Source organism: Acinetobacter sp. YH16032 (genome assembly GCF_013417345.1).
Lineage (GTDB): Bacteria > Pseudomonadota > Gammaproteobacteria > Pseudomonadales > Moraxellaceae > Acinetobacter.
Genome location: NZ_VPEE01000017.1, coordinates 1 through 57,671 on the forward strand (window position 1 = coordinate 1; position 57,671 = coordinate 57,671).

General features: G+C 41.4%; 54 protein-coding genes, 6 pseudogenes and 1 other annotated feature. Of the genes and pseudogenes, 21 read left to right on the forward strand and 39 right to left on the reverse strand.

Annotated features, from left to right (window positions below):
* Nucleotides 1–245 precede the first annotated feature (245 nt).
* From arsC to FTV32_RS09965, 7 genes are read left to right on the forward strand one after another with little or no spacing between them, the layout of a single operon-like run.
* Nucleotides 246–674: an arsenate reductase (glutaredoxin) gene (gene arsC / locus FTV32_RS09935; RefSeq protein ID WP_004644743.1), complete on the forward strand. Its 429-nt coding sequence runs from the start codon at nucleotides 246–248 to the stop codon at nucleotides 672–674.
* Between the two features lie 44 nt (nucleotides 675–718).
* A complete protein-coding gene (locus FTV32_RS09940) occupies nucleotides 719–1,042 on the forward strand; it encodes a metalloregulator ArsR/SmtB family transcription factor (RefSeq protein ID WP_004644742.1) in 324 nt (107 codons plus the stop codon).
* Nucleotides 1,043–1,046: 4 nt separating this feature from the next.
* The gene (locus FTV32_RS09945) at nucleotides 1,047–1,520 is read left to right on the forward strand and encodes an arsenate reductase ArsC (protein WP_005220137.1); all 474 of its coding nucleotides are present in this window, start codon (nucleotides 1,047–1,049) and stop codon (nucleotides 1,518–1,520) included.
* Between the two features lie 5 nt (nucleotides 1,521–1,525).
* The gene (gene arsB / locus FTV32_RS09950) at nucleotides 1,526–2,566 is read left to right on the forward strand and encodes an ACR3 family arsenite efflux transporter (RefSeq protein ID WP_004644740.1); all 1,041 of its coding nucleotides are present in this window, start codon (nucleotides 1,526–1,528) and stop codon (nucleotides 2,564–2,566) included.
* A 4-nt stretch (nucleotides 2,567–2,570) separates the two neighbouring features.
* On the forward strand, nucleotides 2,571–3,275 hold the full coding sequence (gene arsH, locus FTV32_RS09955) for an arsenical resistance protein ArsH (protein WP_004644739.1): 705 nt from the start codon (nucleotides 2,571–2,573) through the stop codon (nucleotides 3,273–3,275).
* Between the two features lie 18 nt (nucleotides 3,276–3,293).
* Nucleotides 3,294–4,244, forward strand: coding sequence for a thioredoxin-disulfide reductase (trxB, locus tag FTV32_RS09960; protein WP_004726777.1), 951 nt, complete (start codon nucleotides 3,294–3,296; stop codon nucleotides 4,242–4,244).
* Between the two features lie 24 nt (nucleotides 4,245–4,268).
* Entirely contained in the window at nucleotides 4,269–5,432 is a 1,164-nt protein-coding gene (locus tag FTV32_RS09965; protein ID WP_004726779.1) for an ArsO family NAD(P)H-dependent flavin-containing monooxygenase, read from the forward strand.
* 162 nt (nucleotides 5,433–5,594) lie between these two features.
* Here the strand turns inward: FTV32_RS09965 and FTV32_RS09970 are convergent, their stop codons facing one another.
* The 8 genes and pseudogenes from FTV32_RS09970 to FTV32_RS10005 form a co-directional block, all read right to left on the reverse strand.
* Complete coding sequence (locus FTV32_RS09970) at nucleotides 5,595–6,446, reverse strand: universal stress protein (RefSeq protein WP_004726781.1); 852 nt, start codon at nucleotides 6,444–6,446, stop codon at nucleotides 5,595–5,597.
* Nucleotides 6,447–6,458: 12 nt separating this feature from the next.
* Nucleotides 6,459–7,946 carry a SulP family inorganic anion transporter gene (locus FTV32_RS09975; protein WP_004726783.1) on the reverse strand — a complete coding sequence of 496 codons (1,488 nt, stop codon included), beginning with the start codon at nucleotides 7,944–7,946 and terminating at the stop codon, nucleotides 6,459–6,461.
* 494 nt (nucleotides 7,947–8,440) lie between these two features.
* Nucleotides 8,441–9,340, reverse strand: a complete 900-nt coding sequence (locus tag FTV32_RS09980) for a cation diffusion facilitator family transporter (protein ID WP_005028603.1) — start codon at nucleotides 9,338–9,340, stop codon at nucleotides 8,441–8,443.
* 86 nt (nucleotides 9,341–9,426) lie between these two features.
* A complete protein-coding gene (locus FTV32_RS09985) occupies nucleotides 9,427–12,567 on the reverse strand; it encodes an efflux RND transporter permease subunit (RefSeq protein ID WP_005028604.1) in 3,141 nt (1,046 codons plus the stop codon).
* Nucleotides 12,557–13,786, reverse strand: coding sequence for an efflux RND transporter periplasmic adaptor subunit (locus FTV32_RS09990; protein WP_016658777.1), 1,230 nt, complete (start codon nucleotides 13,784–13,786; stop codon nucleotides 12,557–12,559). Before FTV32_RS09990 ends, FTV32_RS09985 begins: the two co-directional genes overlap by 11 nt.
* 1 nt (nucleotide 13,787) lies before the next feature.
* Complete coding sequence (locus FTV32_RS09995; protein ID WP_035269736.1) at nucleotides 13,788–15,113, reverse strand: TolC family protein; 1,326 nt, start codon at nucleotides 15,111–15,113, stop codon at nucleotides 13,788–13,790.
* Nucleotides 15,114–15,161: 48 nt separating this feature from the next.
* Nucleotides 15,162–15,575: a cation efflux protein, CzcI-like gene (locus tag FTV32_RS10000; RefSeq protein WP_005401819.1), complete on the reverse strand. Its 414-nt coding sequence runs from the start codon at nucleotides 15,573–15,575 to the stop codon at nucleotides 15,162–15,164.
* Nucleotides 15,576–15,781: 206 nt separating this feature from the next.
* Nucleotides 15,782–16,514, reverse strand: a pseudogene (locus FTV32_RS10005) (integrase core domain-containing protein).
* Nucleotides 16,123–16,239, reverse strand: a sequence feature (AL1L pseudoknot). It overlaps the preceding pseudogene by 117 nt.
* Nucleotides 16,515–16,661: 147 nt before the next feature.
* Between FTV32_RS10005 and ribA the strand changes: the two are divergent.
* The gene (gene ribA / locus FTV32_RS10010) at nucleotides 16,662–17,264 is read left to right on the forward strand and encodes a GTP cyclohydrolase II (RefSeq protein WP_035269041.1); all 603 of its coding nucleotides are present in this window, start codon (nucleotides 16,662–16,664) and stop codon (nucleotides 17,262–17,264) included.
* A gap of 125 nt (nucleotides 17,265–17,389) precedes the next feature.
* On the opposite strand, the gene trpA is transcribed toward ribA, so the two are convergent.
* Nucleotides 17,390–18,178 (reverse strand): tryptophan synthase subunit alpha, encoded by a 789-nt coding sequence (trpA, locus tag FTV32_RS10015; protein WP_035269040.1) that lies wholly within the window; start codon nucleotides 18,176–18,178, stop codon nucleotides 17,390–17,392.
* Nucleotides 18,175–19,386, reverse strand: coding sequence for a tryptophan synthase subunit beta (trpB, locus tag FTV32_RS10020; protein WP_035269038.1), 1,212 nt, complete (start codon nucleotides 19,384–19,386; stop codon nucleotides 18,175–18,177). The genes trpA and trpB overlap by 4 nt, the downstream gene beginning before the upstream one ends.
* Before the next feature lie 102 nt (nucleotides 19,387–19,488).
* On the opposite strand from trpB, the gene FTV32_RS10025 reads away from it, so the two are divergent.
* From FTV32_RS10025 to FTV32_RS10040, 4 genes are all read left to right on the forward strand, one after another.
* Nucleotides 19,489–20,370, forward strand: a complete 882-nt coding sequence (locus FTV32_RS10025) for a LysR family transcriptional regulator (RefSeq protein WP_180028553.1) — start codon at nucleotides 19,489–19,491, stop codon at nucleotides 20,368–20,370.
* Between the two features lie 118 nt (nucleotides 20,371–20,488).
* Nucleotides 20,489–21,061 carry a nuclear transport factor 2 family protein gene (locus tag FTV32_RS10030; RefSeq protein ID WP_035269030.1) on the forward strand — a complete coding sequence of 191 codons (573 nt, stop codon included), beginning with the start codon at nucleotides 20,489–20,491 and terminating at the stop codon, nucleotides 21,059–21,061.
* Nucleotides 21,037–21,537: a chalcone isomerase family protein gene (locus FTV32_RS10035; protein WP_035269027.1), complete on the forward strand. Its 501-nt coding sequence runs from the start codon at nucleotides 21,037–21,039 to the stop codon at nucleotides 21,535–21,537. Before FTV32_RS10030 ends, FTV32_RS10035 begins: the two co-directional genes overlap by 25 nt.
* A gap of 11 nt (nucleotides 21,538–21,548) precedes the next feature.
* Nucleotides 21,549–22,241 (forward strand): response regulator transcription factor, encoded by a 693-nt coding sequence (locus FTV32_RS10040; RefSeq protein WP_035269024.1) that lies wholly within the window; start codon nucleotides 21,549–21,551, stop codon nucleotides 22,239–22,241.
* Here FTV32_RS10040 and FTV32_RS10045 read toward each other — a convergent pair.
* The 9 genes and pseudogenes from FTV32_RS10045 to nudC form a co-directional block, all read right to left on the reverse strand.
* On the reverse strand, nucleotides 22,238–23,560 hold the full coding sequence (locus tag FTV32_RS10045; protein ID WP_035269052.1) for a HAMP domain-containing sensor histidine kinase: 1,323 nt from the start codon (nucleotides 23,558–23,560) through the stop codon (nucleotides 22,238–22,240). The genes FTV32_RS10040 and FTV32_RS10045 overlap by 4 nt on opposite strands.
* Before the next feature lie 39 nt (nucleotides 23,561–23,599).
* Nucleotides 23,600–24,649 (reverse strand): cyclopropane-fatty-acyl-phospholipid synthase family protein, encoded by a 1,050-nt coding sequence (locus FTV32_RS10050; protein WP_180028554.1) that lies wholly within the window; start codon nucleotides 24,647–24,649, stop codon nucleotides 23,600–23,602.
* An 8-nt stretch (nucleotides 24,650–24,657) separates the two neighbouring features.
* The gene (locus FTV32_RS10055; protein ID WP_035269019.1) at nucleotides 24,658–25,437 is read right to left on the reverse strand and encodes a DUF1295 domain-containing protein; all 780 of its coding nucleotides are present in this window, start codon (nucleotides 25,435–25,437) and stop codon (nucleotides 24,658–24,660) included.
* Nucleotides 25,438–25,447: 10 nt separating this feature from the next.
* Nucleotides 25,448–26,659, reverse strand: a pseudogene (locus FTV32_RS10060) (class I SAM-dependent methyltransferase).
* Nucleotides 26,656–27,450, reverse strand: a complete 795-nt coding sequence (locus tag FTV32_RS10065) for a DUF1365 domain-containing protein (RefSeq protein WP_035269016.1) — start codon at nucleotides 27,448–27,450, stop codon at nucleotides 26,656–26,658. The pseudogene FTV32_RS10060 and the gene FTV32_RS10065 overlap by 4 nt, the downstream one beginning before the upstream one ends.
* Before the next feature lie 18 nt (nucleotides 27,451–27,468).
* Nucleotides 27,469–28,743, reverse strand: a complete 1,275-nt coding sequence (locus FTV32_RS10070; protein ID WP_035269014.1) for an NAD(P)/FAD-dependent oxidoreductase — start codon at nucleotides 28,741–28,743, stop codon at nucleotides 27,469–27,471.
* Nucleotides 28,740–29,726, reverse strand: coding sequence for an acyl-CoA desaturase (locus FTV32_RS10075; RefSeq protein ID WP_035269012.1), 987 nt, complete (start codon nucleotides 29,724–29,726; stop codon nucleotides 28,740–28,742). The genes FTV32_RS10070 and FTV32_RS10075 overlap by 4 nt, the downstream gene beginning before the upstream one ends.
* A 132-nt stretch (nucleotides 29,727–29,858) precedes the next feature.
* The gene (locus FTV32_RS10080; RefSeq protein ID WP_035269004.1) at nucleotides 29,859–30,407 is read right to left on the reverse strand and encodes a lipocalin family protein; all 549 of its coding nucleotides are present in this window, start codon (nucleotides 30,405–30,407) and stop codon (nucleotides 29,859–29,861) included.
* A gap of 120 nt (nucleotides 30,408–30,527) precedes the next feature.
* Nucleotides 30,528–31,301, reverse strand: coding sequence for an NAD(+) diphosphatase (gene nudC / locus FTV32_RS10085; protein WP_035269049.1), 774 nt, complete (start codon nucleotides 31,299–31,301; stop codon nucleotides 30,528–30,530).
* A gap of 384 nt (nucleotides 31,302–31,685) precedes the next feature.
* On the opposite strand from nudC, the gene FTV32_RS10090 reads away from it, so the two are divergent.
* Together FTV32_RS10090 and FTV32_RS10095 are read left to right on the forward strand one after the other, a co-directional pair.
* A complete protein-coding gene (locus FTV32_RS10090; RefSeq protein WP_035269001.1) occupies nucleotides 31,686–33,209 on the forward strand; it encodes a cryptochrome/photolyase family protein in 1,524 nt (507 codons plus the stop codon).
* Between the two features lie 36 nt (nucleotides 33,210–33,245).
* Nucleotides 33,246–33,365: a DUF2256 domain-containing protein gene (locus tag FTV32_RS10095; RefSeq protein ID WP_373683342.1), complete on the forward strand. Its 120-nt coding sequence runs from the start codon at nucleotides 33,246–33,248 to the stop codon at nucleotides 33,363–33,365.
* On the opposite strand, the gene FTV32_RS10100 is transcribed toward FTV32_RS10095, so the two are convergent.
* The 4 genes and pseudogenes from FTV32_RS10100 to FTV32_RS10115 form a co-directional block, all read right to left on the reverse strand.
* Nucleotides 33,362–33,616, reverse strand: a complete 255-nt coding sequence (locus FTV32_RS10100; protein WP_004976999.1) for a TIGR03643 family protein — start codon at nucleotides 33,614–33,616, stop codon at nucleotides 33,362–33,364. The genes FTV32_RS10095 and FTV32_RS10100 overlap by 4 nt on opposite strands.
* Before the next feature lie 151 nt (nucleotides 33,617–33,767).
* Nucleotides 33,768–33,936, reverse strand: a pseudogene (locus FTV32_RS10105) (hydroxyisourate hydrolase); the annotation flags it as partial.
* Between the two features lie 18 nt (nucleotides 33,937–33,954).
* Nucleotides 33,955–35,044, reverse strand: a pseudogene (locus tag FTV32_RS10110) (IS4 family transposase).
* 70 nt (nucleotides 35,045–35,114) lie between these two features.
* Nucleotides 35,115–35,300: pseudogene (locus FTV32_RS10115) on the reverse strand (transposase); the annotation flags it as partial.
* Nucleotides 35,301–35,516: 216 nt separating this feature from the next.
* Here FTV32_RS10115 and FTV32_RS10120 point away from each other — a divergent pair.
* Nucleotides 35,517–36,641: a Fic family protein gene (locus FTV32_RS10120; protein ID WP_035268891.1), complete on the forward strand. Its 1,125-nt coding sequence runs from the start codon at nucleotides 35,517–35,519 to the stop codon at nucleotides 36,639–36,641.
* 619 nt (nucleotides 36,642–37,260) lie between these two features.
* Here the strand turns inward: FTV32_RS10120 and FTV32_RS10125 are convergent.
* The 7 genes from FTV32_RS10125 to FTV32_RS10150 all read right to left on the reverse strand — a co-directional run bounded on the left by FTV32_RS10125 (nucleotide 37,261) and on the right by FTV32_RS10150 (nucleotide 42,390).
* Nucleotides 37,261–37,377 (reverse strand): DUF2474 family protein, encoded by a 117-nt coding sequence (locus FTV32_RS10125; RefSeq protein WP_081403287.1) that lies wholly within the window; start codon nucleotides 37,375–37,377, stop codon nucleotides 37,261–37,263.
* Between the two features lie 11 nt (nucleotides 37,378–37,388).
* Nucleotides 37,389–38,393: a cytochrome d ubiquinol oxidase subunit II gene (gene cydB / locus FTV32_RS10130; protein WP_180028555.1), complete on the reverse strand. Its 1,005-nt coding sequence runs from the start codon at nucleotides 38,391–38,393 to the stop codon at nucleotides 37,389–37,391.
* Nucleotides 38,386–39,816 carry a cytochrome ubiquinol oxidase subunit I gene (locus tag FTV32_RS10135; RefSeq protein WP_035268871.1) on the reverse strand — a complete coding sequence of 477 codons (1,431 nt, stop codon included), beginning with the start codon at nucleotides 39,814–39,816 and terminating at the stop codon, nucleotides 38,386–38,388. The genes cydB and FTV32_RS10135 overlap by 8 nt, the downstream gene beginning before the upstream one ends.
* Nucleotides 39,817–40,059: 243 nt before the next feature.
* Nucleotides 40,060–40,479 carry a DUF2946 domain-containing protein gene (locus FTV32_RS17495; RefSeq protein WP_373683340.1) on the reverse strand — a complete coding sequence of 140 codons (420 nt, stop codon included), beginning with the start codon at nucleotides 40,477–40,479 and terminating at the stop codon, nucleotides 40,060–40,062.
* A gap of 201 nt (nucleotides 40,480–40,680) precedes the next feature.
* A complete protein-coding gene (locus tag FTV32_RS10140) occupies nucleotides 40,681–41,553 on the reverse strand; it encodes an MBL fold metallo-hydrolase (RefSeq protein ID WP_180028556.1) in 873 nt (290 codons plus the stop codon).
* Nucleotides 41,554–41,555: 2 nt separating this feature from the next.
* The gene (locus FTV32_RS10145) at nucleotides 41,556–41,972 is read right to left on the reverse strand and encodes a DUF6691 family protein (RefSeq protein ID WP_035268856.1); all 417 of its coding nucleotides are present in this window, start codon (nucleotides 41,970–41,972) and stop codon (nucleotides 41,556–41,558) included.
* A gap of 1 nt (nucleotide 41,973) precedes the next feature.
* Nucleotides 41,974–42,390, reverse strand: a complete 417-nt coding sequence (locus tag FTV32_RS10150; protein WP_035268854.1) for a YeeE/YedE family protein — start codon at nucleotides 42,388–42,390, stop codon at nucleotides 41,974–41,976.
* 125 nt (nucleotides 42,391–42,515) lie between these two features.
* Between FTV32_RS10150 and FTV32_RS10155 the strand changes: the two genes are divergently transcribed.
* On the forward strand, nucleotides 42,516–42,827 hold the full coding sequence (locus FTV32_RS10155) for a metalloregulator ArsR/SmtB family transcription factor (RefSeq protein ID WP_035268852.1): 312 nt from the start codon (nucleotides 42,516–42,518) through the stop codon (nucleotides 42,825–42,827).
* Nucleotides 42,828–42,869: 42 nt separating this feature from the next.
* On the opposite strand, the gene FTV32_RS10160 is transcribed toward FTV32_RS10155, so the two are convergent.
* The 4 genes from FTV32_RS10160 to dsbD all read right to left on the reverse strand — a co-directional run bounded on the left by FTV32_RS10160 (nucleotide 42,870) and on the right by dsbD (nucleotide 46,859).
* Entirely contained in the window at nucleotides 42,870–43,232 is a 363-nt protein-coding gene (locus tag FTV32_RS10160; RefSeq protein ID WP_035268851.1) for a YidH family protein, read from the reverse strand.
* Between the two features lie 88 nt (nucleotides 43,233–43,320).
* Nucleotides 43,321–44,073, reverse strand: a complete 753-nt coding sequence (dsbG, locus tag FTV32_RS10165) for a thiol:disulfide interchange protein DsbG (protein WP_100355929.1) — start codon at nucleotides 44,071–44,073, stop codon at nucleotides 43,321–43,323.
* A 21-nt stretch (nucleotides 44,074–44,094) separates the two neighbouring features.
* Complete coding sequence (locus tag FTV32_RS10170) at nucleotides 44,095–44,937, reverse strand: TlpA disulfide reductase family protein (RefSeq protein ID WP_035268845.1); 843 nt, start codon at nucleotides 44,935–44,937, stop codon at nucleotides 44,095–44,097.
* Nucleotides 44,934–46,859 (reverse strand): protein-disulfide reductase DsbD, encoded by a 1,926-nt coding sequence (gene dsbD, locus FTV32_RS10175; RefSeq protein WP_155756990.1) that lies wholly within the window; start codon nucleotides 46,857–46,859, stop codon nucleotides 44,934–44,936. The genes FTV32_RS10170 and dsbD overlap by 4 nt, the downstream gene beginning before the upstream one ends.
* Before the next feature lie 166 nt (nucleotides 46,860–47,025).
* Between dsbD and FTV32_RS10180 the strand changes: the two genes are divergently transcribed.
* Both FTV32_RS10180 and FTV32_RS10185 read left to right on the forward strand, forming a co-directional pair.
* Nucleotides 47,026–47,715, forward strand: coding sequence for a response regulator transcription factor (locus tag FTV32_RS10180; protein WP_035268841.1), 690 nt, complete (start codon nucleotides 47,026–47,028; stop codon nucleotides 47,713–47,715).
* Nucleotides 47,694–49,052 carry an ATP-binding protein gene (locus FTV32_RS10185; protein ID WP_035268838.1) on the forward strand — a complete coding sequence of 453 codons (1,359 nt, stop codon included), beginning with the start codon at nucleotides 47,694–47,696 and terminating at the stop codon, nucleotides 49,050–49,052. Before FTV32_RS10180 ends, FTV32_RS10185 begins: the two co-directional genes overlap by 22 nt.
* A 281-nt stretch (nucleotides 49,053–49,333) precedes the next feature.
* Here FTV32_RS10185 and FTV32_RS17765 read toward each other — a convergent pair.
* The 5 genes and pseudogenes from FTV32_RS17765 to FTV32_RS10205 form a co-directional block, all read right to left on the reverse strand.
* Nucleotides 49,334–49,408 (reverse strand): annotated as a pseudogene (locus tag FTV32_RS17765) (Fic family protein); the annotation flags it as partial.
* Nucleotides 49,409–49,472: 64 nt separating this feature from the next.
* Entirely contained in the window at nucleotides 49,473–50,996 is a 1,524-nt protein-coding gene (locus FTV32_RS10190; protein WP_180028557.1) for a TerC family protein, read from the reverse strand.
* A 10-nt stretch (nucleotides 50,997–51,006) separates the two neighbouring features.
* Nucleotides 51,007–51,267 (reverse strand): hypothetical protein, encoded by a 261-nt coding sequence (locus FTV32_RS10195; protein WP_051586608.1) that lies wholly within the window; start codon nucleotides 51,265–51,267, stop codon nucleotides 51,007–51,009.
* A 22-nt stretch (nucleotides 51,268–51,289) separates the two neighbouring features.
* Nucleotides 51,290–51,991, reverse strand: coding sequence for a response regulator transcription factor (locus tag FTV32_RS10200; protein WP_035268833.1), 702 nt, complete (start codon nucleotides 51,989–51,991; stop codon nucleotides 51,290–51,292).
* Nucleotides 51,984–53,489, reverse strand: a complete 1,506-nt coding sequence (locus FTV32_RS10205) for an ATP-binding protein (protein ID WP_180028558.1) — start codon at nucleotides 53,487–53,489, stop codon at nucleotides 51,984–51,986. The genes FTV32_RS10200 and FTV32_RS10205 overlap by 8 nt, the downstream gene beginning before the upstream one ends.
* A 220-nt stretch (nucleotides 53,490–53,709) precedes the next feature.
* Between FTV32_RS10205 and FTV32_RS10210 the strand changes: the two genes are divergently transcribed.
* The 3 genes from FTV32_RS10210 to FTV32_RS10220 all read left to right on the forward strand — a co-directional run bounded on the left by FTV32_RS10210 (nucleotide 53,710) and on the right by FTV32_RS10220 (nucleotide 57,585).
* The gene (locus tag FTV32_RS10210; RefSeq protein ID WP_035268393.1) at nucleotides 53,710–54,831 is read left to right on the forward strand and encodes an ABC transporter ATP-binding protein; all 1,122 of its coding nucleotides are present in this window, start codon (nucleotides 53,710–53,712) and stop codon (nucleotides 54,829–54,831) included.
* Between the two features lie 25 nt (nucleotides 54,832–54,856).
* Nucleotides 54,857–55,873 (forward strand): extracellular solute-binding protein, encoded by a 1,017-nt coding sequence (locus FTV32_RS10215; RefSeq protein WP_180028559.1) that lies wholly within the window; start codon nucleotides 54,857–54,859, stop codon nucleotides 55,871–55,873.
* An 83-nt stretch (nucleotides 55,874–55,956) separates the two neighbouring features.
* Complete coding sequence (locus tag FTV32_RS10220) at nucleotides 55,957–57,585, forward strand: iron ABC transporter permease (protein WP_035268400.1); 1,629 nt, start codon at nucleotides 55,957–55,959, stop codon at nucleotides 57,583–57,585.
* Nucleotides 57,586–57,671 lie beyond the last annotated feature (86 nt).

Consider the following 57,671-nt stretch of genomic DNA (forward strand, 5'->3'; position numbering starts at 1 on the left):
GTCATGAGAAAGCCCATATAAATGGGTAATGTACAAGTTGCTGTAGAAGCATGTTTAATTCGTCTGATCACAGATACTTTATAAAGTATTTTAATACTTTTTTGAATCCGTCAATGCGTAAGTCCTAGAATATATATACATTTATTGACATTAAGTAATTTAAATAAAATCAATATACGTATTTGCATATATGTGGAAATACGTATATAAATATATCTGAGTTTCTAATAGCAGAGTCAGTCAAAATGTTCTCGACCATAAAGATTTATCACAATCCTGAGTGTGGTACATCAAGGAATACCTTAGCTTTAATTCAAAATGCAGGAATTGAACCAATCGTTATTGAATATCTAATTACCCCACCTTCGAAAGCAGAATTAATTGAACTTATTCGTAGTGCTGGTTTAAGTGTTAGAGAAGCAATTCGTAAAAATGTACCTCCATATTCTGATTTAGAAATTGTTCGGGAAGATTGGTCTGATGAACAGCTTTTAAATTTTATGCTTCAACATCCTATTTTGATTAACCGCCCATTCGTTGTTACGGATTTAGGTACACGTTTGTGTCGTCCTTCTGAAGTTGTTTTGGATATTCTCCCGTTTCCTCAGAAAGGCGCATTTAGCAAAGAAGATGGTGAAAAAATTATTGATGAAAATGGCCTAAGAATTAAATAGCACTTTCTCATCTCTTGAATGGAAAGAATGTGAAGGAGACTTATATGGATCAAGTTAATTTTTTTAAATGCTTATCAGATGAAACACGTCTCAATATAGTGACATTAATTGTTGAAAATAAAGAACTATGTGTATGTGATTTGACTGAAAAACTACAACTCAGTCAACCTAAAATTTCAAGACATTTAGCCCTTTTACGTGCTTCAGGGCTACTTCAAGATCGCAGACAAGGCCAATGGGTTTACTACAGTATCAATCCAAAATTGGCCAACTGGTGTTATGAAATTTTAGATATTTTGAAGACGGTTCAATCTCAATCAAAGCTGGATGATCAACACCCCCTTTCTGTAAATAGTTATTGTGAGTAATTCAATGAAATTTTTATTTTTATGTACTGGAAATAGCTGCCGTAGCATTTTGTCTGAAGTTTTGTTTAATAGCCGAGCACCAGAAGGTTGGAAAGCCTATAGCGCTGGGAGTAAGCCTTCAGGTCAAGTTCACCCGCTAACTTTAGAAACCCTTGAAAACTTAAGATTATCTACCGAAGGTTTATGGAGTAAAACGATTAATGATTGTGAACAATATCAACCTGATGTTGTGATCACAGTATGTGATTCTGCTGCTCAAGAAGCATGTCCACTTTATTTGGGTGGAGCAATCAAGGCACATTGGGGCTTGGCTGATCCTTCACACTTAGACGTGAATAAAGAAGAAAAAATGAAAGCCTTTATGAGCACTGTTGAACATATCAATCGTCGCTTAGATGCTTTATTTAAACTTAATGTAGATAAACTATCTCGCTCAGAATTGATTGCAGCAATTAATCAAATTTCGAACGTTGAGTAAGTGAAATGTCTGAAAAACGCTTATCTTTTTTAGATCGCAACCTGACGCTATGGATTTTTATTGCCATGGCCTTAGGCATTGCCATCGGAAACTTCTTTCCTCAGGCTTCTGTCGCACTCGATAAATTAAGCATTGATTCAGTGAATATTCCAATCGCGATTGGTCTTATTCTAATGATGTATCCACCACTGGCAAAAGTGAACTATGCGACTTTGCCACAAGTGTTTAAGGATAAGAAAACCCTTACTTTATCCTTAGTACAAAACTGGCTGATCGCGCCAGTACTCATGTTTGCCCTGGCAATCATATTTTTACATAGTTATCCAGAATATATGACCGGTGTCATCCTGATCGGTCTTGCTCGATGTATTGCCATGGTTCTGGTGTGGAATGGCTTGGCGTGTGGTGATAATCAATATGTTGCAGCATTAGTTGCCTTTAACAGCATCTTCCAGATTCTATTTTTCAGTACCTATGCCTGGTTATTCCTGACCTTCCTTCCACCCTATTTTGGTGTCGCTTCGCAGGTCATTAATGTCGATTTCTGGACCATCACCCATGCTGTTCTGGTTTATCTTGGTATTCCGTTCTTATTAGGTTTCTTAACGCGATGGATTTTGGTGAAACAGAAAGGCGTGGAATGGTATGAAACCAAGTTCATTCCGAAAATCAGTCCGCTGAGTTTAATGGCTTTGCTGTTCACCATTCTGGCCATGTTTAGCCTAAAAGGCGGTGATGTCGTGAGTCTTCCGCTTGAAGTTTTACGCATCGCGATTCCTTTAACCATTTACTTCGTTTTAATGTTCTTCATCAGTTTCTTTATGAGTAAATGGATGGGCAATGACTATCCTAAGACCACAGCAATTGCATTTACCGCAGCGGGGAATAATTTTGAATTATCACTTGCAGTAGCGATTGCAACTTTTGGTATCGCGTCCCCTGTTGCTTTTACCACGATTATTGGCCCACTGGTCGAAGTTCCTGTGTTGATTGCCTTGGTGAGTGTTTCACTCTGGCTGAGAAAGAAAGTTTTTAAAGAGGCCTAACTCTATGAATCTCCCAAATGTAGATCTAAATCTTCTTGAGCAACCCACCTTTGAAAAAGTTCAAGCCAAAGAACTTGCTCATCCTCCGCGAATTTTGCTGCTGTATGGCTCTAATCGAGAACGTTCTTACAGTCGCCTTGCAGTTCTTGAAGCCGGTCGAATCCTTGAGCATTTTGGGGCGGAAATAAAAATCTTTCATCCTAAAGGGCTTCCTTTACCAGAAGATGCGGATACTGAGCATCCAAAAGTAAAAGAGTTGCATGAGCTTTTAGCATGGTCAGAAGGCATGGTCTGGTGTTCACCTGAACGCCATGGTTCTATGAGTTCCATCTTTAAATCTCAAATCGACTGGATTCCACTGGCAGGAGGGGCAATCCGTGCAACCCAAGGTAAAACTCTTGCCTTGATGCAAGTCAGTGGCGGATCACAGTCCTTTAACAGCCTGAACCAGATGCGTATTTTGGGGCGGTGGATGCGGATGATCACCATTCCAAATCAGTCTTCAGTTCCAAAAGCTTTTTTGGAGTTTGAAGAAGATGGACGAATGAAACCTTCGGCTTTCTATGACCGGATTGTGGATGTGATGGAAGAGTTATTTAAGTTCACCCTACTGACTCGTGGACAAAGCAAATACCTGACAGATCGTTATTCAGAACGTAAGGAATCAGCTGAAGAATTATCTAAACGTGTCAATCAGCGCAGTTTGTAAGCTGCCAGTTGATCTTAAATGCAAAAGAGACATTCTAAATTAATCATTCTTGGCTCAGGTCCTGCGGGTTACAGCGCTGCGGTATATGCAGCACGGGCTAATCTTAAACCCACTTTAGTTGCAGGCTTACAACTCGGTGGTCAATTAACCACGACCACTGAAGTCGATAACTGGCCGGGTGATCCAGAAGGTTTAACAGGCCCCGCACTCATGGAACGTATGCAAGCGCATGCGGAACGTTTTGGCACCGAAATCGTCTATGACCATATCAGTAAAGTGGATTTAAGCGTTCGTCCATTCGTGCTGAAAGGCGATATGGAAGAACTCACCTGTGATGCCCTGATTATTGCCACAGGTGCAACGGCACAATACTTAGGTCTTGAGTCTGAAGCCAAATTCATGGGGCAAGGTGTAAGTGCCTGTGCAACTTGTGACGGTTTCTTCTATAAGAACCAGAAGGTGATGGTTGTAGGCGGTGGTAACACTGCGGTTGAAGAGGCGCTTTACCTGTCTAATATTGCAGCTCACGTGACTTTAGTACATCGCCGAGATTCATTGCGTTCTGAAAAAATTCTACAAGACCATCTTTTTGCAAAACAGAAAGAAGGCAAAATTAGCATTCTTTGGAACAATCAAGTGGATGAAGTGTTAGGCGATAACACCGGAGTAACTGGAGTGCGTTTAAAATCCACTGTAGATGGATCAAAGCAAGATATTGAGGTACAGGGTTTATTCGTGGCAATTGGTCACAAACCAAATACTGAGATGTTTTCAGCGCAACTTGAGTTACGTGATGGCTATATTCAGATCCAAAGCGGAACAGCGGGGAATGCCACTGCTACTTCAGTGCAAGGTGTATTCGCTGCCGGTGATGTGGCTGATTCAGTTTATCGCCAAGCGATTACTTCAGCAGGCTCCGGTTGTATGGCTGCATTAGATGCTGAAAAATATCTTGATAGTTTAAGTTGATTTTGATGTTGTCATAAAAATATAGTGAATATTGTAAAAGCCCAGTCTTCAGGATTGGGTTTTTATATTAAAGAAAAAATAAAAGGGGACAAGGCTTTGAATCAGAAACAGACGGAAACTGATGTCATCATTATCGGTGGTGGACAGGCAGCTTTATCTACAGCTTATTTTTTAAAGCGAAAAAAAATACCATTTATTATTTTAGATGATCAAAATCAAGCAGGTGGAGCCTGGTTACATGCTTGGAATTCTTTGCGTCTGTTTTCACCGAATAGCTGGAGTTCCTTACCAGGTTGGGTTATGCCGAATACAGAACAAACGTATCCGACCAAGAAAGAAGTTATTGAATACTTGCAGCAATATGAGCAGCGTTACCACTTTCCGATTATTCGTCCTGTATATGTTGATCACGTCAAAAGCGAAGGAGAAGTATTGAGTGTGCATGCAGGTGAACAGACATGGAGAGCCAAGGCTGTAATCAGTGCAACGGGCACCTGGAGTCATCCTTATATCCCATCTTACCCTGGCCAAGAAAATTTCAAAGGTCTGCAATTACACTCCGCCCATTATCAAAATGCAGAACTTTTTAAAGATAAGCACGTCATGATAGTCGGTGGTGGAAATTCTGGAGCACAAATTTTGGCTGAAGTTTCCCAAGTGGCAGACACTCTTTGGATCACGCCAACACCTCCTCAATTTTTAGCAGATGATGTTGATGGCCGTGTACTGTTTTTACGTGCGACAGAGCGTTTAAAGGCACAATTAGAAGGCCGTACAATAGATCAGCCTGTTGGCGGTCTGGGTGATATTGTCATGATTGATTCAGTCAAAGATGCACGTGCACGAGGCGTTTTACATAGTGAGCGCCCATTTTCGGTTTTTACGGAAAATGGCGTGATTTGGGAAGATGGATCTTTTCAACAGGTTGATGCAGTGATTTGGTGTACTGGATTTAAAGCGACTTTAGACCATTTAAAGCCACTTGGAATAGTAGAGGAAAATAATACGATACTGGTTGAAGGAAGCAGATCAGTCAAACAATCTAACCTATGGTTAGTAGGATATGGTGAATGGACCGGACCTGGTTCAGCGACACTGGTGGGTGTTTCAAGGGCAGCGAGAGCCACAGTGGATGAAATCGTTGCTTATCTACACGAAGTTGATACTAAAAATTCTTTAGAAAAATAAGCTATCTACTCCCTTAGATGATTTTAAAGCCAATTCTTTTACTTTCATGCTTCAGCTATATCAGGTGAGTTAAAGTAATTCCATTTTCATAATTTTAGTCGCCCTACCTAATTATAAATACCAAGCCTTGAATAGATAAAAAATCTATTCAAGGCTTTAGTGTCATCTCAATAAAAGTACAGGTTTTATTGAGCTTGACAACAATTTGGTCGTCGTACTCCCAATAAAAAACTGGCGTATCTTTGAGTGACCATATGCACCAACCACCATCATATCAATAGCGTTTTTCTCTTGGTAATCTAATATTGATTTATCGACATCACCTTCAAGTACGATATCAATTACATTAAAACCATTATTTGCAAGCAGCTCTTTTGCCCAAGTAACTTGAGATGTCATATCACTATTTGGCTTACCAACATATACCACATGAGCTGTCAGGGTTTTTAATAAAGGACTATTTGCAATTTTGTCTACACAAATACGTGCAGTAGGACTTCCATCAAAAGCAATTAAAAAAGACTTAGGTGGACTAAAGGGTGCAGATGTTATTAATACGGGTTTATGAAGGGCACGAACAACATTTTCAATATGGGTTCCAACTTTACTGGAATCATGCTCGGTTTCAGTTCCATGCTTCCCCATAATAAGAACTCGAATGTCTTCTTCCATTCCCATAATTGTTTCTAAAAGACTGCCGTGACGTTGAAAACTTTGAGCATCAATAGAGAACTTCTCCAATAGATAATTCTTTGCTTCCCGAAGAAGAATTTGGCCATGCTCTAGCTCAATCTTCCCCTTACGCTCTTCAAGTTCAACCAACTCATTTAGCAATGTTTCTCGACTTCCCAAGCCGATTGCACCGCTTAAATCTTGTGGTGCTTTCGCTTTTGGCTTATCAATAACATGTAATAACTTAAGCGGTGAACTAAGTTTATCGCTAAACCAAGCTGCATAATCACAAACGGTATTTGTTGCTAATGATCCATCAATACATGCAATAATTTTTGACATAATTCATCCCTCTTAGTGGCTATTTAAGCGATCTAAAGCATCTGGCTTATCATGGATACCAAACTTATCGACTAAGGTTTTGCTGGCTTCATTCATTCCAATAAGTTCGACTTCTGTTCCTTCACGTCTAAACTTAATGACCACTTTATCTACGGCAGCGACCGCAGACACATCCCAGAAGTGAGCCTGGCTAACATCAATCACAACTTTTGAAAGTGCTTCTTTGAAATCAAATGCAGAAGTAAATTTATCTGCTGAGCTGAAGAACACTTGACCTGTTACCGTATAAATACGGGTATTTTCAGGTTCATTAAATTCGGACTGAATTGCCATGTAGCGTTCAATTTTATTGGCAAAAAATAATGCAGAAAGAAGTACACCGACTAATACGCCATAAGCCAAGTTATGTGTTGCAACGACCACGACGACTGTAACGATCATCACGATATTGCTAGAAACTGGATATTGGCGAATATTTCGTAATGAATCCCAGTTAAATGTTCCGATTGCTACCATGATCATGACCGCAACCAGTGCAGCCATTGGAATGACTTTGAGCCAGTCACTGATAAACACCACCATAATTAACAGGAAGACCCCAGCACTAAATGATGATAAACGGGTACGTCCACCAGATTTCACATTAATAATGGATTGACCAATCATGGCACAGCCTGCCATTCCGCCTAAAAAGCCAGATGCGACATTGGCAACACCTTGTCCTTTACACTCACGGTTTTTATCACTATTGGTATCGGTTAAATCATCCACAATTGTTGCGGTCATCATAGATTCAAGCAAACCGACGGCTGCTAATCCCAGTGAATAAGGCAAAATAATAGCTAAAGTTTCAAGATTTAAAGGAATATCAGGAAGTAAGAAAATTGGTAGCGTATCTGGTAATTGCCCCATATCGCCTACGGTTCTTACATCTAAACCAATGAACAAGGCAAAGAGCGTAAGGAGGACAATACAAATGAGAGGAGAGGGTAAAAGCTTCCCTATCACTGGGATATAAGGGAATAGATAAATAATAGCTAAACCTCCAACTGTCATCGCATAGACATGCCATGTCACATTGGTGAGTTCAGGCAATTGAGCCATAAAAATTAGAATAGCTAAGGCATTCACAAAGCCAATCACGACTGACTTTGATACAAACCGCATCAGAGCACCTAATTTTAGATAACCTGCTAGGATTTGAATAAATCCTGTCAAAATTGTGGCTGCTAATAAGTATTGCAGACCATGGTCTTTAACCAGTGTGACCATTAATAAAGCCATTGCACCAGTTGCAGCAGAAATCATACCAGGGCGACCACCTACGAAAGCAATCACAACTGCAATACAGAATGAAGCATATAGCCCGACTTTAGGATCGACACCTGCAATGATGGAGAAGGCAATTGCTTCAGGAATTAGAGCCAAAGCAACAACAATACCCGCAAGAACATCCCCGCGAATATTGGAGAACCATTGTTCTCGAATAGTGGATAACATGAAAATAGCCTATTTTTTTAAATTTTAGGAAAGGCTAGTGATGTGATATATGACACACAAGCTACTACACCACATCACTAGACAGTGATGAGTTATTTACTGAATTAAGAGGTAAATAAACTTATGGTGGCGTAAGTGTCATATTAAGAAAGATATCTATTTTGGAGGATTTCGGGGGCAATGATAGCAGCTAGGTCCTTTTATATCCACCCTAGCCGCAATTTGAAAGAAAATATAGGACACTTCTGCAAATAAAAATTTGAGTCAATGATGTTCCCTTGAAGAAATGGATTTGAACAACCATCAAAAATAGCAGTTAAAGACAGCTACTTTTATTTTGTACATGCTTATTTTATTGGGATTGCGCTTAAGTGATATAAATTTTACAAAGGGTAGATAAAAATTGATACTTTTTCTTAGATCAACACTTTAGTGTAACTTTAGAGCATACTTTAAAGTTACACAAAACATCTATATGAAGACTAAAGTCCAAATTAGTGTTTATGTTGGTTCAATGTATTACATTTCGTATTTTCTATTTGTAACGTAATTTCAGTAATATTATGATTATGTTTTAGAACTTCTAAGGCCTTTTGATAGAGTTGATCTGTATTGCTATTCGGAGCAACCAAATGAGCAGTTAAATGAATATTTCTTGAGGATATAGCCCAGACTTTCAACTGATGAATCCCTTCAACGCCCTCTAGCTTCAATAAATCATTTCTTAACGACTCAATATCAATCTCATCAGGAACTCCTTCAAGCAGAATATGAATACTTTGTTTTAATAAAATCCAAGTTCGAGGTAAGACCCAGAAGCCAATTAACACAGCGATTACGGTATCAACCCACATCCACTGGGTAAAATAAATAACTATTCCTCCGATAATCACGCCTATCGATCCTAGAGCATCACTAAGAACTTCTAAATATGCACCTTTTATATTTAGACTTCCTTCAGCACTAGCAGAAAGGATTTTCATTGAAATCAAATTTATGACCAAACCAATGACCGCGACAATCATCATTCCAACACTTTGAATTTCAGCAGGATTCGTAAAACGTTGATAAGCTTCATATACAATATATATTGCTACCACAAAAAGCATCACCGCATTAAACAGAGCCGCTAAAATTTCAAATCGCTGATAGCCAAAAGTTCTTTTATCATCTGCGGCTTTTTTACCAATTTTGATAGCGGCAAGAGCAATAGCTAAAGCGGCTACATCAGTAAACATATGAGCTGCATCAGATAACAAAGCCAAACTTTGGGTAATAAAAGCAGCGACAACTTCTACTATTAAAAAAGTGGTCGTTAAACCTAAGGCAACCATTAACTTCTTACTATTTTCTTCAGTAACAACCGCATGGCTATGATCATGATGTTCTGACATAAAATATTTTCCTTATTCTATTTATGATGAGCAGAGATATTGGATAACAGCCAATATCTCTGCTGTAAATCGACTAATCTATTGGATTAAGAAACTTTCTTTTCATTTATCCAACGATAAAGCACGGGTAACAGCACCAAAGTTAGTAATGTTGAAGAGATAATCCCGCCAATCACTACGGTTGCCAGTGGCCGTTGAACCTCAGCCCCTGTTCCGGTTGCCAGCGCCATTGGTACAAAACCCAGTGAAGCCACACAAGCTGTCATCAACACTGGTCTTAAGCGCAAAATAGCCCCTTGCCACACGGCTTTATGCACTGGATATTTGTCCCTTAATTCCTTAATAAAGGTCAGCATTACCAGTCCATTGAGGACTGCAACACCAGATAAGGCAATAAAGCCAATTCCAGCTGACATCGATAATGGAATATCCCTTAGCCAAAGGAACAGCACACCACCGGTCAAGGCAAAGGGTACCCCGGTAAAGACCAATAGACTTTCTTTGACATTGTGAAAGACCGCCATCAGTAAAATAAAGATAGTGATTAAAGCCAGTGGAATCACGATTTGCATCCGTGCTTTGGCTGAAGCCAAATTTTCAAACTGACCGCCATATTCTATCCAATAACCACTTGGCAAAGTGTATGCTTTGAGCTGTGTCTGTACATCAGAAACAAAAGACCCTAAATCACGCCCTTCAACATTCGTTGTAACCACAACTCGGCGTTTACCATTTTCTCGACTGACTTGGTTGATTCCTTCAATGGTCGAGACTTGCGCGACATCCGACAATAAAATACTGCCACCATTTGGAAGCTGAATAGGTAACTGGGAAACAGATGCGACACTACGGTCTTGCTCTCCAAGACGGATAACAAAATCAAAACGACGATCGCCTTCTAAAATCTCTCCCACGCTTTGTCCACCAATACTTGCAGCCACCACATCCTGAATAGATTTCACACTCAAGCCATACTGGGCAGCTAAAGCTTTATCAATCTCTACATTGAGTAAAGGCAGACCCGAAGTTTGTTCAACTTTCACCGCACTGCTACCTGCGACTTGCTGAATGATTTTCGCGATTTTTGCAGCCTCAGTATTCAAAACCTGCATGTCATCACCAAAAACCTTCACCCCCACATCACTGCGTATACCTGAAATCAGTTCATTAAAACGTAGCTCAATAGGCTGAGAAAACTCACTGTTATTGCCGGGAATTGTCGCAAGATAAGCTTCCATTCGGGTTCGAAGTGCATCTAGGCTTTCTTTTGAATCTGGCCATTCCTCACGTGGTTTCAGCATGATATAACCATCGGAAATATTCGGTGGCATCACATCTGTCGCCACTTCAGCAGTCCCGGTACGGGCAAATATAGCTTTAATTTCGGGAAAGTTTTTCAGTAAAAGCTTTTCGGTATTTTCCTGAATACGTAAAGACTCTTCCAAGCCTGTGCTTGGAGAACGTAATTGCTGTACCGCAAAATCACCTTCACTCAGCTGGGGTGCAAACTCACTGCCAATCTTCGTGCTGAGCAGACCCGTAATGACCAGGAGACAAATGGCAAAAGTTAAAACCACCGCTTTGTAATGATAGGCTCCATCCAATATCTGTTGATATCGGGTTTTGAGCCAGATCATCCAACGGCTTTCCGTTTCTTTGATCTCCCCTTTAACCCATAAAGCAACTGCAGCGGGCACAAAGGTGATCGATAAAATAATAGCTGCCACCAGTGCGAGAACAACGGTTAAAGCCATCGGATGAAATAGTTTTGCTTCTACACCACTTAAAGCAAAAATCGGCAAATACACCACCAAAATAATAAGCTGACCAAAAATAAGAGGACGACGTGCTTGGCGGGCAGCCAGAAAAACTTCCTTAAAGCGTTCACTTTGTGTGAGAGGTCGTTTTAACAGTTGCTGTGTATGGGCTAAACGCCGGATACAGTTTTCGACAATCACCACAGCACCATCGACAATGATGCCGAAATCGAGTGCACCTAAACTCATCAGATTGGCACTGATATTTTTCTGTGCCATCCCGGTTAAGGTAAACAGCATAGAGAGTGGAATGACACAGGCAGTAATCAAGGCAGCACGGATATTCCCTAAAAACAGGAACAGAATGATGATGACCAGGATTGCTCCCTCTACCAAGTTTTTCTGAACGGTTTTAATCGCCTTCTCAACCAAGGTAGTACGGTCGTACACCGGTTCAATCACTACCCCTTTAGGCAAACTATTCTGAATATCTTGAAGCTTGGCATCCACAGCTTTAGAAACAGTCCGGCTATTTCCACCCATCGCCATCATGGCAATCCCTAAAACGGTTTCTTTGCCGTTATAGGTTGCCCCACCGGTTCTTAAATCATGCCCAATAGAGACTTGCGCAATATCACCAACCCGAATTGGGCTGCCATTTGGGCTACCCAGCATGGTGTTCTCAATATCAGAAAGCCCATTGAATGTACCCGGTACACGTACCGTCAGTTGCTGACCATTGTCTTCAATATAACCTGCACCTCGGTTCTCATTATTTTGCGCTAAAGCCTGTTGCAGTTGTTCTAATGAGATATTCAGTTGCTGCATCCGGTTTAAATCGGGAGAGACCACATAGGTTTTTTCAAAACCACCAATACTGTTGACCTCTGCAACTCCCTTAACACGTTGCAGTTGAGGACGCACAATCCAGTCCTGAATCTCACGCAAATCCATCGGCGTGTATGCAGTTCCATCCGGCTTTTTCGCATTCGGATCTGCCTTCAGTACCCATTGATAAATCTCACCGAGACCCGTAGAAACGGGGGACATCGTCGGTGCGATTTGTGCAGGCAACTCAGATTGCGCCTCCTGTATCCGTTGGTTAATCTGCTGACGGGCCCAATAAATATCAGTCCCATCTTTAAAGACAATGGTGACTTGAGAGAGTCCATAACGGGATATGGAACGGGTAAGCTCCAGATCCGGAATGCCAGCCATGGCATTTTCAATGGGATAGGTAATCCGCTGTTCGACTTCAAGCGCAGTAAAACCCTTGGCTTGAGTATTAATCTGGACTTGGGTATTGGTAATATCGGGTACAGCATCAATCGGGAGTTTCTGATAGCTATACACCCCGACCGCAATCCAGGTACAGACAAAGAGCAACACCCAAATCGCATTTTGTATGGAAAACTGAATGATTCGTTCGAATAAACCTTCTGGTTTTGGCAGATCAGAATTAATGTTCATGGCCTGCCTCGTCTTTTTCTAATTCAGATTTCAACAAGAAACTGCCTTGAGCGATATACTTCTGCCCTTCAGTCAGCCCAGAAATCACTTCAAGCCATTGTCCATCACTTGAAGCCTGCCCCAATTGCACTTTCTGTGCTTTTAAGTGGACTTGACCTTTTTGTTCTGAATCTACGATGAAAATACTGTCTTCACCTTCAATACTTTGCAGCGCAGACTTTTGAATCCGAAGGGCTGATTTTGCTGTAGCTTCCGGAATCAACACTCTCACTAACACATTAGAACGCAACTCAGTAGCTTGCGCATCGAGTTTTGCGCGCACCACCAGACGCCCTGTTTGTACATCTGCCTGAGAGGTTAAGCTTTGTACAGTAGCTTTATAGATTTGATCTGAATCATTCACTTTAAAGTCAATTTTTTGCCCGGCTTGCAGTTGACCTGAGAATTGATTCGGCAAATTAAACTCAAGCCATAAATCTTTCAGCTGTTCAATGACAAAGAGCTGATTAGCCAGTTGCACATTTTCACCGACCACAATATCTTTTTGACTGATCACCCCAGAGATCGGTGCTTTAATCAGAAAACGCCCATTGTTATTGCCACTTGCACCTAATGCATTTAAACGTGCTTGTGAGGACTGGACAGTAATCTGCGCTTGACGGTAGGCATTTTCGGCACGCTGGTAATCCTGTTTGGCAGAAATCCCCTGTGACCAGAGTTGCTGTTCGCGCTGGTAATCTTTACGGGCCAAATCCAGATTCACCTGTGCCATACGCAGATTTGCCTGTTGGTCGATCAGTTCAGGCACGATTAGTACAGCCAGCGTTTGTCCTTTTTGCACGCTCTGTCCTAAAGCCACATTGACCTGCTCGACATGACCACTAAAATTAGGCGATATATGCGCTTGTTGATCGGTATTCACCACCAATTTACCTGGCAGGGTTGTCAGCTTTTCAACCAATCCTGTGGATGCAACAGCAACTTTTAAACCTTGTTCAACCATTTGTTGGCTGGTCAGTTGTATTTCGCCTTCTTCAGCATGTCCTTCTTCAGAACTATCTTCATCAGAATGTTCGGCATTTCCCTCATCATGACCATGCCCCTCAGATTCAGTTTTTTTTGAACTTAACCAAATAACCAGACTGACCAAGACCGTAATCAGAATCAAAATTGCAATCATGAGAGACTGGGATATTTTTCCGTTTTGCTTGGCGTTCATTTTATCGTGCTCCCCCATTGATTAAATTTTGCGATGCTTCGACTGCCTTTTTATTCAGTTGTGTATAGGCATCCGAACGGCTAATTTCTTCATAACTTGTGCCAATACTGAGTGCCTCAGCTGCGAGGGCAGTTTGCCAAGCTTGACGTAGAATTTGTAATTGACCCAATCGAAGATTCTGCAGTTGGGTGGTTGCTTGCTGAACGTCGGTAATGGACAGTTTCCCTGCCTGAAACCCTTGTAAAGTACGGCTCTGAACTTTGGTCGCCAAAGTAACTTGTGCTGTTGTGGCATCGAACTGGCTACGTAAACCTTTGAGCTGATGCATGCTGTTGGCAATATTGAGTATTTGTTGCTTCAGCTCACGCTGCTGCTGTTGGTTCAGCAATATTTGCTGTTGCTGGACCATCGGGATCGCATATTGCTGGCGGTTGAAAATATTCAGTGGAATAGCCACGCCGATTGCCAAAGTCGTATCGTTGCTTTCATTAGGGGTTTTGCTACGTTTCATGCCTACATTTAAAGTCGGATTGGGACGTGCCTGAATTCTTAAATTTTCAATTTGATGATCCGATTGCTGAATGTTCAAGGCATAGAATTTTTCTAGCCACCCTTCAGCAATATACCGTTGCACAGTTTGGAGACTTTGCTCTGGCCAAGGGATAGCGGTTTTATTCAATTGAAGATGTGAAGATGTTTCTCCCCCCCACAAATTAGACAGCTGACGACCGGCAGCTTGTTTATTCAGCATCGCTTGCTGATAAAGTCGTTGGATTTCTAGCGCTTCAATTTGGGTACGCTCAAAATCAACCAGGGCAATACTGCCTGCCTGATAGCGTTTCTGGGCACTGTCCAGATTGGCTTTACTTGTTTTTAACTGTACTGAATAAGCAGACTGCTCAACCTCAGCAAGTGCAAATTGCGACCATGCAAATTTAACAATCAGTTGGCTTTGTGCCTTCCATAATTGCTGTTGCAATTGGATTTGTTGATTCGAGGTATTGGCAATCACCCGGTTCAGCTTACGCTGACCAAATAGATCTAGAGGTTGACTAACGCCAACATTGAATTCCTGTTCTTGACCTGAGCCAAAGCCAGACTGTTCTAAACTTATACTTGGATTCTGCCATAACCGACTTTGCTGAATATTCAATTCAGATATTTGCTGAACTTGTTGCCACAGCTTGTCTTGAGTCTGGTAACTTTGTACTTTTGCTAAAGCGGATTCAAAGCTGGTAACGTTTTCAGCATAGCTATATTGCATAGCCGCTGCACATATACAAGCAACCAAGCTATGACGCAAGAGTATAATTGATTGTGAAGACATGATTTTTCCCACTTATTTAAATAATAAAAGTGGTGGGAATGTTTTAGGCTACCCCACCATGAGCGGGGAAAATTTGGGAGGTGGGCTTTGTTGAAACAGGTCAGGAGCCTGATAGCTGTTTTTCCAATGAAATTGTGGATTCACTTTAACTTCAGAGCTTGGATGAAACACATCTACTTTTTCATTTTGTACAATCAAATGCGTCATCGATGGTAGATGATCTTGATGATCTTCACCGATTTCTAAATCGCTACTGAATGTTTTTATGTTTTCTGACTGTCCATTATGATCGTGTTGACGACTATCGCTGGCACACAAGGTATTTTGGTGATGACCAAAATGATAACTCTGCTGTGATTGAGGCTGTTGTTCATGGACACAAAAGGCCGCCGCCACATTCCAAAAGCTTTGGAACATGAACAATCCAACCAAGACTGTAATCCATGTAGTAGAACGCATCATCATAACAATCGAAAAATTTGTACCAAGTATAAGGCTTAGAGCCACTCCAAGGTCAAGCTTAATAAATTAAATTAAACATTCAATGAACACTGAATAGCCGGCACTTTTGCAAATTTACCTTGTCTCTATAAGCTCACATCAATTTCAGGTAAGAATAACAATAGATAGTGAACCGTACCGGGTTTGTCGGAGACTTTTTATTTAAGTTAGGCCACCTGACCTAACGGGTTAATCTTATCATAGTACATTGCTTCAAACTCAAAAGGCGATACATAACCCAATGCGCTGTGTACACGCTTTTTGTTGAACCAATCTACCCAATTTAATGTCGCAAGTTGTACATCCGCTAAACCTTGCCAGTCTGCTTTTAAATATTCAATCACCTCTGTTTTGTATAACCCATTCACTGTTTCAGCCAAAGCGTTATCGTATGAATCACCGGTCGTACCGACTGATGCTCGTAAATTTGCTGCTTCTAAACGAGTAGATCTCGCTTTGCTCGATGTTCTGGGTTTTCAGCAATATCTAGTGTTCGATAATAGGTAGAAGCTGAGATCGGTAAAATCCTACAAATCGCCTCAACACCATATAACGCCTTATTGTTATGGATGAAATCCACCATTATTTGTGTGGGCGGTCGAGCTCCGCCTGGGCGAAAAAAGCGGCTGCTTTACGCAGAATTTCATTGGCACGCTTTAATTCTTTGATTTCACGTTCCATTTGCTTCATTTTTTCTTGATCAGAGATCTGTTGTACTTTGATAGGATTTTGCTCATCTAAATGCTTTTGATGCCAAGCACGAAGTGTTTCAGGAGTACAACCAATCTTAGGCGCAATAGCTGTGATCGCAGCCCAATTAGATGGATAGTCTTTTTCAGATTCAATCAATAATTGAACCGCTCTTTCTCTGATTTCAGGGGTATATTTTAATTTGGTCATCGGAACATTCTCTCAGAATACTGAGTCTCCGACAAACCCGGTACGGTTCATTGTGTTTTCACATAAATTTCACTATCTGAGAACTATTTTAGGTGGAAAGTAATAGTTGAAAGTTTCTAAATTCTTAAAATACAGGGGTATAATTAAATGGCTATAGAATTTGTTTCCAAATCAAAGTTACCTACTGCATTTGGCGATTTTGAAATTATAGCATTTCAAGACCAAAGTACTGGTGAAGAACATATTGCTCTTGCCAAAGGCATGGGTACTATTTCTAATCAACCTGTACTCGTTAGAATTCATTCAGAGTGCTTAACAGGTGACGCTTTTGGATCACTCAAATGTGATTGTGGCCCCCAATTACATTCAACCATGAAAATGATTAATGATGCAGGTCAAGGTGTGATCTTATACTTGCGCCAAGAAGGTCGCGGCATAGGACTAACCAATAAAATTCGAGCTTACGCCCTTCAAGACCAAGGACATGATACTCTTGACGCCAATTTATTATTAAATTTACCAGCAGATGCTCGTAAATATGATGTGTGTACCATTATGTTAGATTATTTAAAAATAAAGAATGTAAAACTCATTACAAATAATCCCCTTAAAATTAAATCTTTAACTGATTTAGGAATTAATGTTGTTGAACGTATTCCTTTAAAAGTTGGTTTAAATATCTTTAACAAAGCTTATCTTGAAACAAAGCAAAAACGCATGTCACATCTATATGATAATAGTGATTTTTAAAAAGCGATCACTTTTAGAAAAATATCCACGTATAAAGTTCCATCTCCCTTTCGGGAGAAAGACAAGATAAAATATTGTTTTATATTCAATTATGGTTTTAAAGAAGATTTATGAAAGCTGCCTGACTATTCTTTATTTTGTCTCAGTATCTGTGCAAAAACCGTCACTTTTTCTAAAGTAGCATTCATTCCCTTATTAAAAAAAGTATCGACAAGCGCTGAGCCAATAATAATAAGATCTACTTTATTGGCTAGTGCTTTAACATGGCTTTCATTTTTGATCCCAAAGCCAATTGCAACTGGAATATTAAAAATTGGCTTAATTTCAGTTATCTTTTTCTCAAGATTAGATAGATTGAAGTCTCCTCCTGTTAAGCCATTTTCTGCAACATGATATAAAAAACCTGTCGCGCGCGCTGAAATTTGCTCTAACCTTTCAACTGGGGTCGTCGGCGCGGTCATTGCAATTAAATGCATATTTTTTTCATTTAATTGCACCTCAAATTTTTCTCGATATCCATATGGAGCATCTAAAATCAATATTCCATCTATAAGATTTTCTGTTTCAGCGATAAGTGTCTCAAAACCATATTGCATAATCGGATTTAAATAAGTCATGAAAATTATTGGTGTCTGGTCATCATGCAGCCTGGTTACTTTTACCAACTCAATGGTCTGTTTTACCGTTTGACCTGCATCTAAAGCCCGAAGATGCGCTGCCTGAATGATCTCTCCATCTGCCACTGGATCAGAAAATGGAATACCCACTTCAATAATGTCAGCCCCTGCTTGACCCAATTGGCTTAACAGACGACAACTTTCTGTAAAATTAGGATCTCCAGCAGTAAAATAACAGACCAGACCGCTTCGATTTTCCAGTTTCAATTGCTCTAATTTTTGATCTAGACGGTTCATGCTGTAGCTCCTGCAAGATATTTTTTGACCGTGTTTAAGTCTTTGTCTCCTCTGCCACTTAAATTGACAATAATGATCTGTTCTGGCTGCATTTCTTGAGCAAGTTGAATCGCATATGCAATCGCATGAGAACTCTCAAGAGCAGGAATAATACCCTCCTGTTGACTTAAAAGCTGAAAGGCATTTACCGCTTCTTGATCGGTGATCGCCGTATATGTAACACGTCTTGTTTCAAACAGAAGACCATGCTCAGGACCAACACCAGGATAATCTAAGCCAGCTGATATAGAGTGCCCCTCTAAAATTTGCCCATCTGAATCTTGTAATAAATAAGTTAAATTGCCATGCAGCACACCGACTTGACCCTTGCAAATAGAGGCGGCATGTTCACCGCTATTTGTTCCTTTTCCACCCGCTTCAACGCCAAACATTTTGACATTCAGGTCTTCTAGAAAAGGATGCATCAACCCTAATGCATTTGACCCCCCACCAACGCAAGCAACTAGAGCATCAGGCAGCTTATTTTCTTTCTGGAGTATTTGGTTTCTGGCTTCTAAACCAATAATTTTCTGAAATTCTCTGACCATGGTGGGATATGGATGAGGGCCTGCACCCGTACCCAATAGGTAATAGGTTGTATCCACATGACGAATCCAGTCACGTAATGCTTCATTCATGGCATCTTTTAAAGTCCCACGCCCTTTTTGAACACTCCTGACTTCAGCACCGAGTAATTTCATGCGCTCAACATTCATTTGTTGGCGCTGAATATCTGTTTCTCCCATAAAAATGGTACATTTCATCTTAAACAGCGCGCAAACCGTTGCTGTTGCAACACCATGTTGCCCAGCACCCGTTTCTGCAATGATTCTGGTTTTGCCCATAAATTTGGCTAATAAGATTTGGCCTACACAATTATTGATCTTATGCGCACCCGTATGGTTCAAATCTTCTCGCTTGAAATATATTCGAGCGCCGCCTGCATAAGCTGTTAGGTTTTTTGCATAAAAAAGAGGACTAGGACGACCAACAAAGTCCGTTAAAATCTGCTGATATTCAGCCCAAAATTCAGGTTTGTGCCGAACATTATTAAAGGCTTGCTCTAATTCTTGAAGTGCTGGCATTAAGCTCTCTGGCATGTAACATCCGCCAAATTTACCAAAAAATCCTAAGTCATCAGGACCATTACCTGTATAAGGGGTTGTCATCTCATATCTCTTTTACTATCAAAACTTGTTCGATCTTAAAATATTTTCATTTTTCTGATAATTGATATATTTTGAGCTTATGGTGTTAGAAAATTTTACAACATGAAACGCAGAACATTACCTCCTCTTAATGCTTTAAAAGCTTTCGAAGCTGTCGCCAGAAATAAAAGTTTCAGCTTAGCTGCCGAAGAATTATGTGTCACCCATAGTGCGATTAGCCATCAAATAAAGCAGTTAGAAGAATGGTTGGATAAAAAATTGTTTATTCGACATTCCTCGACCATCTCTCTGACGGTGGATGCCGAAGAATTATCGCTCGTTTGTATGGAGCTTTTTAATCGTTTAGAACAATGTGTCTTTGAGTTAACAAATAAAACTTCAGAAGTAGAAGTTGTCATAGGCGCTTCTCATAGTTTTATGGCAAATTGGCTGATTCCTCGATTAGAAAAGCTCGAAGTCATTTATCCCAATATCCATATCAAATTAATGACATGTAATGACTTAAAATTGTTAGAAAAAGAGAAGGTTGACATATTGATCAATAGCGTCAGTGAGCATCATCTACTTCCCAACTTTTTGAATAAATATCTGTTATTTCCCGATAACATGGGTCCTATTTGTAATCGTGAAATAAATCTTCTTCATTCCGTAAATGATCTTTTAAACTATCCATTACTTCATACCCACTCAAATAAAAGTGCATGGCATACATGGTTTGATCAGTTTCAAATAAGCTTTTGCCCAAAATCCAATGACCGTTATTTTGATAGTCTGAATTTAATGATAGAAGCTGCCGTGTCTGGGTTAGGAATTGCCATAGCACCTCAAATTCTAGTAGAAAAAGAAATGTTAAATGGAAAGATCATTGCCCCTTTTGGTTTTATCTATTGTGACTATAATTTTTATGCAATGGTCAGAAAAAATAATGAAAATCGTGATGTTATGAATATCATTAATTGGTTAATGGCCGAAGAAAAAAGTTAAACATTTAATCTTTGATTTGAAAAATTCTATTCAATTGCTCATCTATAACGTCTATTTCACATTCTATTCACGCTGTGCTGCCTAAGGTATAAACATACACTTCTTACGGACACTGTTGATGAGACTTGTAAAAACACTAATTGCTACAGCCTTATCCTTGCCGCTTCTGTTGTTAGCCGGATGTAAAAGTATTCCCAGTTATTCAGCCGATTATGCCCAATCCAGAACCGGTATTCAGGGGATAGCGCTGGATCAGGCTAAAGCTCAGGATATCGGCCTCCGCTTTACCTCAGCCTTTAATACCTTGGGCACACCGGAATTTGTGGAAAATGCTGGAGCACTGTATGCCGACCAGCTGTTTATTAACGATACGCTATCGCAATTTTCATCCCGTCAAAATCTACTCGAGCACTTTCAAGGCATGAACAAACGGGTCAGCAAGGTCAGCGTCAAGCTGTTAAACGCTTCTTATCATCAGGACTCTGCCTATGTGCACTGGCATATGGCCTATGATTTTAAATTGTTCGGCACGACCCGCAGTATGGACTCTTACGGTATCAGTGAAATCAAGATCAACGAAAACAACAAGATTATTTTCCAGCAGGATTTCTGGGACCCTGCGAATGGCCTGTACCGTTCCCTGCCTTATGTTGGAGGAGTCTACTCATGGCTACTGCCTTTCAAAAAATAGCGATTAGTACAGCGTTAGTGATGGGATGTAGCTTCTGTCCATGGGCACAGGCACAAAGCCTGAATCAATGCGGCAATGGTCCGCTGATGGTGGGTCAAAAACAGGTCGGTATGGCCAGTTATTTTGCCCAAAACTGTAGCCAATTCTGGGAAAAACAAAATATACAGATGGACTTTTCCTATACACAGAATATTCCGGAATGGGCATTTAAGCGTGCGGCCACACATTTACTGAAACGTAATGTTAAAGACGCAAAAATACATGCTCTATTCAACCCAATCACCGATTTGTATCGTCCGGTCAGATCAGGCGACCTATACCGTTTAAAATACAACCATGCTACACAGACCCTGAGCTTATCCTTGAACCAGCAAGGTTTAGGGCAGCTTAAACATCCTCTGGCACAACAATATTTTAATATATGGCTGGGTCCCCAGCCATTTAGTGCTAAATTAAAACAGCAATTATTAAATTAGTATCTGCCGCTATGTCGAAACATTTTATCCTGATGGTTGAAGACCATTATGAACTGGCATCTACCCTATGCGAGTTTCTGGAAGAACATGGCTTTGTGGTCGATCATGCCCGCAATCTGAGTGCTGCTAGACAATTACTGAAACAGCAACGCTACCATATCTTGCTACTAGACATTAATTTGCCTGATGGTTCTGGTTATGAATTGTGCGAGTGGTTACGCAATGAAGAGGGGTTGGACTTACCTGTCTTGATGCTTACCGCTCGGGATACCTTGGATGATAAACTCAAAGGTTTCAATTCCGGCACGGATGATTATCTGGTCAAGCCCTTTGACTTTAACGAGCTGGTGGTTCGGGTCAAGGCCCTGATCAAACGCTCCCTGGGTGAAGTATCCAACAGTCGTCTGCAAATTCATGACCTAATTTTGGACCCCGCAACACAGCAACTAACTCGAGCTGGCCAGAACATTGAATTGCCTCCAATTCAGTTTAAACTTTTGAAGCTACTAATGCGACATTCTCCTAAAGTACTGACCAAACAGGAAATTATGATGCAGCTTTGGGGTGACGAAGAGCCAGAAAGTGATGCTCTGCGCACTCATATCTATAATTTACGCAAAATGGTCGATAAACCCTTTGAACAAAAGCTGATTCACACCATATCCGGGATTGGTTTAAAGATTGCTTTCGAAGATGAAGCCTAATTTAGGTACACAACGACAATCAGTCCAGTGGTCATTGCCAGGTCAACATTCTGATGGGTGACAATATAATATTGCCTGTCAAACAGCTCCACACGCCAACCTAGCTGTTTGCATAGCTTTTGCACCAATTGCAATCCAATGCCATGCCCTTTGATTTCCAGTTGTAGCTGCTGGCCAGACAGTTCCTGAACCTTAGAATTGTTAGGTAAAGGCATGCCGACCCCATTGTCAGCAATCAGCACTTTATTTTTTTCTAGAATCACATCAATTTCTGTGCCCTGTGAATAGTTCAGTGCATTGCGCAGAATATTACCAAACACCATTTTGGTCATGGATGGATAAAGTTTACGCGGCTGTTCATCGAGGTCTTTTTGCAGGTCTATCTGCATGCCTTTGTTATGACTGACACTTTCCAGATCCTGCACCAGATTGTCCAGACATTCTGAAAGCATGGTCGGTTCAGCAGTTAAAGTATTGGTGGTATTGCGGGCAATGGCCAGCAAGGTATCGACCAGCAGCTGCATGTCTTCAATGGTGTTATGCAGGCGGGTAAAGGACTTGTTGTCGCCATAGCGTGCCTGACACAGCTGCACATTCCCTTTTAAAATGGTCAGTGGCGTGCGCAGCTCATGGCTAACATCTCCGGTAAATTCACGCTCACGCTGAATAAATTCGCTTAATACCTGATGATATTTTTCCAGCGCCTGCTTGAGGTATTCAGCTTCCAGATTAGAGTCGGTGCGGATGTCCTGAAAAGGCGAAGCCTGATTTTTCTGATGTTCCCAGTCGATATGTTCTAGCGCATTGGCCAGACGGGTAATCGGGGAAAAATAGCGCCGGGCCCGACGGTTCCACCACCACAGCACACTATATAGCACAAACAGGCTGACCATCAGCGGTGCCAGACCAAACAGCCATACCAGCTTGTTGACGTTGCTTTCGCCAAAGACCAACAGGACATGCTGTCCGTCTTTTTCACCATACACGGTCATGCGCTCCTTGCCATCGACAAAATGCCGATTCACCCCTTGCTCAAGTGACATATTCTTAAATTGGGAGGGTGGCACAGTGTTCCAGCGGTAACCATACAGGTTTTTGGTATCGGGCAATTCTGCGGCAGGATTACGTTCTAATCGCTGCCAGTAGTGTGACATTTCCTGTTCTAGCGCCGTTCTGAGCAAAGAACCTTTAATCACCCAGGCACTGAAGCCAATCCCAATCACCACAGACAAGGCAATGAATCCGATTTGCAGCCAGTAATAGTGGTTAAATACCTCACCCAGAGGATGATCGTGTTTGTCCCTGAACAGCTTTAACATTGGTGCATTCCCCGCTGGCCCATCCGATTCGCCATTCAATTATACGGTTTTCTTTTTAAACAGAAAGTGACCGATCACCCACTCGCGTCCATGCTCATAACCGAACAGCTCGGCACAGGCCATAAAGAAAATCCGCCAGCGTTGCCACCAGATTGCGGCATCCGCGCCATAAGTTTTTTCAAACAAGGGCTTTAGCTCGGCCTGTTTAGCATCCATATTTTCTAGCCAAGCATTTGCGGTACGTTCATACTGCGTACCCGCCCATTGCCAGTGCTGCTCTAATTGCAAATGCTGCTGGAAATGTAGAAAGGTCGACGCTGCCGGCATCAGTCCGCCACTAAAGAAATATTGCGACATCCAGTCGAATTCATTTTTCACTTCAAACGGATAATGCAGGAAACGGTGACAGAAAATATGGCACCAGAGCAGACCATCCGCTTTCAGCCAGCTGCTGATATTTTCAAACAGTTTCTGGTAGTTGCGCACATGTTCAAACATTTCCACCGAAACCACGCGGTCAAAGGACGCGGGTTCCAGTTGCAGCACATTGACGTCGCAGGTGATCACCGTCAGGTTCTGCAGTTTTTTCAGATGCGCCTGTTCCTGAATATACAGGCGCTGGGTCGAGGAATTCGACACCACCGTAATGTGAGCCTTGGGATAATGCTCGGCCATATACAGACTCAACGATCCCCAGCCACAGCCAATTTCCAGAATATCCTGTCCATCTTTTAACTGTGCACGCTGGCAATAGCTGGCAAGTGCCGCTTCTTCCGCCTGATCCAGCGTGGTATGAGTGTGTTCAAACAGGCTAGCGCTGTATTTCAGACGCTTGCCAAGCACCGCCTGGAAAAATGCGGTGGGCAGTTCATAGTGCTGTTCATTGGCTTTGTCAGTCTCGATGGCAATCTCGCTGCTTTTTAGCATGCTCAGCACATCCATATAGCGCTGGGCAGCCAATGGAGGATCAAATCGCCCTTCCTGTACCAGGCGTTTTTTGCTTAAAGTACGAATACCAGCACGGATCACCGCATCAGGCAGTTTGCCGCTTTCGACCAATTTTAAGGATTGTTGAATCATAAAGTCCATGTAGTTACCTACTCTTTGGGTGGCCACGGAATAAACATTGAAGTTCGTTGTTGGTAGTCTTTATAGTTATCGCCGCGATTTGCCAGCGCCTGTTGTTCACTAAAGGGAATCCCGGTGATGTAGTACAGAAACAGCCACATCAACAGTGGATATAGCCATAATTCATAGATGCCTGCCGCCAGGCCTAGAACTGGATAGGCAAACCAGTGCAGCCATTCAAAAAAATAGTTCGGATGGCGTGAATATTTCCACAGCCCTCGATCCATAGTTTTACCCGTATTGTGGGGATTGAGCTTAAAACGGAAAAGTTGCTGGTCAGCAACACTTTCCCCAATCAGTGCCAGCAACATGATTATGCCCGCCACAAGTACTGTAGGAGTGGTCCAGTCATTCCACTGCTGGGCTGGAATGTTCAGTAACTCCAGCATCGGGTAGGAAAACAACACCACAAGGCCGGCCTGAAACATGAAAAAGGCCAGAAAACCAAGATGTTGGTAATCGCCCATGGCCCGGCGCATATTCGCATAACGGGTATCTTCCTGGGTTTCATTGGCATAACGACGTAACAGATGCCAAGTCAGGCGTAAAAACCAGATGCCACTCGCGATTCCCAAGAACATGCGCACCAGCAGTGGTGCAGTTTCCATGACCCAGGCCGCAATGATGACATTGAGCGCAATATTAAAACTCCAAGCCACATCGACTAGGCCTGCTCTTCGGTTATAGGTCACCAGTAGCCAGCTACAGAACATAATAAAAACATTCAGCACCAGTAAACTCAGTAGCATGTCCGTCCTCCTATTTTTCTTGGATTAGTAGGGCACTGGCTTCAAACAACAGATGCACATCACTGATCACACCTTCCCTGAAACCACCTTCGCAATAACACAGATAAAAATCCCACATGCGGATAAAGCGCTCATCAAAACCAAGTTGTAGTACCTGATCACGCTGCTCCAGAAAACGCTGACGTCAGCAGTTCAGGGTTTGTGCATAGCTCTGGCCAATATCTTCCAGATGCTTGAGACGCAGTTTCTGTTCGGAAGCGGCTTGGGTCATGACACTGATACAGGGGATAAAACTACCCGGGAAGATATAGCGCTTGATGTAGTCCACGGTATTCAGGGCTTTGGCATAGCGTGCATCTTCAATGGTGATGGCCTGGATCAGGGCCAGACCATTCGGTTTTAGTAGCTCACGGCATTTATGAAAATAGGTCGGCAAATACTGCTCACCTACCGCCTCGATCATTTCAATCGACACCAGTTTGTCGTATTTGCCTTCTAGTAGGCGGTAATCTTTTAGTTGTACATCAACGCGATGTGACAGTCCGGCTGCAGCGATTCGGGCCACGGCTTCATCATACTGGGCCTTGGAAATGGTAATGGTGGTGACCTTGCAGCCATAATGCTGAGCCGCATAAATAGCAAAACCTCCCCAGCCACTGCCAATTTCAACTAAATGATCCATCGGTTGTAACTGCAGTTTTTGGCAAATCAGTTCTTTTTTATAATCGGAGGCCTGTTCCAGACTCATGCCCGGTTCTTTAAATACCGCACTGGAATACATCATGCTGCTATCCAGGAACAGCTTAAAAAAGTCATTGCTCAGGTCATAATGCTCGGCAATATTTTTACGGCTGCCATCAATTGAGTTTTTGCAGGATTTGTACCAGGTCTTTAATAATAACTGGCTGGCCTTGGCCAGCGCATTCTGGTTCATCCGGTCCAACACATCGCGGTTACGTGCCAGAATGCGAATCACATTAACCAGATCTTCACTGCTCCAGTAGCCGCGAATAAAACCTTCAGCAGCACCGAGTACGCCACTACGGAACAGCAGATCCATCAGCCTAGCATCATGCACCTGAATCACGGCATACAAATCACTGCTCTCTCCGACAATCCCGTTTCAGGCGCCTTTAAAAATCAGCTGACCATGACGTAATTTCAGCAGGTGGCGCAGTACCACCGGCAGTGTGCTTTGCTCTCCCATGAATAGTGTCTTCATCGCAATGTGTTTCCTTTTTCTTTTTTAGGATGTCGGTAAAACGGAATTTTCTTTTTCCATAAATGAAAGGCGTGCAGATAAATTCCGCTGACCATCCTGAAGGGTTCAAGAACTTTCAGTACAGCATAGCGATGCTGCTGTGAAGGAACCGTGATGGCCTGCAAGGAAAATTTCAGGGTGGCATCGAATTGCAAGATTCCCTGCTCAAACAGCTGCATATGAATCACGTTCTGCCGATCCGAAAAGCTGAATCGCCAGCGATAATCCAGCCCCATCGGCATGAATGGCGACACATGAAAGGCCTTCTTGAAGTCAAACTGGTGACTCTGGTACGGCGTATATTCAGTTGCATTGTACCGGCAGTCGTGGATATAGACCTGACGTTCATTCCACGGTGTATTGGTAATTTCGCTCAGCACAAAGATCAGTTGGTCGGTGCCATCAAAGACCAGATAAAACACCACAGAATTAAAGCGAAAGCCGAGTGTACGCGGCAGAGCCAAGACCCGGATGGACGCGGCATGCGCTAACAGGTAGTTTTCCCGCTTGATCAGCAGACGTGCCACCTTCTGCCTAATCGAACCACATTCCATGGTCAGAAAATCCCGTTCATCCAGGGTCAGGAAATTCCAGTGTTTGGAAGACCAGAGCCAGGATTTTTTGGTAAAGCTTGAGAGTTGATCCGGATCAAACCATAGATAGGTCAGTTGGCTCTCAAAAGCATGGGCTTTGGGCAGGTAACGGCGATGCCGGATTTCGGCAGCGCCAATCGCCAATGGATACATCTGCATTATGTGCTCCTAGGCTACCTACTCAGTCTGTTGCAATAGCTGATCGACTACCCGTGATGCGCTACGCGCCCCATCTTCGTGAAAGCCCCAGCCCCAATAAGCACCGCAGTATGAGGTCCGGTTCTGACCATTAACTTCGGCCCAGCGTTGTTGTGCCTCAATCGCTGGTGCATCAAATACCGGATGGCGGTAATGCCGTTCTACCCAGACTTTTTTCGGATCCAGGGTAAAATTAGGATTCAAGGTGGCAAAGACTTGGGTTTTGCATTGCAAGCTTTGTAGCTGGTTCATCCAGTAACTGAAACCATAGTGAATGCCATTGTGCTGAAATGGCGTTTGTTCAGTTGCCTGACTCGGGGTTACATGCACATGCCAACTGGCCCATTGGCGACGAGATTTGGGCATGATGCTGGTATCAGAATGCACCACCATGCGGTTATCCTGATAGCGGAAATTGCCGAGCACGTCCAGCTCCTGCGCGGACGGATCTTTTAGTAACTTCAGGCTGTCATCAGCATGGCTGGCAAATACAACCCAGTCAAAACGTTCGCTGCCCTGTGTCGTTTCAACCAGCACATCATTGGCACTCCGGGATACATTCAGAACACCCGTTTTGCGGAAGGTGATATTCGCCTGGGACTGAATCGCACGAACATAGCGAGCTGATCCCCCCTTGACCGTGAGCCATAAGGGACGGTCTTTCAATTGCAACATGCGATGGTACTGGAAAAAGCTTACCACGAACTTATAAGGAATCTGTCCAGCTTGTTCCACCGGACAAGACCACAGCGCTCCACACATCGGATAGAGATGTTCCTGACGGAAGGCTTCGGAATAGCCATGCTGATTCAGATATTCATCAATACTGAGCTGTGCATCAACCTGCTCGACATCCAGATCTTTATTCGCCGCATAGAAACGGAACAGATCCGACAACATCGCGCGAAAATCCGCCTTAAAAAAGTTTTGCGGTCTAAACAATAGCGAGAATTTTTTTGACGGATTGTACTGCAAGCCGCTGACCTGATTATTCACCGAAAAGCCCATGTCACTGCTTTGTGATTGAATCCCAAGTTCTTTCAGCATGGCACAGAACAGTGGATAGTTATGCTCATTAAACACAATAAAGCCGCTATCCACCGCGACCTGTTCACCGTCTATGTTGAGCTGATGGGTATCGGTATGACCGCCGAAGTAGTTATTCTTTTCGAAGACGGTCACGTCATGCACTTTGCTGAGTTTCCAGGCGGCATACAGACCGGAAATACCCGAACCAATAATCGCAATTTTCATGATGATTCCTTCGATTGAATTGTTTGAGTGCCTGCTGTAGCGGATTTTTTCTGTTTTCGAACTTGAGCAATTTTACTGACTTCATATATCCGTGCCGGAATGGGCTTAATTCCCCAGACTAGTCCGAACCAGGACATGAGTTTCAGCAGGTAATAGGTCACATCAATCTGCCACCAGTAAAAGCCCTGTCGGGTGCTACCAGCATAGTAGTGATGATTGTTATGCCAGCCTTCGCCTAAGGTGATGAGTGACAGAAATAAATTGTTACGGCTGTGATCATCCGTGTCAAAATCTCGGCTGCCATAATGATGCGCCACTGAATTGATACACAAGGTGGCATGGATCAGTAACACGGTAGACACGACAAAGCCCCACACTAGCAATTGCAGACCTGATGTACCAAGTTGCGGCCAGGTGATGGCCACCCACTCCCCGAGTGCATAAATTCCTCCCGCGGTCAGCAGCACCACAATTAAACTGAAGCGGTCCAGCCAGATCAGTTCCGGATATTTCAGCCAGTCCTTGATCACCTCTTTACGCGTAGCAAAATTATATTCATTCAGAAACCAGCCGACATGGCTATACCAAAAACCATGCGTGGATGAATGCGGGTCTTGCAAGGTATCGGTATAGCGGTGGTGATAACGGTGATGAGCTGCCCACCAGAGCGGACCACGCTGCGCACTCATGGTGCCCAGTAATACAAACAGGAACTGTACCGGGCGCGAGGTCTGAAAAGTTTTATGCGACAGATAGCGATGAAAAAAAGCCGTGATGGAAAACATGCGGATCAGGTAGAACAGCAGCATAAAGCCCAGTGCAAACCATGACACACCCACCCAGAACACGGCGAGACAGGCCAGATGCAGCAAAATAAAGGGAAAAATACGGACCCACTGAATCTTGCTGTTTTCAGCCGTCAGTGTTTCAGGCTGTGAGGTTGTAGACCAGCTATCTATCCATCGTATCAGACTTTTCAACATGGACTCATCCTAATTTTAAGTGACTGTCTTTATTCTATTTGATGTGTCTAATCAGTCAGATATGAATTTTCTGTGAAGTGAAAAAAAAGCCGAACTGTAAGAGTCTAGGCAGTTCGGCCAAAGGGTAGCAGATTAATGCGGTAATTTGATTAACTTTGTGATGTCGTAACCATAGTGTTTCGCAGTCTCCAGATACGACTGGTAGGTGGCTTCATCCAGTTGCGGTTCACGCGACAAAATCCACAGGTATTTACTGCTTGGTCCACCTACTAGCGCCACTTTATATTCCGGGTCAACTCTTAACACCCAATAATGACCTTTGGTAAAAGGCATCCAGCGCAAACCTGGGGGTAAGAAGCTGACCTTGAGTTTGCTGTTCCCTTCATTTTGTGGATAGGCAATACCTTCAGAGCTGATCATCTCGCCATTGGCAATACGGCAGCTATTTAATACCCCCATAGTCTGGTCAGCATTGACGCTATATTGTGCCGAGATATCCGATACGCAGTTACGCTGAAAATACATCGGTAAATGCGCGATTTCATACCACTTTCCCGCATACTTTTGGATATCGACCTGGTCGACTGCCTGAGGCGCAACCGTTTCTGCTTGTGTAGTAAAGTTTAAGCTGATTATCGCCAGCGTTGTCGCTGCAAAAACAGACTTGAATAGCATCTTCATTTTTAAGCCTTGTTTGATTCTAGGCTTAAGATAACTCAACAGCATGTGAACAAAGCGTGAAGACGAAATGATGTGATTCAGGAGGAGTGCTGCTAAAAAAGCCCTAGACTGGCTTCCGGGTTAAAGCCATTCTTTGCTGTCATCTGCCACAGGGGTACCATGCATCACATGCTGAATCATGGCATAGGCAATACTGCCCTTGAAGGGAATCTCAGGTAACTGATCAAACTTGAAAAATTGCGCGTCGCTCAGTTCATCTTCCTGAATCTGAATCTCACCCGAGTGATACTCTGCCCTGAAGGCCATCATCAGGTTGCTGGGAAACGGCCACGGTTGGCTGGCCAGATATTGAATATTCTTGATCTGTAACCCGACTTCTTCCAGCGTTTCACGGCGTACTGCCTCCTCCAAGGTTTCGCCGACTTCAACAAATCCTGCAATCAGGCTGTACATCTGAGTTTTATTGCGGGCATTTTTTGCCAGCAGAATTTCATCTGTACCCCGGGTAATGATGGTAATCACACAGGGATTCACCCGGGGATACTGGTTATAGCCACAGGATGGACAGACCATGGCATAATGGCTGGCGTGCTGCTGGGTGGCATGGCCACATTTGCTGCAAAAGCAGTGATTACGGCGCCACTCCAGTAACTGTACGGCACGGCTGGCCTGTTCAAACTGCGGCCTGCTCCAGACCTGCACCAGTTGCCGAATCGGGATTAGTTGATAACCCTCGGGTACTGGTTCATCTTCTTTTAGATCCCGTGCAATGACCTGGCCATTTTCAGAGAGGTCCAGGTCGTGCTGCAGTCTTTCCACTTGCGGCAACTGGAAATGATCATCCACCAGCAATTGCTGCTGTCTAAAAATATATGCTTTTGAATGCATGCTCATTACAATCCCCGGATTAAAAAAAATCCCATACAGAGGGGTGTATGGGACAAAACTAAGGAAGCTTACATGGAGTAACTTCATGGAAGATACTAGGCGCACGCTGCCTGAATTACAAGCATAATAATTTGTATCTTTTTGATTAAAATCACATAATTTTCACACCAATTATGAATTCAGAAATCATGCAAAGTAAGTTTCATCAACTGGCTTTAGCATTGTAGAGATGAACAGTCTTTTATTGCAGCAATTATGATTCCTATGCGATGTCAGAGGATCATGTGGTCGAGTTGAATTGATTCAACATACGGGTTGATCTTTATTTTCACAAAAAATTGAACTCTCTGAATTTACACTGCGCTATCTTTCATTGGGTCTGGAATAGCTATGCGTTTCGGTTTAATTCTGGGTGATCAGCTTCATCATCAGCTTGCTACACTCAAGACACTGGACCGTACCCGGGATGTGATCCTGATGGCCGAAGTTGTTGAGGAAGCCACTTATGTCACCCATCATCCGCAGAAAATTGCCCTGATTTTTAGCGCCATGCGTCATTTTGCCAAAGAACTCAAAGCAGAAGGCTGGCGTGTACGTTATCATGATTTTCAATCCGGCAGTCCGATTCGTAGCCTGCTGGATTTTGTGCAGGCACAGCAACAGCAGTTCCCCGTCACAGAACTGGTCATGACCCAATGCGGAGAATACCGTTTGCAGCAGCAAATTGAACAGCAGTGGAGCCAGCATCTGCAACTGCCGATACAGTGTCTGAATGACGAGCGTTTTTTCTGCAGTCCGGAGCAGTTCCGGCACTGGGCCAGCCGTTACCAGACACTGCGTATGGAGTATTTTTATCGGGAAATGCGTAAGCAGACCGGCTATTTAATGCAGGGACAGCAGCCGCTTGGACAGCAATGGAACTATGACAGTGCCAATCGCAAGGCCTGGTCAGGCAGTCCGCCATTGACCGCACAACTGCACTTTGAACGCGATCAGATTGATATGGATGTACTGGAACTGGTTGAACGCGAGTTTTCCCATCACCCCGGCAGCCTTGACGATTTCCGCTGGGCCACCACGCGCAGCAATGCCCTGCGTGCATTGGAGCATTTCATTACCTACAGTTTGCCGCATTTTGGCGATTATCAGGATGCTATGGTGCAGGGAGCAGACACACTGTTTCACAGCCTGCTCTCACCCTATTTGAACTGTGGCTTGCTGCTGCCCCGAGAAGTCTGTGATGCGGCAGAAGCGGTCTACCATGCCGGTCATGCACCGTTAAATGCAGTCGAAGGTTTTATCCGGCAGATTCTCGGCTGGCGCGAATATGTCCGCGGGATTTACTGGCTGTACATGCCGGAATATGCCAGCCGCAATGCCCTGCAGCACTCAACTCCGCTGCCGCAATTTTACTGGACCGGCCATACCCGGATGAACTGTATGGTGGAGTGTTTCCGCAATACCTTTCAGCATGCCTATGCGCATCATATCCAGCGTCTGATGGTGACCGGCAATTTTGCCCTGTTAACTGGTATAGACTCCCAGCAGATCAGCGAGTGGTATCTAGCAGTCTATGCCGACGCCTATGAATGGGTAGAACTACCGAACACCTTGGGCATGGTGATGCATGCCGATGGCGGATTGATGGCCAGCAAACCCTATGGGGCTTCGGGCAATTATATCCATAAGATGTCGGATTACTGCAAGCACTGTAGCTACAATGTCAAAACCCGTACCGAACCGGACAGCTGTCCTTTCAACAGCCTGTACTGGTATTTCATGATCCGGCATGAAGCGACATTCCGTACTCATCCACGTATGGGCATGATCTATCGACAGCTGGACAAGCTTAAAGATCGGCCGCAGATTATCAGCCATGCCCAGCAACTTCTTAGCCGGATTGATGAGTTATAAACCATGAAAAAACAGCATCTTCCTGAAAAAATCTGTATGCACTGTTTGCATCCTTTTACTTGGCGCAAAAAATGGCAACGCTGCTGGGAGGAAGTCAGATACTGTTCTGAACGATGTAAACGTGAGTCCAGACAGCGGTCAAAATCAAACGCTTAGAAACGCTTGTATTGCCGTGAACAATAGGCCCGTATCACGTCGGGTGAACGCAGTTGCAGATGTTTAGTTTTTCGGCCGGTGACGCGTTCACGCCACATTTTAAAACTCGATGCTTTCATATTTTGCCGCATCAAGCGGATCACCGCCGCTTCATTTAAACCATACTCACATAAAATAGCTTCAAAAGGAGTTCGATCTTCCCAAGCCATTTCTATAATTCTGGATAAGTCTTCTTCAGAAAATTGATTCATACTATTCTCGTTTTTAATCATCATGAAGCGTCAATAAGCTTTATCGACTTTAATTTGACTAAAAGAATAACAGTACAATCATGAATTTTTTGTGATTTTTCTCTAGTTTACGGACTCAGCACGAATAAAAGGGCTAGTTAAACTAGCCCTGTTAAGTCTTAGTTACCTCTACTCTATAAGTCGAATATCCATAAGGACTTAAAAGTAGAGGAATATGATAATGGCTGACACTTCCATCTACCTTAAAATTACAGGAACTTCAGGAAAGAAAGTATCTTGCTTATTTTTTTAAACCAGTCCTCAGTTTTAAAAGTAACTTTCTCTGTACACGACAAATTTCACAGAACTCTTATCCTATCAGGCATCTGCCTTCTTAAAATTGCCAGAATTTCCTTAAACTCTTCTTTTTTTCCAAAACCAATCAAACGTAGAATAGCCATTTGAACATAGTCCAAATCGTAGCGAAATAAACTCATTGAGAGTCGTCCATGCTTCTTTATTTTTATCGCTTTTTTCCGATCATGTTGCCATTCACCTGTGAATTAGCACCAACAGAAACTGATAGCTAGCACTGCTATCAATTTCTTGACTCGTCTAGGGTCTGTTAAACGAGTATTTTCAAGATTGAATCCTCGTCCTTTGAGACAACTGAATAAGGTTTCAATTTCCCAGCGTAATGCATAATCCTGAATAGCATTGGCATTAAACTGAGGAGAAACGACGAGTAAAAGCTCTCCATTTTCTAACTGTAGTGCACTCATATATAGTTTCACCCGACCAACCAAAATCCGTCGTTTACGACATTCAATTTGACCAAGTTGAAGATGGCGAAATAAATCACTAATTTTATGATTCTTCCCTAAATGATTGGTGACAATGAAGTTTTTTAACACGAATGCAGAAGTTGATGTCTTGTTCAATTAACCATGTAAACCACTGCTCACCGATAAACTCTCTGTCTGCGAACACATTCACAATACGGTCTTTACCAAAAATGGATATAAAGCGTTGAATCAAAGCAATCCGCTCTTTCGTATCTGAATTTCCACGTTTATTAAGCAATGTCCAAACGATAGGTATCGCTATTCCACGATAAACGATCGCAAGCATCAGGATATTAATATTTCGTTTTCCCCATTTCCAATTGGTTCTATCTAAAGTCAGTTGCACTTTGTCGAATGAAAATATATTGAAAATTAACTGAGAAATTTGACGATAATCGAAATACTGATCTGCAAAGAAGCGTTGTATACGTCGATAAAATGATTGTGGTAAGCACTTGATGGGTAAGGCTTTAGATGCAGAAGAAAGATTACATGTCTGTTTTACAATTAATGCAAGCATAATCATTGTAAAACATTTTACATGTGACTTGTTCCACTTTAGATATTTGTTTAAGATGAGATATAACTCATTGAAATTTGTCATCATATTCGTCGTCAGAAAACAAGTATTATGCCATTATTTCAATGAGTTATCTTTTTTGTCGTGTACAAAGAATCATTAGGCAACATTGGATTGCTACATCAGAATAAGTTTGATTTCGACCTTGCTTGCCCTTTGCTTGTGCATACTACTGAGTTTTTGAATCAAACCAAATGGCAATATTTCCACGATTAATAAGTGCGCGGTTGTATGTAGACCAATTGAGAGCACGGTAAATTTTAGGTGTGGGCTTATTCATTTGAAAATTATATTGTGGAATAAGCCCTTAGCGATAGGTTCGTGCAACAAAGCCAATTGAAACTGAAAGATTATACTGTAACTGATAATTACTGAATCAATTTTATGTATCCATCATAAATCAAAATGAGCTGTTTATCATAATTATTTGACTCAAAATTTGAGCCGAATATACACTATATTCTCATCACATTATTTAACTAGAAGAGTAATCATTATGTATGGTGATTGGATATGGAAACAAGTTAACTGGACAGCCTTCACATGGGATGACTATAAGATCCTACCTCTAACGAGACACATCCATCAAAAGGTCGGTATTTTACTCGGGCAAAGTCAACATAATCCTGAAAAAGAACACTTAACATTGGATAACTTAATTGCCAATCTTGTTTCTTCTTCTGCTATTGAAAATGAGACTCTCAATGTCTACTCATTACGATCGTCTTTAGCAAAACGCTTAGGTGTATCTCTAGAACAGCCTTATCCAAGCTCTGAACGTTCTGATGGATTGGCAGATATTATGTTCGATGCACTGAATAACTTTAACCAAGATTTGACGATTGAAAGATTATTCCAGTGGCACCAATGGCTCTTTAATGAAACTGATTGGACAATGCAACGGATTCGTGTTGGTCAGCTACGTGGACATGAGCCAATGCAAGTGGTTTCTGGTCGTATTGAGTATCCAACTGTACATTTTGAAGCCCCACCACGAATTGGGCTAGAGCAGCGACTTAATGAATTTATTGAATGGTTTAATGCAAGTAAATCCAATCATTTGCTTGATCCAATTATTCGAGCAGGTATTACTCATCTGTGGTTCGTAACTCTCCATCCTTTTGACGATGGTAACGGACGTATAACACGAACACTAACCGACCTTGCCTTAGCGCAAATGGATCAACAAAGTATCCGATTATACGCAATGTCACCTGTTATTTTGAATAAGCGAAAAAGCTATTACGAGGTACTTGAAGCCACGCAAAAAGGTGATTCTAATATCACTGAATGGCTATTTTGGTTTTTAGAAGCTCTTAATGAAAGTCTAGAGCAAACTTTAAAACGTATTAACAGAACACTTTTTAAAAGTAATTTTTGGAAAAAATACTCTGAAATTGACTTCCATGAAGGACAACGTAAAGTCTTAAACAGACTGCTAGATGGTGGTGAAAATGGCTTTGAAGATGGTATCAGTGCAGCACAATATCAAAAAGTTGCGAAAGTCAGTAAAGCTACAGCCACTCGCCATCTTACTGATTTATTAGAAAAAGGCTGTATTGTGAAATTAGAAGGTGGTGGGCGCAATACCAGATATCAAATTCATGCTTCATTGAATTAAATATGTAAGCATCCGGTGAACCCCATTGCCAAGTTTTAACGAGATTCATATGCCTTACAAAAAAATCTGAGATGGCGTCAATTGAACTCACATTTTAAACCATTGATTTCAAATATTAATTTATAATATAGAATTATATACCCAATTTTTACCCAAATTAGATTTAGTGTATTGAATCCTAAAATTAATTTTATTCAAAGTAGCTTTAGGATTTGAACTTGCGTACTGAGATTAACGCATGTAAATTGAATATAAAATGAAAAATCATAGCATTACTTTTTTATATTTCTGTTTTTCAAGTATCATTTGAGAATACAGCTGTAGGCATAAAGGTATGTTTAAAAATATTGATGCTTAAAAAAATTAGATTAGTATCATCCTCTCCCCCCCTAAGATTGTCAAAAATCTACAAGAAACTCTTAGTGTTCGTTAGACATACCACTCAAATATAATCGAAAGTAATGCTCTTACAATACTGGATACCAAAATCATTTTAGAAGGCATAACTGTTGGTGGAAATTCCGTGGCAACTTTAAAAAGTATTTATGTAAGACAACTATATTATAAAAATTAAAAAATCCATCACCTTGATCGACAAGATGATGGATTTGAAATCATTTTAATTTAACTCATATGCCCATTGAATCAGCAGTCTAAAAAAACCTGCAACAATGGCTAGACTGAGTACGCCACCCAGCCATAGCACAATAAACCACCCTGCTTGATTGAGCTTCATGATGATTCTCCTTAATGATAGCCATCATCGCCGACACGGACTTTATCGCGAAACACCCAATACGATAGTGCGGTATAGAACAAGATAATCGGGATCAATACCAATGTCCCAATCAAGGCAAATAGCTGACTACTTTGTGGTGCAGCAGCCTGCCAAATCGTGACAGACGGTGGAATGATATTTGGCCATAGACTGATGAGGAACCCTGTATAAGCCAACAGCACCAAGGCTAAGGTATAAATAAATGGTGCAAACTCCTGACGTCGTTTACAGGCACGTAATGCCAATACCGTAAACACCAACACTAAAATCGGCACAGGGCTAAAATAATACAGTTGAGGCAAGCTAAACCAACGACTAGCAATGTCTGCATGTACCATTGGGGTATAAATACTGACCGCACCAAAGATCACTAATAAGGCAATAATCAGTTTTGGCATGAGGCTAAACATATGCTCTTGTACCCGTGCATCGGTTTTAAAAATCAACCAACCACAGCCCAAAGTAGCATACAGCACCACCACCGCAATGCCGGTAAACATTGAAAATGGGGTCAACCAATCTAATCCACCACCACTATAAATACCATTGGTGGTTTCAATGCCTTGAATATATGCCCCTAAAATCATGCCTTGGAAAAATGAAGCGAGGATGGAACCCCAAATAAAGGCCTGATCCCATAAGTGTTTAGTTCGATTGGCTTTAAAGCGAAACTCAAATGCCACTCCACGGAAAATCAGCGAAATGACCATTAAGATAATCGGCATATATAGCGCAGAGAGCACAGTCGAATACACCAATGGAAAAGCGGCAAATAAGCCTGCGCCACCTAAGACCATCCACGTTTCATTCCCATCCCAAACCGGTGCGACGGTATTCATCATCACATCACGCTCTTGGCGGTCTTTCACCAAAGGAAATAAGATGCCAATCCCTAAGTCGAAACCATCGAGCACCACATAAATTAGCACCCCAACGGCAATGATCACCACCCAAATTAAGGATAAATCAATCATGGTTTTTCTCCTGCGGGGCTGCATCTAAGTCTTCATCAATGGTACTCATTGGACGATTCGACGCACGAATCACTTCCCCATCACTATGTGCTTGAGAATGAATAAACTGTGGTCCTTTGCCCATCATTTTCAGCATGTAATAAATCCCAATGCCAAACACAATGCAATACACAATCACAAAGATAATTAAGGTTAAACCGACTTGTTCTGCCGATACCGGTGACAAGGCATCTTTAGTACGCATCACACCATAGATAATCCACGGCTGACGACCGACTTCTGTGGTAAACCATCCCGCAAGTAAGGCAATAAAGCCTGAAGGTCCCATACATAAGGCAAATTTGTGTAGCCATTTCGACTCATAAAATTTCCCAGTTTTACGTAACCATGCACCCATTAGCGCAAGCAGAATCATCAAGACCCCCATACCCACCATGATGCGGAAGCTCCAAAACACCACGAGCGAGTTTGGTCGATCTTCAGGGGCAAATTCTTTTAAGCCTTTCACCTCACCATCTAGCGTGTGCGTCATGATAAGACTACCAAGATTCGGAATCCCAATTGCATACTTGGTTTCTTCAGCTTCCATATCCGGAATACCAAATAAATATAACGGCATGCCATGATCTTTATTGGTTTCCCAATGCCCTTCAATCGCAGCCAATTTGGCAGGTTGATGTTCTAAGGTATTTAGACCATGTAAATCACCGACAAACATTTGCAGTGGCGCAAGCGCTAAGATCATCCACATGGCCATGGAAAATGATTTTTTTACCAAGGCATCACGACGACCTTTGAGTAAATGCCAAGCTGCAGTGGCAGCAACCAATAGACCTGAAACCAAGAAAGCTGCCAATGCCATATGCGCTAAACGGTATGGAAAGGACGGGTTAAAGACAATTTCAAACCAATCTTGCGGCACGATAATGCCATTTTCAAAGGTGAAGCCTTGTGGGGTTTGCATCCAACTGTTGGACGACAAAATCCAAAACATGGAAATGCAGGTGCCGATGGCCACCATGAGGGTAGCAAAGAAATGGGTTTTGGGTCCGACCCGCCCCCAACCAAACAACATGATGCCCAAAAAGCCAGCTTCTAAGAAGAATGCACTGAGCACTTCATAACTAAGTAAAGGCCCTGTAACACTCCCGGCAATACGGGAAAATTCACTCCAGTTGGTGCCAAATTGGTAGCTCATTACTACGCCAGAGACCACGCCCATCCCGAACGATAATGCAAAAATCTTGATCCAAAATTGGAATAAATCTCGGTACAGAGGGTCATTGGTTCTTAGCCATCGCCACTCTAGAACAGCAAGAAAGCTTGCAAGTCCAATGGAAATGGCAGGAAAAATAATATGAAACGAAACTGTAAAAGCGAATTGAATCCGCGCCAATTCGAGCGCTGTTAAACCTAAATTCATGTCGTCACCTTATTGTGAAATTGTGTGGTGATTGCGGTTCAAACTTAAGTCTAGAACCGAAGACTTGTTTACACTGTCGCAAGCCTGTTGAGCTCTGTCAGTAAACTGTATCTCTACGCTTTTTCGACAGACGAACGTATTCAGTCTGCGGTCAACAGACAACAAAAAAATTAAATTCATGTGATTACACTATATAACGTTAATCTATGAAGTTCGATTAAAAACTTCCATACAAAACCAGTTCTAAAGTGTTAAAGGTGGGGCTCGCCCTTGGGGCAGTAGATAAAGCCTTTTCAGCGAAAAATAGACATGCCGAAAAGCGTCTTGATAAGACGTCAATCGAACCTGAATTCTATCGATAATTTCGTGCAGATTAAAATCAAAAGGAAGGACCACATCACCATAGACTTTACAGTACTGGCATTGGTGGTTTTGCCAATTATGATCATCGTGCTCATGATGATCGTGAGTCAGATGATGCACTAGTTCATGATAGGTCTGGTGAATGTGTTGGTGTTTTTCTGGGGACAATAAATTATGTGTAATAGACAGACACACCGGAACAATTTGAAATTCTTCGGGTAATAGTGGTTGTAAATATACTACGATTTGCAAAAGTAAGGTCGCAATTGCAAGACACAGTCCACTCTGTCTGAGCAACATATTCTCTCAACGTATACCAACACAAGCAATATGCTTAGAAAAGCAATGCTGGCTTGAAATCCGAGGGCTCAAGTCAGCTTTATAGAACTAATATAGCTAAAAAAATACGATCTTTAAAGTGAATATTCACTTTAAAGATATAAATATGAATATTTAAGATAAAGATGTAATCTGCGCATAAATAATTGTAGTTACAATTATTTATGCTTTAAAGAAATTCAATGGCAACTTCAGATAAGACACGCCATTTGCTTCAGGCTCAGGAAAATGCCCTGCAAGCATATTGATTTGAATCGAAGGCAAAATCAATTTGGGCATACTCAAGGTAGCATCGCGCTGATTACGCATCTGAACAAATTCAGCCTTAGTGGTACCTTCATGAATATGAATATTGTGCTGTTTTTGGGTTTGAATATCGGTTTGGCAGTGATATTCATCACGCGTCTTTGGCAAATAATCATGACACAAAAATACGCGAGTCGTTTCTGGCAATTGATACAGGGTTTGCACCGAATCAAACAAGGTGTCTGCACTACCCCGTGGGAAATCACAACGTGCGGTACCATAGTCCGGCATAAACAAAGTATCACCGACAAACACGGCGTCACCCACGACATAACTTAAACATGCCGGCGTATGCCCCGGTGTTGGGATGTTATATGCCTCGAGCTCACCAATATGAAAATATTCATGATCATCAAATAAATAATCAAATTGTTGCTGAGCATTAAACTGCTTGATGTCTAGGTTATAAATGGCACTAAAGGTCTCTTGTACCAACGCAATATGATGACTCATGGCAATTTTGCCACCCAATACCGACTTTAAATACTGCGCGGCAGTCAAATGATCGGCATGTACATGGGTTTCTAAAATCCATTCCACTTGCAAATCTTGTGCTTTAACATACGCAATGATTTGATCAGCATGGGTCGTTGAGGTGGTTGCAGAAGACGCATCATAGTCCAAGACACTGTCAATGATGGCACAGAGCTTGGTCGCTGGATCAGTCACCACATAACTAAAGGTATTAGTCGCTTGGTCAAAAAAATCCTGAACAATCGGGCGTTGCATGGTTAAGCTCCTGACCATTTACGGTGAATCAATACACCTGCAAGCATGGCAACAATAAAATACAGCACTTGATAATGCCCTAAACCAATTAAAGTGAAACTTGGTGCTGGGCAAACACCAGCAATACCCCAGCCTGCACCAAACATTAACGCACCTGTAATCAGTTTTACATCAATTTTATTGTTACGTGGTAAATCAATCGGTTGATTAAATACTGTGGTTGGCGCACTACTACGCAACGCTTTTTGGAATGGTATAAATGCCACTGTAATTGCGCCCATCATGACAAAAGCAAGACTCGCGTCCCAGTTGCCGAATAGATCTAAAAAGTCGATGACTTTTTGCGGATTAGACATACCTGAGAACATCAAGCCCACTGAAAAGAGCGAACCAAATACAAAAGCCAAAACGTTTTTCATTTTAGAATGCTCCAATCAAGTGACGAACGATATATACAGTCACAAAGCCTGCGAACATAAAAGTCATGGTGGCAATGATGGAACGTTTAGATAATCGGCTGATCCCACAAATACCGTGACCACTGGTACAACCTGAACCTAAGCGGGTACCAAAACCCACCAGTAAACCAGCAATAATCATCATTATTGGGCTAGCAGACACGATAATCTCTGGTTGTACAAAAAGACCATAAATAAATGGCGTGATGATCAAGCCTAAAAGAAACCACACTGCAGGCGTTTTAAAAATCGTCTGTGGATTCAGTACCTGCGCAATCAAACCACTGATGCCTGCAATACGACCATTCACATACAGATACCCTACTACTGCAATGCCTAACAGGGTACCGCCAAGAAACGCTATTACAAAATCATGCATAGTTAACGCGCCATAAATAATATTTAAACTTATATTATATAAGTTTGTATATTAATCAAGTCATTTTATGTTATTATCTCGACATACTTTTCTCCCTTTGCTTTTTCTCATTCAGGTTAGACGTTATGAACATCACAATCGATAACTTAAAAATTGAATTTACGCAGGTCGATACCGTTTCCAATTGCTTGAAAGTGTTATCGAATCCTGACCGATTAAAAATTTTATGTGTATTGATCCATGGCGAATTGAATGTTCAGCAAATTGAGGAATGTACCGATATTCATCAGCCGACTCTGTCACAACAATTGACCGTTTTACGGAACAATAAAATTGTCTCGACACGTCGCGAAGGCAAACAAATTTATTATCAATTAGCAGACCCTAAAGTGCTGGGCATTATGCAAACGCTGTATCAATTGTACTGTCAGGAATAAACATTTTTGTGCATGCCCTCTTGTCTGGAAGCTCAGCCAAGTTTAGTAAATCCAAAATGAGATGATCAGTAAAAACCCGGTCAGCATGGTAAATAAATTCAGCCATACGGGATGTTGGGTCTGATAATCCTCAATAAATTCTTGTTCGGTTAATGAGCGCAACCCTCGACGATATTGCAAAATTGAGGCAAAGTTCACCAATAAACCAAACACAATCACGGCAATGCCCAGCCACTGTCCATAGATAATTTTGTGCTGATATTGCTCAGAGTGCAGTAGTTGTAGCAATACATTTGATTTTTCAATCAAAAAACCAAAGGCTATCAGCGCTAAACCACTGCGATTCCATGCCAATGCCGTACGTTCCAAAGCAAACAATACCCGTGGATCTTGTAAATTTGACATTGTGCCCCCTGATGTTTAAGTGGTTGATGTTGAGCTTAGCATGATCTTAGACGGGCTATTGTGTTGGCTTGGTGAGCATCTATTTTACTTATTTTTCAAAGATTTCTTTGAGATCACTCGGCATCCCTTGTGCAGACTGGAAGTTACCCTTGCTATCACGCCAAGCAATGGAGGGTGTTGAGAAGAAACCATATTTGCCCATTAAATTTTGGTTAAAATCAATTTTTTCTGCTATCTCTACAGGAATATTTTCTGCTGGTTTAAGGCGCTTTTTGCCACGATTGACATTGATATCATGAAATACCGCTGTTGGATTTTTTGACATCAGTAAAGTTGCCACCTGAGCACGGCTTTCTTCACGAATCACACCCACTTGAACATGACGCAATTGAACCTTGCCTGACTCTACCCAAGGACGTGCTTCTTGCCAAAATTTATGGCAATACGGGCAATTGGGATCTGAGAATACATAGACAATACGTGGCGCATCGGTTTTGCCATCTTGAATCCAGGTTGAATCTTCTAATGTTTTCCATACATTATCTAAAATGGCTTTTTTCATATGCGTTTCAATTTGGCTGTTGGAAAGACTATTTCCTTGGGCATCAAACAACTCGCCTTTGATGTAATACTTGCCATCATTGGAAATAAAAATGGTATTGGAATATTGGTCTTCATGCCCCACCCAACCCGTTAAACCTTCAGGTGCAGGAATTGGTTTGACAAATTGAAAGCCTTCTTTTTCGAGTTGTTTTTTAATGGCATTCGGATTGGCACTGACACCACATGCCACCGTCAACAGTGTTCCGATAAGTAAACTGGTTTTAAGTAAAGTATTCATGATGCATATCCTATGATCAATTTATGGATTCATTTTCTTTAAGTATTGTTGCAACATCGCTTGACTGAGTTCGCCTTGATGACGCGCAATCAACTGACCTTGTGCATTGAAAAATAAGGTAGTGGGTAAACCTAAACTGTTCACTGCTTGTGGCATTTCACCCTGCACATCTAGCAGAACGTGTTTAAAACTGAAGTGATGTTTTGTGAGATAAGCACGGACGGTATCGACCTCTTCCCCTTGATTGAGCATGACAAAATGCACCTCAGGATATTGATCCTGCGCATGCTGTAATACGGGCATTTCACGATGACACGGCGGGCACCAACTCGCCCATAAATTCACAACCGTCGGCTGACCTTGAAATTGTTTTAGCGCAATGATTTCTGACGGATCTTGATGGGCAAGCTTCAGACTTGGAAAACTCAAACTTGGATAATGGCTATCTTGATACATGATTTTTTGTACTGCCCATCCTGCCCCCATAAGCATGACAAAGATCAGTAATAAAATGGCCTTGGCTTTTTTTGTCATGGCTGAGTTTTTCCACCAAAACCACGCACTTCCTGTCAGCACACCGCCTATTAGATGAAAACCTTTGTCTTGAATTTTCAGCATATCAATGGGCGATGCGAGATAAGACTCCATATTCAATCCAATAAAGATCAAGCGTGCACCGAGTAATCCGATCCAAACACTGCTCCAAATCGAATCTTGGAAACGCTGTTGGATTTCGGTTGACCACTGTTCTTGTTGCCCGATTTTTCGTCCAACCATGGCAGTGATCAGCAAAGCCAACACCAAACATAACAATGCCCATGGCAACATCAAGGGTCCAAGATGCAGTGCTTCATTCGAAATCATGGCGGTGTACCTCGGTTTAATCGGCTCAAGAGTTGCGCTGCACTAAAGGTACCCGTCAAACGTAGATTGCGCTGTTCTTGATGCTGTACATCTAAGAAAATCATGGTTGGAGGTCCTAAAATCTGCCAGTCTTTCAGCACAATATCTTGACTTGCTTCATATTCGGTTAAATCGAGTTTGATTCGAGCAACAGCATCTAAAGCTGTTTGTACATCGGCACGAGGTAACACCTCTTTTTCAATCGGCTGACAAGCCACACACCAATCGGCATACACATCTATGAGCACTGCTTGTCCTTTGACTTTATTGAGTGCCTGTTCAAGCTCAGCTTGGGTACGTACTTTTTGCCATGCGACTAATGTTGTGGCTTGTGTCGTATTCAGTTGTGACCATGCTTGCGTGACATACCATCCACCCGATATTGCGGTCGCTAAGCTCATAGCAATCAACAGCAGTTGCATCGGCATTTGCAAAATATGCGGACGTATCTTCCATAAAATGTAAACCGTGATACTAATGCATAAGAGTCCCATCAACATCAAATAAACCACACTCGGCAGTAAAGGACGCAGAAAATACACCGCCAACAACAGCATGACAAAACCGAAAGTGAATTTCAGACGATCCATCCACACGCCTGGTTTTGGTAAGTACTGTGCACCAAACACACAGGCAATCAACAATGGTAAGCCCACACCTAGACCTAGAATAAACAGGTAACTAGCCCCCATCCACGGTTCAGGCAATTGCGCAACAAACAGCAAAGCCCCTGCCAATGGCGCACTCATACAGGGTCCGACAATTAGCGCAGAGATCATGCCCATAATGAATGAACCCCATAAGGTTCCACCTTTTTGTCGTTGTTGCCATTGATCTAAACGCTGTAATACACCTTGTGGTAAAGACAACTGGAATACGCCAAATAAATTCAATGCAAACAGCACGAACATCACGGCAAACACCCCAATAAAGATGGGACTTTGTAACCAACGTTGGAAGTTATAGCCGAGTCCTGCCACAGCTAAACCCATCAAGGCATAAATCAATGCCATTCCGACCACAAAGACACCAGCAATCATGCCGGCACGATAGCCACGATGACGTTGCACTAAAATACTGGATAAGATCGGAATCAATGGTAAGGAACAAGGTAAGAATGCGAGCAATATCCCTAAACCTAAAAAAATGATCAGATTCAGTGCAATATTGTCTGTTGAAAGTAAATAAAAGAAGTACTGGTCGTTGTTCCAATCGGCCTGCTTCGTACGCTGTTCAGCATTCGTTGTAGTCACAGATTCAAAACTTGCCTGCATCATCAAGGCATCATCTAGCTCTGGCGCACTAGCTTCGCTAGGTTCTGTTAAAGCAGTCACTTCAGAAGAGGGACTTAAACCATTCTCATCCTCTTTGACTTCTGCTGTATTTGCTGGCGTTACAACTGTTACAGTTTCAGTGTTTTTCGCCTGGAGTTCTACAGGTATTGCAGTATTGGGTAATGACGACGATGTGACTGCATCTAATAATTTCTTTTGCGTTGTACTTTGCTGACTCAGCTTGCTTTCAGGCAATAATCCATCGGCATCGGTGTGAATGGTTGTACGCTGTACTGGATAACATAAGCCACTTTCGGCACAGCCTTGCCATTCGATTTTATAGCTTTGATTGGGTTGCATGGCGACAGTCGCTTGCACTTGCCCATAATGTACTTCGGTCATGCCGAAATTGGGGTCATCTTTTTGCTGTGGACGAGGCAGTTGCAGTGATAATGCTTTGCCATTTTCAATGACTTTAAGCTGATCATGATATAGATAATATCCATCAGCAATACGCCACGTGAAACTGGCTTGGTCTTGAGCTGTGGATACAGCTTGAAAAGAAAATGCTTGATCAGGGGGTAAAAAATCAGCGGATGCACTTTGCATACTCAAAATGCTGAATATTCCACACAACCCTATTAACCCTATACGCATAGATGACTTTAATACCCGACTTAAATCTATTTCAGTTGATTATGCAAAAGCATAAATTAAGGGAGCATTAACAAGATAAATCATTTATAAAATACAGACAGGAAGTCAGGAAAACGCTATGTTTGTTGTTTTGGTTGAAGATGATCCATATATTGCCTCGAGTATTTGTGCCACTTTGGATTTTTTAAATATTTCAGTAGAACATGTGAGTCATGCGCGTGATGCAGATTATTTTATCCGTCATAGTGCAGTCGATTTATGTTTGCTGGATTTAGGCCTACCGGATCAAGATGGTTTAGACCTACTGCGATCATGGCGCAGGGATCAGATTCATATCCCTATTTTGGTTTTAACCGCACGGTTGCAGACCCAGCAATGTGTTGAGGCTTTAAATGTCGGTGCCGACGACTATTTGACCAAGCCTTTTGAACTGGATGAACTAATTGCACGGGTTCATGCACTCACCCGACGTCACCGCGGTTTTTCATCGAATGTCATTCAATTTGACCACTTAAAACTCAATAAAGACACCCAAGAAGTCCTTTATCAAGATCAAATGATTCAGCTTTCACGACGTGAATACAGTTTGCTTGAAACCTTGATGAGCCATCCAAATCAAGTACTGAAAAATGAAGTTTTGCTAGATAAGTTATACGGCTTCCAAGACAGTATCGAAAGCAATGCTCTGAATGTCCATATTTATCACTTAAGGCAAAAATTGAATGCGGACTATATTCAGACCATTCGGGGTGTCGGTTATATGTTTAAAATTGCTGAGTCAATTCCATGCAAAAATCACACAGCTTAAAATGGCGATTGGTCAGCAGTCTTCTAGCTGTGATGATCGGCTTATGGAGTGTGGTGTTTGTTTGGTTGTATATCGACTTACAAAAACGTCTACAGGAGACTCTAGATCAACGTCTAAATGCCTCCGCACAAATGGTGGCACGGCTTATTCAACAATTACCACTGCAAAGCTTGGATGAGTCTGCCTTAGCTCAACAACTTCATTCCACAGACCAAGAACAATTGATCGCGTGCGAAGTATCATTATTTAGCTCTGACATCAGTGTAGGACGGCATGTGATTGCCAAAACACGCGGTGCACCGAAAGATTTAAGTCAGCAAGCGGTTGGTTTTAGTACTTGGCAACAAGGTGAGACACAATGGCGCAGTTATGTATTGCGTCGCGGTGAGATTCAAGTGGTAGCTGCAGAGCGTATGTTTCTGCGAGAATCTTTACTGAAACAAATTTTGCAATCGGTCTTAATTCCGCTGACCTTGTCATTATTGTTGTGTATCGGCTTAATTGTTTTGATTATTCGTCGGGAATTTAAAGCCTTGGATCAGGTTGCTAGTCATTTAAGTCAGTCAAATTTATCGCTCAATGAAGCAAGCCAATATCTCACAAGCTTAGATGCCAATACCATGCCCTCAGAGATCTACCCTTTTGTGCAAAATGCGAATCGCTTAGTCCATAAACTGCATCAAAGTCTTGAAAATGAAAAAGTCTTTAGTGCATATGCGGCACATGAATTACGCAGTCCTTTAACTGCAATTAAAACCAATGTGCAATTGGCACAACTGATGGCACAAAATGACGGCAATGCCAAATTGCAACAGCGTTTAGATCAAGCCAATCAAAGTATTCATCGTTATTCTGAATTACTTGAACAATTACTGATGCTGTCGAATACCGATCAATCTTTTGAACAAATCACAGCAAGCATTCAAATTAAACCTGTTGTTGCTCAGGTAATTCATGATTTAGCGCTCATTTATCCTGAAGCAACCTCTAAAATTCAAGTCGATTGGCACAGTCTTGGTGATTTAGCATTACCTGAATTTGTCTTATATGCCGTTGTTAAAAACCTACTTGAAAATGCCTTATTGCATGCAAACGCTGATGTGATTGAGGTGAGCATGCAGGAAAATACGTTTTGCATTCAAGATAATGGTACACATTTAAATGCTGAAGATATTCTGTATTTGGGGCAACGTTTCTGGCGCAAGTCAGCACAACAAAAAGGTCATGGTTTAGGGTTGTCTTTGGTCAAGATGATGCTGCAACAATATACTTACGCCGTCCAATTTGAACCGAATTTACCTACAGGATTAAAGATTACGGTGTTATCTCGAAGATAGTTGAATAAAGTTTCTTATCATTTGGTGGCGTCAATTGAACTTAAAACCTAACTCATTCATTTTAAAGCTCTTTTATTGAATAAAAAAATTCATTGACCCAATTTTGACCCATATTAGATTTAGTGCATTGAATCACTTTAAAATCTTGTTCAAATCCGAATTCAGGATTTGAAGTGACGTACGGCATTATAGCAGAAAATTACATCTAAAAATAAATGCAATGTTATAACATTACAATTAACTCATTATGATATTAATAATCACATCAACCTCAGTATAGTTCAATTTTTTAATTTGTACTTTTGCTTAGGACTCTTAGGCTTATCAGGGATGGTTCGTTCAATTAATCCAATCTCTGGTCTACGCCCCGCAAACAAATAGGCCCTCTTAAAAAATTATGAGGGCCTAGAAGGACTATGGTTACTTCAAAGTAATCATGACTGTTTTAATATGGTTCGCTTCTAATTCTGTTACTTTAAAGTGTGCACCTTGATAGTCTAAACTAGAACCCACTTCTACTGTACCATTACACTTATCCAGTATTAATCCTGAAATACTGATATAACCAGAATCTTCCTCAACTAGATCTAAGCCTGATTCTAGTTCAAGTTGATAAAGATCTAACATACCTGATGCTTTCCAAGTACGGTCATCTAACTTGACTAAATCCAGTTGTTCATCTGCATCAGGGAATTCCCCAGCAATTGCTTCAAATACATCAAGTGGAGAAATTAGACCTTGTACATTTCCAAACTCATCATTGACTAAAACTAATGATCCTTTAGAAGACCGTAAAGTATTAATTGCATCGATAACTTTCATTTTTTCAAAAATAAAAATTGGGCGATGACGTTTAATTAGAGTCTTTAATTGTTCATTATCATCAAGTACTTCTAAGATTTCTTTAGCGCGAACAACACTTAAGACTTTATCCAAACTACCTCGGCAGATGGGAAAAAGGCTATGTGGGACAGACAATACCTGTTCACGAATTTCTTCAGGTGTATCATTCATATTGATCCAAGAAATTTGACTTCGTGGCGTCATGATAGAAGCAACTGATCTTTCAGCTAAGGTAAGCACTCCCCCAATCATATAACGTTCTTCATCCGCAAATACTTCTTGAGCTTCAGTGCGTTGGGGACTATCTGAAACAGTTTCTACTTTCCCACCCATCAATTTTAAAATTGAATCTGCAGTACGGTGTCTTAGGGGAATTTTTGATTGATGCTTTGATGCATTTCGCTGGCTAAACTGATTGAATCCTTCAATTAAAATTGCAACACCAATACCTGAGTAGATATAACCTTTTGGAATATGGAAACCAAAGCCCTCTGCAATCAAGCTGATACCAATTAGGAGTAAGAAGCTTAAACAGAGAATAATGACTGTAGGATGACGGTTTACAAAGTTGGTGAGTGGTTTAGATGCAACTAACATGACAACCATCGCTACGATCATAGCTATCATCATCACATAAATATTATCTACCATACCAATTGCAGTAATAACTGAGTCCAATGAGAATACGGCATCTAACACTACGATTTGGGCAACAACTGCTGTAAAACTTGCATACACAACATTCGTTGTCACATGAACTTCTGTCTTACCCTCCATTCTTTCATGCAATTCGCTTACCGCTTTATAAAGCAAGAATAAACCACCAAATAAAAGAATGAGATCTCGGCCTGAGAACGTTTTTCCAAACACCTCAATCAAAGGTTCTGTGAGAGTGACCAACCATGAGATCGCATAAAGCAGACCTAAACGCATTAATAAGGCTAAGGTCAACCCGATTATCCGCGCTTTATCACGTTGTTCAGGAGGAAGTTTATCAGCTAAAATCGCGATAAAAACGAGGTTATCAATACCTAGTACGATTTCTAAAACAATTAAAGTGAGTAAACCGACCCAGATTCCTGGATCCATTAAAAATTCCATAGATACCTCCTTAACTCTCTAAAGCAATATTTATTATTTTTTCATTTGCTGTAATCAGCTTAAAATCATAGTCCGCCTGAGATACTTTTAATGGTATTCCTCTAAATTTTCTATGATCTTGACGTAAAGCTGAGTTCATAACCTCATTAACAAAATCCAAATCACTCATTAATTGGGCATATAGTTTGTAACCTACTTTGATCATTTTGATATTTTCAGATAGATACTGCTTCAAGGCTCGTTCAAGCTGATGGGTCGGCAATGTAACCATGTTCGCTCGTTTTCCTAAATATTCAGCTAGGTTTAGAGATAAATCTCAAACCAACGCCAGGTTCTGTAAAAATAAATTTTGGATCAATCGCATTGTCACCTAGCTTATTTCTAAGCTTAGCAACCAGAATACGTAAATAATGTGTGTTTTCAGCATGGGACGGTCCCCATAGGCGTTTAATGATCTGGGATTGAGTGAGCAATTTCCCTTCTTGACTGACCAGAAGCTCTAAAAGTTCAAATTCTTTTTTTGTTAAATTAACACTGACATTTTCAAGCAATACTTCTCGGGTTTGAAAATCAATACAAAGACTTTCACTTTCATAAGTTGATACAGGTTTAATCAATTGTTGAGAAACACGTAATAAAGCCCGGATGCGAGCCATAAGTTCATTTACGCTAAAGGGCTTAGTCACATAATCATTTGCACCAGCATCAAATAATTCAATTTTTTCTATTTCATTTGATCGGGCAGACAGCACTATGACTGGCACCTGAGATTTTTTTCTAATTTTTATCAGAACTTCTTTCCCATCCATATCAGGTAAGCCTAGATCTAAAATCACGATATGTATTTGCTCTCGATCAATTAGATTTAAAGCATCTTGTCCTCGACAAGCAGATAAGCATTTAAGTTCCTGCGCACGTAAGGCAATATTCAGAAATTTCTGAATTTGAACTTCATCATCAACGACTAAAATGCGTCCCTCAAAATTATCATCCATCAATATCACCCTTTGCATTGATCTCAAATTGGGAGAATCGCAATGTTACACATGACCCAGAAGTAACCAAGGATTTTGAAATAATGATCTCAGATTCATGTGCAGTCATAATAGCCTTGACAATAGAAAGTCCTAAGCCCATTCCATTCTTATCATTTTTAGATTGTTCACCTCTAAAAAACTTATCAAACACAAATGGAATTTCTTTATCTATAAAACCATAACCTTCATCATGAATAGCAATTTCTAGGTGATCTTCATAATGAACATGTACTTCAATATTTTTATAGTTTGAATACTTGCTGGCATTATCTAAAATATTGAAAATTGCCTGCTCAAGAAGGGGAGCATCAACAAATAAATCACACTCCTCTTCAAGCAAATAAATATGAATAACCTGAGCAGGTCTATAGCGTTTTAAGCGACGTACCGCTGCACCAATTAACTCATCTACGCCTACCCACTCCTTGTTGAGTTTAATTGTTTCATTACCCAATTTTGTCATATTCAAGAGACTTTCAATGTACTGATCTAAACGCTCTGATTCAGTTTGCAAGGTATCCATTAGAGTCCGCTTATCGTCAGCGCTTAAATATGCCTCATAACTTTTATATGTTTCCGCAGCACCCTTAATACTTGCAAGTGGTGTTCTTAAATCATGTGATATTGAAGAGAGAATCGTAGAACGGAGGTGTTCGGCCTGAGCTAATATTTTAGCTTCTTCTAATTGCTCAGCAAGCATGGTTCTAGCCAAAACTTGTGAAATATAATCAATAATCAGTTCTAAAAATGTGCGTTCTAAATTCAACTTAGTGCCAGTACCAAGTTTATGAATATATATTTGACCAAACATTCTATCTTGGCTGATTAAAGGAAGTGAGGTCCCCTTGTCCAAAGATAAGATATCTTTCTTATCAGTTTGACCTTCTTGTATCTTGATTTTTCTATTATTTTCCTCTGCACTAGTTACAAATAAAGTATCGGATTCATTTAATTCAATCTGAGCCGTTATTCCTAAATGCTCCAATAGAAAACTTTCAGTAGTTTGGATAACTTCGCTCGATGTAAGTGCTACAGAGAGCTGGCGTCCAATCTTAACCAATAGTTCTGTCTGATGATTAGCTTTTTGCAGTTCAAGAATTTTTTTTCGTAACCTGTTCGCTAATCTTCCAGCAATCAAAGCAGATATAAAAAATGCTAAGAGAGTAACAATGCCCTGTTTAGCAAATACATCGAAAGAATTAAATGGTTGTAAAAAAAAGAAATCATAGGATATAAAAAAAATGGCTGCTGCTAAGACTGCAACAGCCATACTAAAACGAGACGCTAAATATACGACAGCTGTAAGAAAAATTAGGGAATAATCATCCACACCGAAGTAATGATCACACATCTTAGCGAGGAAAACGCTAAAAAATGTAACCACAGATGTTATTAACGCCTCTCTCTTGGAGATCTTAAATCTATTGAAATTTATACCAACGCGTGGAGATGCCATCAGTTACATATTCCAAATTAGATTTTTTCAAGTTAAAGATAGTTGCCAAAAGCGTCAAGTGCCATACCCGTAACACTTTTGACAATAAAAATATTAGTTACATTTATTTCATTTGGTCGTAAAAATTGCGTAAATTTTTAAATGGGTCTACAAACATTCAATGATATTCAAAACAATTATCAGTTATCATTTAGATAAGAATTAATACTTCGAGCTCAGTATGAACATGTATGCAGGATCTTCTGCCAGTATTTTAACAATTAAAGGTCTAAGCAAAAAATTTGGCCAACGCTTTGCTGTCAGTCAGGCAACATGGTCTGCGGATCAAGGGCAGATCATCTGCTTACTTGGACATTCAGGTTGTGGTAAAACGACAATGCTACGTTTAATTGCTGGATTAGAAACACCGACAAATGGCTCGATTCAACTTGAACAAAATATTTTATGGAATGAAGAGCAACAGATTCCAGCAGAATCTCGAAATATTGGTCTAGTATTTCAGGATTATGCCCTGTTCCCCCATTTAAGCGTGCTCGAAAATGTGATGTTTGGGTTAAAAAAATTTCCTAAAGGCCAGCAACAAGAAATGGCAGAACAAGCTTTAAAACATGTTTCAATGCACCATCATATGCGTAGTTATCCACACACCTTATCAGGCGGTGAACAACAGCGTGTTGCATTAGCACGTGCTTTAGCTCCAAAGCCGCATGTACTTCTTATGGATGAACCATTTTCCAATTTGGATCATCGCCTACGTGATCAAATCCGACAAAATACCATCCAGCTTTTAAAAAATACCCAGACTACCACCGTGATCGTCACACATGATCCTGAAGAAGCATTACAGATTGCAGATCAAATTATCTTGATGCATCAGGGAAAAATCATTCAAATTGGATCACCTAAACAACTTTATTTGCAGCCATCTACACTATTTGCTGCACGATATTTCTCGGTATTGAATGAGACCCTAGCATATTACGAAAATCAACAAATTCAAACGCTCTTTGGGCGTCATCCTTTACCAAAACATTTAACTGGCAAAGAAAAATCAATTTCATGTTGTTTCCGTCCTAAACAGGTTCAGGTCCATCATCAACCTGTTATAGGAGCAGTTGCTGCTCGAGTCATCTCATCTAGTTATTTAGGTCAAGCCTATCAGTTGCGCTTAGAAATCATCTCTGAATCGATGATTATTTTTGCCCATGTCGATGATCAATACGAATATTCAGCAAATGATCAGGTATATATCTCGGTAAACCTGTCTGCTTGTTATTTCTTCGAATCTGAAGATGAGTTAGATGTGAATAAAAGTTTTGTACAGCTTGAATACTCTATTTAAATTTGAATTAACTAGGAAATAAGTCATGAAATCAATTTCAAAAATTCCTCTCATTTTGACTGGCTTGACTGCGTTGTGTGGAAGCTGGGTGAATGCAGCTGAAGTCAACCTTTATACCACGCGTGAACCTGCACTGATTCAACCGCTCTTAAAAGAATTTACCCAAAAAACTGGGGTAAAGGTCAATACGGTTTTTATCAAAGATGGTTTACTTGAACGTGTTAAAGTTGAAGGTCGACGCTCCCCTGCAGATGTGATGCTTACAGTCGACTTCGGTAATCTGGTAGATTTGGTTTCAAATGGTTTAACACAAAGTGTTGATTCTAAAGTCCTTAACTCCTCAATACCGGCAAATTTACGCGCAGCAAATGGACATTGGTATGCATTATCCATGCGTGCACGTGCAGTATACGTGTCTAAAGATCGTGCGCCTTTGACTGCAATCTCATATGAAGATTTAGCTCATCCTAAGTGGAACGGTAAAATCTGTATCCGCTCTGGCAACCATCCTTATAACACTGGTCTAATTGCAGCCTATATCGCGCATTATGGTGAAAAAGAGGCTGAAAAATGGCTACGTGGTATCAAAGCCAACTTAGCTCGTCCTGCAAGTGGTGGGGATCGTGATGTTGCTCGAGATATTCTTGGCAAGATTTGTGATATTGGTGTAGCAAATACCTATTATGTCGGCAATATGCGTAAAGGCGACCCAGAGCAACAACGTTGGGGTAATGCGATTAACGTTGTCCTACCGAAATTTAAAAATAGCGGTACGCATGTGAATGTTTCAGGTGCCGTTGTTTCTAAATATGCACCTAATCGCAAAGAAGCAGTTCAACTATTAGAGTTCTTAGCCTCGGATCATGCTCAAGCCATCTATGCAAAAAGTGGATTTGAGTATCCAGTTAAACCTGGGGTTAGAGTTGACCCGACTATTGCAAGCTTTGGCAAACTACAAGTGGATTCTATACGCTTAAGTGATATTGCTCGACACCGCAAAACAGCCAATATGCTGGTGGATAAAGTCCAGTTTAATCGTTAATTTCCGATAAACTTACAGGGAGGCTTTCTCCTTCCTGTAAGTCCTAATTTCAATTTAATATTGCATCAGACCTATACACTTTAATGTCAAAAACAAAATCTGCATTTCGTTCTTTAATATCGCTCAGTGGACTATTGACGCTTCTCGCCTGTTTACCTGTTTTCGCATTAGTTTGGACAGCCTTACAGGGCAATAATGAGATTTGGGATCATCTGATTCGCTTTGTAATTCCAGCGACCTTAATCGATACGTTTATGCTTCTTTTTGGGGTAGGTTTTCTAACGATATTGATTGGCACAGGCAGTGCCTGGATTGTTACAGCCTATCAATTTCGTGGACGTTCAATTCTCGATTGGGCGTTGCTTTTACCACTTGCAGTACCGACTTATATTATCGCTTATAGCTATATCGACATTCTCCACCCTATCGGACCGGTTCAAAGTCTGTTAAGGGATGGTCTCGGCTTAGATATGCAACAATTATGGTTCCCAAACATTCGATCAGTTTGGGGAGGCATTTTTTTACTAAGCTTCGTACTTTATCCGTATGTGTATTTAAGCACTCGTGCCATGTTTTTAATGCAATCGGCTAGTCTAATCGAGGTCGCTCGAAGTCTAGGTCTTAATCCTAATAAGGTCTTATTAAAAGTTGCCATCCCCCTTGCTCGACCAGCAATTGCTGTAGGTACAAGCTTGGTATTAATGGAAACAATTAATGATATTGGTGCAACTGAATTTCTTGGTATTAACACGCTCACATTATCCATTTATTCAACATGGATAAATCAGTCTGATCTTGCTAGTGCCGCACAAATTGCTATTTTCATGCTGATGTTCATTACCTTCTTAGTTTTAATAGAAAGGTTAGGACGTCAGAAACAGCGTTATATGAACTCAGCTCAACGTAGTCGACTCATGCCTGCCCGACATATTACTGGCCGTAAAGCTCTACTATTATTTGGACTTGGAATGATTCCCGTAGTCATTGGATTCGTTATTCCATTTTGCCATTTAATTGTAGAGTCTTATAAGCGCATACAATATGCGGGCTTCTCGGATTCCCTATTAGAAGCTTCGGTAAATACACTGAGCCTAGCGAGTGTAGCAACCTTCTTTACGATCCTCATCGGCTTTTTGATCGTCAGCTCAGCACGATTTAGCCAAAATATATGGTTTAGCCGTATTGCTAGCCTCGGTTATGCAATTCCAGGAACAGTACTCGCAATTGGTCTGATGCTGTCCTTAGGCGCTATTGATCATGCAATCGCAGATTTTCTCGAATTCAAGCTTGGTATATCGACGGGTTTACTATTATTGGGCACGAGTGGCATCTTAATTTACGCCTACACGGTTCGTTTTTTGGCTATTTCAATTGGTAGTATAGAGTCTGGGTATAATCGTATTCATGGAGTACTTGATGATGCTGCTCGTAATTTAGGACAAAATAAACGAGGCATTTTGTGGCGCGTTCATTTCCCTTTATTGGCTCCGGCCATCCTCTCTGCTGCCTTATTAGTCTTCGTAGATGCGATGAAAGAGTTACCTGCAACACTTCTACTTAGACCGATTAATATGGAAACACTCGCGACTCAACTCTATGCAGAAGCATCAAGAGGAGCCTATGAAGATGGTGCAATAGCCGCTCTACTCATTGTATTAGTCGGCTTAATTCCCGTTATTTTACTTGCTCGAATGGGTAAAACGAATAGATAAATGAATCGAAATTCACATAAATAATCGAAGTGAAAAGGTGGCGTCAATCGAGCTCAAATCCTAACCCATTCATTCTAAATATATTT

Excerpts from the sequence above, each read along its gene's own strand:
- FTV32_RS10090 (WP_035269001.1), top strand. The coding sequence starts at position 31,686 with ATGCGTTTCGGTTTAATTCTGGGTGATCAGCTTCATCATCAGCTTGCT.
- FTV32_RS10200 (WP_035268833.1), bottom strand. The coding sequence starts at position 51,991 with ATGGATGATAATTTTGAGGGACGCATTTTAGTCGTTGATGATGAAGTT.
- arsB (WP_004644740.1), top strand. The coding sequence starts at position 1,526 with ATGTCTGAAAAACGCTTATCTTTTTTAGATCGCAACCTGACGCTATGG.
- FTV32_RS10040 (WP_035269024.1), top strand. The coding sequence starts at position 21,549 with ATGTCGAAACATTTTATCCTGATGGTTGAAGACCATTATGAACTGGCA.
- FTV32_RS09995 (WP_035269736.1), bottom strand. The coding sequence starts at position 15,113 with ATGTCTTCACAATCAATTATACTCTTGCGTCATAGCTTGGTTGCTTGT.
- FTV32_RS10080 (WP_035269004.1), bottom strand. The coding sequence starts at position 30,407 with ATGAAGATGCTATTCAAGTCTGTTTTTGCAGCGACAACGCTGGCGATA.
- FTV32_RS10135 (WP_035268871.1), bottom strand. The coding sequence starts at position 39,816 with ATGAATTTAGGTTTAACAGCGCTCGAATTGGCGCGGATTCAATTCGCT.
- arsH (WP_004644739.1), top strand. The coding sequence starts at position 2,571 with ATGAATCTCCCAAATGTAGATCTAAATCTTCTTGAGCAACCCACCTTT.
- FTV32_RS10185 (WP_035268838.1), top strand. The coding sequence starts at position 47,694 with ATGCAAAAATCACACAGCTTAAAATGGCGATTGGTCAGCAGTCTTCTA.
- FTV32_RS10220 (WP_035268400.1), top strand. The coding sequence starts at position 55,957 with ATGTCAAAAACAAAATCTGCATTTCGTTCTTTAATATCGCTCAGTGGA.
- FTV32_RS10070 (WP_035269014.1), bottom strand. The coding sequence starts at position 28,743 with ATGAAAATTGCGATTATTGGTTCGGGTATTTCCGGTCTGTATGCCGCC.
- trxB (WP_004726777.1), top strand. The coding sequence starts at position 3,294 with ATGCAAAAGAGACATTCTAAATTAATCATTCTTGGCTCAGGTCCTGCG.
- FTV32_RS10125 (WP_081403287.1), bottom strand. The coding sequence starts at position 37,377 with ATGAAGCTCAATCAAGCAGGGTGGTTTATTGTGCTATGGCTGGGTGGC.
- FTV32_RS10000 (WP_005401819.1), bottom strand. The coding sequence starts at position 15,575 with ATGATGCGTTCTACTACATGGATTACAGTCTTGGTTGGATTGTTCATG.
- FTV32_RS09975 (WP_004726783.1), bottom strand. The coding sequence starts at position 7,946 with ATGTTATCCACTATTCGAGAACAATGGTTCTCCAATATTCGCGGGGAT.
- FTV32_RS09990 (WP_016658777.1), bottom strand. The coding sequence starts at position 13,786 with ATGAACGCCAAGCAAAACGGAAAAATATCCCAGTCTCTCATGATTGCA.
- FTV32_RS10050 (WP_180028554.1), bottom strand. The coding sequence starts at position 24,649 with ATGGACTTTATGATTCAACAATCCTTAAAATTGGTCGAAAGCGGCAAA.
- FTV32_RS10075 (WP_035269012.1), bottom strand. The coding sequence starts at position 29,726 with ATGTTGAAAAGTCTGATACGATGGATAGATAGCTGGTCTACAACCTCA.
- FTV32_RS10155 (WP_035268852.1), top strand. The coding sequence starts at position 42,516 with ATGAACATCACAATCGATAACTTAAAAATTGAATTTACGCAGGTCGAT.
- FTV32_RS10190 (WP_180028557.1), bottom strand. The coding sequence starts at position 50,996 with ATGGAATTTTTAATGGATCCAGGAATCTGGGTCGGTTTACTCACTTTA.
- FTV32_RS10025 (WP_180028553.1), top strand. The coding sequence starts at position 19,489 with ATGAAACGCAGAACATTACCTCCTCTTAATGCTTTAAAAGCTTTCGAA.
- FTV32_RS10140 (WP_180028556.1), bottom strand. The coding sequence starts at position 41,553 with ATGCAACGCCCGATTGTTCAGGATTTTTTTGACCAAGCGACTAATACC.
- FTV32_RS10045 (WP_035269052.1), bottom strand. The coding sequence starts at position 23,560 with ATGTTAAAGCTGTTCAGGGACAAACACGATCATCCTCTGGGTGAGGTA.
- FTV32_RS10055 (WP_035269019.1), bottom strand. The coding sequence starts at position 25,437 with ATGCTACTGAGTTTACTGGTGCTGAATGTTTTTATTATGTTCTGTAGC.
- FTV32_RS10215 (WP_180028559.1), top strand. The coding sequence starts at position 54,857 with ATGAAATCAATTTCAAAAATTCCTCTCATTTTGACTGGCTTGACTGCG.
- nudC (WP_035269049.1), bottom strand. The coding sequence starts at position 31,301 with ATGAGCATGCATTCAAAAGCATATATTTTTAGACAGCAGCAATTGCTG.
- FTV32_RS09945 (WP_005220137.1), top strand. The coding sequence starts at position 1,047 with ATGAAATTTTTATTTTTATGTACTGGAAATAGCTGCCGTAGCATTTTG.
- cydB (WP_180028555.1), bottom strand. The coding sequence starts at position 38,393 with ATGATTGATTTATCCTTAATTTGGGTGGTGATCATTGCCGTTGGGGTG.
- FTV32_RS09940 (WP_004644742.1), top strand. The coding sequence starts at position 719 with ATGGATCAAGTTAATTTTTTTAAATGCTTATCAGATGAAACACGTCTC.
- FTV32_RS10030 (WP_035269030.1), top strand. The coding sequence starts at position 20,489 with ATGAGACTTGTAAAAACACTAATTGCTACAGCCTTATCCTTGCCGCTT.
- FTV32_RS10095 (WP_373683342.1), top strand. The coding sequence starts at position 33,246 with ATGCACTGTTTGCATCCTTTTACTTGGCGCAAAAAATGGCAACGCTGC.
- arsC (WP_004644743.1), top strand. The coding sequence starts at position 246 with ATGTTCTCGACCATAAAGATTTATCACAATCCTGAGTGTGGTACATCA.
- FTV32_RS09980 (WP_005028603.1), bottom strand. The coding sequence starts at position 9,340 with ATGTCAGAACATCATGATCATAGCCATGCGGTTGTTACTGAAGAAAAT.
- FTV32_RS10100 (WP_004976999.1), bottom strand. The coding sequence starts at position 33,616 with ATGAATCAATTTTCTGAAGAAGACTTATCCAGAATTATAGAAATGGCT.
- trpB (WP_035269038.1), bottom strand. The coding sequence starts at position 19,386 with ATGACAACCCCTTATACAGGTAATGGTCCTGATGACTTAGGATTTTTT.
- FTV32_RS10210 (WP_035268393.1), top strand. The coding sequence starts at position 53,710 with ATGAACATGTATGCAGGATCTTCTGCCAGTATTTTAACAATTAAAGGT.
- FTV32_RS17495 (WP_373683340.1), bottom strand. The coding sequence starts at position 40,479 with ATGTTGCTCAGACAGAGTGGACTGTGTCTTGCAATTGCGACCTTACTT.
- FTV32_RS10195 (WP_051586608.1), bottom strand. The coding sequence starts at position 51,267 with ATGGTTACATTGCCGACCCATCAGCTTGAACGAGCCTTGAAGCAGTAT.
- ribA (WP_035269041.1), top strand. The coding sequence starts at position 16,662 with ATGGCTATAGAATTTGTTTCCAAATCAAAGTTACCTACTGCATTTGGC.
- FTV32_RS10150 (WP_035268854.1), bottom strand. The coding sequence starts at position 42,390 with ATGCATGATTTTGTAATAGCGTTTCTTGGCGGTACCCTGTTAGGCATT.
- FTV32_RS10170 (WP_035268845.1), bottom strand. The coding sequence starts at position 44,937 with ATGATTTCGAATGAAGCACTGCATCTTGGACCCTTGATGTTGCCATGG.
- FTV32_RS09985 (WP_005028604.1), bottom strand. The coding sequence starts at position 12,567 with ATGAACATTAATTCTGATCTGCCAAAACCAGAAGGTTTATTCGAACGA.
- FTV32_RS10160 (WP_035268851.1), bottom strand. The coding sequence starts at position 43,232 with ATGTCAAATTTACAAGATCCACGGGTATTGTTTGCTTTGGAACGTACG.
- FTV32_RS09970 (WP_004726781.1), bottom strand. The coding sequence starts at position 6,446 with ATGTCAAAAATTATTGCATGTATTGATGGATCATTAGCAACAAATACC.
- FTV32_RS10065 (WP_035269016.1), bottom strand. The coding sequence starts at position 27,450 with ATGCAGATGTATCCATTGGCGATTGGCGCTGCCGAAATCCGGCATCGC.
- FTV32_RS10145 (WP_035268856.1), bottom strand. The coding sequence starts at position 41,972 with ATGAAAAACGTTTTGGCTTTTGTATTTGGTTCGCTCTTTTCAGTGGGC.
- dsbG (WP_100355929.1), bottom strand. The coding sequence starts at position 44,073 with ATGAATACTTTACTTAAAACCAGTTTACTTATCGGAACACTGTTGACG.
- FTV32_RS10205 (WP_180028558.1), bottom strand. The coding sequence starts at position 53,489 with ATGGCATCTCCACGCGTTGGTATAAATTTCAATAGATTTAAGATCTCC.
- FTV32_RS10180 (WP_035268841.1), top strand. The coding sequence starts at position 47,026 with ATGTTTGTTGTTTTGGTTGAAGATGATCCATATATTGCCTCGAGTATT.
- dsbD (WP_155756990.1), bottom strand. The coding sequence starts at position 46,859 with ATGCAAAGTGCATCCGCTGATTTTTTACCCCCTGATCAAGCATTTTCT.
- FTV32_RS10035 (WP_035269027.1), top strand. The coding sequence starts at position 21,037 with ATGGCTACTGCCTTTCAAAAAATAGCGATTAGTACAGCGTTAGTGATG.
- trpA (WP_035269040.1), bottom strand. The coding sequence starts at position 18,178 with ATGAACCGTCTAGATCAAAAATTAGAGCAATTGAAACTGGAAAATCGA.
- FTV32_RS10120 (WP_035268891.1), top strand. The coding sequence starts at position 35,517 with ATGTATGGTGATTGGATATGGAAACAAGTTAACTGGACAGCCTTCACA.